The organism is Pseudomonas sp. JAI111 (assembly GCF_024809425.1).
GTDB lineage: Bacteria > Pseudomonadota > Gammaproteobacteria > Pseudomonadales > Pseudomonadaceae > Aquipseudomonas.
Genome location: NZ_JANUCB010000013.1, coordinates 56695 through 112795 on the forward strand (window position 1 = coordinate 56695; position 56101 = coordinate 112795).

56 protein-coding genes and 2 pseudogenes (1 of these 58 cut by a window edge) are annotated in these 56101 nt (G+C 59.7%); 26 read left to right on the forward strand and 32 right to left on the reverse strand.

Translation table 11 applies throughout. From position 1 onward, the window contains the following. Both HNR03_RS29075 and HNR03_RS29080 read right to left on the reverse strand, forming a co-directional pair. Positions 1-143, reverse strand: the 5' end (the start) of a protein-coding gene (locus HNR03_RS29075) for a sulfite exporter TauE/SafE family protein (protein WP_090186000.1). 643 nt of this gene lie to the left of the window's left edge; 143 of the gene's 786 nt are visible here — the first part of the coding sequence; its start codon is at positions 141-143; its stop codon lies beyond the left edge, outside the window. Positions 144-401: 258 nt separating this feature from the next. After that, the gene (locus tag HNR03_RS29080) at positions 402-1151 is read right to left on the reverse strand and encodes a hypothetical protein (protein ID WP_259157531.1); all 750 of its coding nucleotides are present in this window, start codon (positions 1149-1151) and stop codon (positions 402-404) included. Between the two features lie 252 nt (positions 1152-1403). On the opposite strand from HNR03_RS29080, the gene HNR03_RS29085 reads away from it, so the two are divergent. The 3 genes from HNR03_RS29085 (at position 1404) to HNR03_RS29095 (ending at position 4061) form a co-directional block, all read left to right on the forward strand. Further along, positions 1404-2552: an aldose epimerase family protein gene (locus HNR03_RS29085; RefSeq protein WP_259157532.1), complete on the forward strand. Its 1149-nt coding sequence runs from the start codon at positions 1404-1406 to the stop codon at positions 2550-2552. 186 nt (positions 2553-2738) lie between these two features. Beyond that, positions 2739-3560, forward strand: coding sequence for an aldo/keto reductase (locus HNR03_RS29090; RefSeq protein ID WP_259157533.1), 822 nt, complete (start codon positions 2739-2741; stop codon positions 3558-3560). A gap of 30 nt (positions 3561-3590) precedes the next feature. Further along, positions 3591-4061, forward strand: a complete 471-nt coding sequence (locus HNR03_RS29095; RefSeq protein WP_222587731.1) for a DUF1810 domain-containing protein — start codon at positions 3591-3593, stop codon at positions 4059-4061. Here the strand turns inward: HNR03_RS29095 and HNR03_RS29100 are convergent. After that, positions 4026-6386 (reverse strand): DNA polymerase II, encoded by a 2361-nt coding sequence (locus tag HNR03_RS29100; RefSeq protein ID WP_259157534.1) that lies wholly within the window; start codon positions 6384-6386, stop codon positions 4026-4028. The genes HNR03_RS29095 and HNR03_RS29100 overlap by 36 nt on opposite strands. Before the next feature lie 262 nt (positions 6387-6648). Between HNR03_RS29100 and HNR03_RS29105 the strand changes: the two genes are divergently transcribed. Further along, positions 6649-7089, forward strand: a complete 441-nt coding sequence (locus HNR03_RS29105) for a CBS domain-containing protein (RefSeq protein ID WP_208669135.1) — start codon at positions 6649-6651, stop codon at positions 7087-7089. Positions 7090-7156: 67 nt separating this feature from the next. On the opposite strand, the gene HNR03_RS29110 is transcribed toward HNR03_RS29105, so the two are convergent. Beyond that, a complete protein-coding gene (locus HNR03_RS29110) occupies positions 7157-7780 on the reverse strand; it encodes a glutathione S-transferase (protein ID WP_259157535.1) in 624 nt (207 codons plus the stop codon). A gap of 320 nt (positions 7781-8100) precedes the next feature. On the opposite strand from HNR03_RS29110, the gene HNR03_RS29115 reads away from it, so the two are divergent. Continuing rightward, on the forward strand, positions 8101-8580 hold the full coding sequence (locus HNR03_RS29115) for a phage infection protein (RefSeq protein ID WP_259157536.1): 480 nt from the start codon (positions 8101-8103) through the stop codon (positions 8578-8580). 79 nt (positions 8581-8659) lie between these two features. Here HNR03_RS29115 and HNR03_RS29120 read toward each other — a convergent pair whose 3' ends face one another. Continuing rightward, complete coding sequence (locus HNR03_RS29120; protein ID WP_259157537.1) at positions 8660-9754, reverse strand: DUF1615 domain-containing protein; 1095 nt, start codon at positions 9752-9754, stop codon at positions 8660-8662. Positions 9755-9915: 161 nt separating this feature from the next. On the opposite strand from HNR03_RS29120, the gene HNR03_RS29125 reads away from it, so the two are divergent. Continuing rightward, positions 9916-11451: an FAD-dependent oxidoreductase gene (locus HNR03_RS29125; protein WP_259157538.1), complete on the forward strand. Its 1536-nt coding sequence runs from the start codon at positions 9916-9918 to the stop codon at positions 11449-11451. A gap of 123 nt (positions 11452-11574) precedes the next feature. Here the strand turns inward: HNR03_RS29125 and hemB are convergent, their stop codons facing one another. From hemB to HNR03_RS29140, 3 genes are all read right to left on the reverse strand, one after another. Further along, the gene (gene hemB / locus HNR03_RS29130) at positions 11575-12549 is read right to left on the reverse strand and encodes a porphobilinogen synthase (RefSeq protein ID WP_259157539.1); all 975 of its coding nucleotides are present in this window, start codon (positions 12547-12549) and stop codon (positions 11575-11577) included. A 214-nt stretch (positions 12550-12763) separates the two neighbouring features. Continuing rightward, positions 12764-13606 (reverse strand): PhzF family phenazine biosynthesis protein, encoded by an 843-nt coding sequence (locus tag HNR03_RS29135; RefSeq protein ID WP_259157540.1) that lies wholly within the window; start codon positions 13604-13606, stop codon positions 12764-12766. Positions 13607-13639: 33 nt separating this feature from the next. Further along, positions 13640-14338, reverse strand: coding sequence for a glutathione S-transferase family protein (locus tag HNR03_RS29140; RefSeq protein ID WP_222587739.1), 699 nt, complete (start codon positions 14336-14338; stop codon positions 13640-13642). Between the two features lie 372 nt (positions 14339-14710). Between HNR03_RS29140 and HNR03_RS29145 the strand changes: the two genes are divergently transcribed. Further along, positions 14711-15388, forward strand: a complete 678-nt coding sequence (locus HNR03_RS29145) for a histidine phosphatase family protein (RefSeq protein ID WP_259157541.1) — start codon at positions 14711-14713, stop codon at positions 15386-15388. Positions 15389-15432: 44 nt separating this feature from the next. Here HNR03_RS29145 and mnmH read toward each other — a convergent pair whose 3' ends face one another. Both mnmH and selD read right to left on the reverse strand, forming a co-directional pair. Beyond that, a complete protein-coding gene (gene mnmH / locus HNR03_RS29150; RefSeq protein ID WP_259157542.1) occupies positions 15433-16536 on the reverse strand; it encodes a tRNA 2-selenouridine(34) synthase MnmH in 1104 nt (367 codons plus the stop codon). Continuing rightward, positions 16536-17570 carry a selenide, water dikinase SelD gene (gene selD / locus HNR03_RS29155; RefSeq protein ID WP_222587742.1) on the reverse strand — a complete coding sequence of 345 codons (1035 nt, stop codon included), beginning with the start codon at positions 17568-17570 and terminating at the stop codon, positions 16536-16538. Before selD ends, mnmH begins: the two co-directional genes overlap by 1 nt. Positions 17571-17825: 255 nt before the next feature. Between selD and HNR03_RS29160 the strand changes: the two genes are divergently transcribed. Together HNR03_RS29160 and HNR03_RS29165 are read left to right on the forward strand one after the other, a co-directional pair. After that, positions 17826-18782, forward strand: coding sequence for a nucleoside-specific channel-forming protein Tsx (locus HNR03_RS29160; RefSeq protein WP_222587743.1), 957 nt, complete (start codon positions 17826-17828; stop codon positions 18780-18782). Between the two features lie 24 nt (positions 18783-18806). Beyond that, positions 18807-19829 (forward strand): purine nucleoside permease, encoded by a 1023-nt coding sequence (locus HNR03_RS29165; RefSeq protein ID WP_259157543.1) that lies wholly within the window; start codon positions 18807-18809, stop codon positions 19827-19829. A 121-nt stretch (positions 19830-19950) separates the two neighbouring features. Here HNR03_RS29165 and HNR03_RS29170 read toward each other — a convergent pair whose 3' ends face one another. From HNR03_RS29170 to HNR03_RS29180, 3 genes are all read right to left on the reverse strand, one after another. Further along, positions 19951-20907: a zinc-binding alcohol dehydrogenase family protein gene (locus HNR03_RS29170; protein ID WP_259157544.1), complete on the reverse strand. Its 957-nt coding sequence runs from the start codon at positions 20905-20907 to the stop codon at positions 19951-19953. A 29-nt stretch (positions 20908-20936) separates the two neighbouring features. After that, on the reverse strand, positions 20937-21110 hold the full coding sequence (locus HNR03_RS29175) for a DUF1427 family protein (protein ID WP_090186053.1): 174 nt from the start codon (positions 21108-21110) through the stop codon (positions 20937-20939). Positions 21111-21204: 94 nt separating this feature from the next. Then, on the reverse strand, positions 21205-21984 hold the full coding sequence (locus HNR03_RS29180) for a helix-turn-helix domain-containing protein (RefSeq protein WP_259157545.1): 780 nt from the start codon (positions 21982-21984) through the stop codon (positions 21205-21207). A 145-nt stretch (positions 21985-22129) separates the two neighbouring features. On the opposite strand from HNR03_RS29180, the gene HNR03_RS29185 reads away from it, so the two are divergent. Beyond that, positions 22130-22357, forward strand: a complete 228-nt coding sequence (locus HNR03_RS29185) for a DUF6555 family protein (RefSeq protein ID WP_090186063.1) — start codon at positions 22130-22132, stop codon at positions 22355-22357. A gap of 76 nt (positions 22358-22433) precedes the next feature. On the opposite strand, the gene HNR03_RS29190 is transcribed toward HNR03_RS29185, so the two are convergent. From HNR03_RS29190 to HNR03_RS29200, 3 genes are all read right to left on the reverse strand, one after another. Beyond that, positions 22434-22601 carry a metallothionein gene (locus HNR03_RS29190; protein WP_090186068.1) on the reverse strand — a complete coding sequence of 56 codons (168 nt, stop codon included), beginning with the start codon at positions 22599-22601 and terminating at the stop codon, positions 22434-22436. 171 nt (positions 22602-22772) lie between these two features. After that, on the reverse strand, positions 22773-23225 hold the full coding sequence (locus tag HNR03_RS29195) for a DMT family transporter (RefSeq protein ID WP_090188824.1): 453 nt from the start codon (positions 23223-23225) through the stop codon (positions 22773-22775). 2 nt (positions 23226-23227) lie between these two features. Continuing rightward, positions 23228-23722, reverse strand: coding sequence for a DMT family transporter (locus tag HNR03_RS29200; RefSeq protein WP_259157546.1), 495 nt, complete (start codon positions 23720-23722; stop codon positions 23228-23230). Positions 23723-23962: 240 nt separating this feature from the next. Between HNR03_RS29200 and HNR03_RS29205 the strand changes: the two genes are divergently transcribed. Then, positions 23963-24898 carry a LysR family transcriptional regulator gene (locus tag HNR03_RS29205; RefSeq protein ID WP_259157547.1) on the forward strand — a complete coding sequence of 312 codons (936 nt, stop codon included), beginning with the start codon at positions 23963-23965 and terminating at the stop codon, positions 24896-24898. 126 nt (positions 24899-25024) lie between these two features. Here HNR03_RS29205 and HNR03_RS32055 read toward each other — a convergent pair whose 3' ends face one another. The 3 genes and pseudogenes from HNR03_RS32055 to HNR03_RS29215 form a co-directional block, all read right to left on the reverse strand. Continuing rightward, positions 25025-25846 carry a methyl-accepting chemotaxis protein gene (locus HNR03_RS32055; protein ID WP_405046097.1) on the reverse strand — a complete coding sequence of 274 codons (822 nt, stop codon included), beginning with the start codon at positions 25844-25846 and terminating at the stop codon, positions 25025-25027. An 84-nt stretch (positions 25847-25930) separates the two neighbouring features. Continuing rightward, a pseudogene (locus HNR03_RS32060) lies at positions 25931-26707 on the reverse strand (cache domain-containing protein); the annotation flags it as partial. Between the two features lie 135 nt (positions 26708-26842). Next, entirely contained in the window at positions 26843-28159 is a 1317-nt protein-coding gene (locus HNR03_RS29215) for a Na+/H+ antiporter family protein (protein WP_259157589.1), read from the reverse strand. Positions 28160-29495: 1336 nt separating this feature from the next. Here HNR03_RS29215 and HNR03_RS32065 point away from each other — a divergent pair. Together HNR03_RS32065 and HNR03_RS32070 are read left to right on the forward strand one after the other, a co-directional pair. Then, positions 29496-29642 (forward strand): annotated as a pseudogene (locus HNR03_RS32065) (HAMP domain-containing protein); the annotation flags it as partial. Between the two features lie 102 nt (positions 29643-29744). Then, positions 29745-30500, forward strand: coding sequence for a methyl-accepting chemotaxis protein (locus HNR03_RS32070; protein ID WP_405046098.1), 756 nt, complete (start codon positions 29745-29747; stop codon positions 30498-30500). Between the two features lie 151 nt (positions 30501-30651). Here HNR03_RS32070 and HNR03_RS29225 read toward each other — a convergent pair whose 3' ends face one another. From HNR03_RS29225 to HNR03_RS29240, 4 genes are read right to left on the reverse strand one after another with little or no spacing between them, the layout of a single operon-like run. Next, positions 30652-31965, reverse strand: coding sequence for a sensor histidine kinase (locus tag HNR03_RS29225; RefSeq protein ID WP_259157550.1), 1314 nt, complete (start codon positions 31963-31965; stop codon positions 30652-30654). Next, positions 31962-32630 carry a response regulator transcription factor gene (locus HNR03_RS29230; RefSeq protein ID WP_090186089.1) on the reverse strand — a complete coding sequence of 223 codons (669 nt, stop codon included), beginning with the start codon at positions 32628-32630 and terminating at the stop codon, positions 31962-31964. Before HNR03_RS29230 ends, HNR03_RS29225 begins: the two co-directional genes overlap by 4 nt. A gap of 3 nt (positions 32631-32633) precedes the next feature. After that, positions 32634-32939: a PepSY domain-containing protein gene (locus HNR03_RS29235; protein ID WP_222587753.1), complete on the reverse strand. Its 306-nt coding sequence runs from the start codon at positions 32937-32939 to the stop codon at positions 32634-32636. Continuing rightward, positions 32939-33247 (reverse strand): PepSY domain-containing protein, encoded by a 309-nt coding sequence (locus HNR03_RS29240; protein WP_259157551.1) that lies wholly within the window; start codon positions 33245-33247, stop codon positions 32939-32941. Before HNR03_RS29240 ends, HNR03_RS29235 begins: the two co-directional genes overlap by 1 nt. Positions 33248-33525: 278 nt before the next feature. Between HNR03_RS29240 and HNR03_RS29245 the strand changes: the two genes are divergently transcribed. The 5 genes from HNR03_RS29245 (at position 33526) to codA (ending at position 38816) form a co-directional block, all read left to right on the forward strand. After that, positions 33526-34605 (forward strand): patatin-like phospholipase family protein, encoded by a 1080-nt coding sequence (locus tag HNR03_RS29245; protein WP_259157552.1) that lies wholly within the window; start codon positions 33526-33528, stop codon positions 34603-34605. A gap of 85 nt (positions 34606-34690) precedes the next feature. Next, a complete protein-coding gene (queD, locus tag HNR03_RS29250) occupies positions 34691-35047 on the forward strand; it encodes a 6-carboxytetrahydropterin synthase QueD (RefSeq protein ID WP_008152165.1) in 357 nt (118 codons plus the stop codon). Positions 35048-35201: 154 nt separating this feature from the next. Then, positions 35202-36032, forward strand: a complete 831-nt coding sequence (locus tag HNR03_RS29255; RefSeq protein WP_259157553.1) for an alpha/beta fold hydrolase — start codon at positions 35202-35204, stop codon at positions 36030-36032. Between the two features lie 251 nt (positions 36033-36283). Continuing rightward, positions 36284-37555: a cytosine permease gene (gene codB / locus HNR03_RS29260; RefSeq protein ID WP_222587757.1), complete on the forward strand. Its 1272-nt coding sequence runs from the start codon at positions 36284-36286 to the stop codon at positions 37553-37555. A 13-nt stretch (positions 37556-37568) separates the two neighbouring features. Next, the gene (gene codA, locus HNR03_RS29265; RefSeq protein ID WP_259157554.1) at positions 37569-38816 is read left to right on the forward strand and encodes a cytosine deaminase; all 1248 of its coding nucleotides are present in this window, start codon (positions 37569-37571) and stop codon (positions 38814-38816) included. Positions 38817-38935: 119 nt separating this feature from the next. Here the strand turns inward: codA and HNR03_RS29270 are convergent, their stop codons facing one another. Further along, positions 38936-39928, reverse strand: coding sequence for a diaminopimelate epimerase (locus HNR03_RS29270; RefSeq protein ID WP_259157555.1), 993 nt, complete (start codon positions 39926-39928; stop codon positions 38936-38938). 195 nt (positions 39929-40123) lie between these two features. Between HNR03_RS29270 and HNR03_RS29275 the strand changes: the two genes are divergently transcribed. Together HNR03_RS29275 and HNR03_RS29280 are read left to right on the forward strand one after the other, a co-directional pair. Further along, on the forward strand, positions 40124-41710 hold the full coding sequence (locus HNR03_RS29275; protein WP_259157556.1) for a glucan 1,4-alpha-maltotetraohydrolase domain-containing protein: 1587 nt from the start codon (positions 40124-40126) through the stop codon (positions 41708-41710). A 98-nt stretch (positions 41711-41808) separates the two neighbouring features. Then, a complete protein-coding gene (locus tag HNR03_RS29280) occupies positions 41809-42960 on the forward strand; it encodes an MFS transporter (RefSeq protein ID WP_259157557.1) in 1152 nt (383 codons plus the stop codon). Between the two features lie 88 nt (positions 42961-43048). Here the strand turns inward: HNR03_RS29280 and HNR03_RS29285 are convergent, their stop codons facing one another. Next, positions 43049-44197: a hypothetical protein gene (locus tag HNR03_RS29285; protein ID WP_259157558.1), complete on the reverse strand. Its 1149-nt coding sequence runs from the start codon at positions 44195-44197 to the stop codon at positions 43049-43051. Between the two features lie 455 nt (positions 44198-44652). On the opposite strand from HNR03_RS29285, the gene HNR03_RS29290 reads away from it, so the two are divergent. Further along, positions 44653-45576 (forward strand): hypothetical protein, encoded by a 924-nt coding sequence (locus tag HNR03_RS29290; protein ID WP_259157559.1) that lies wholly within the window; start codon positions 44653-44655, stop codon positions 45574-45576. Between the two features lie 202 nt (positions 45577-45778). Here HNR03_RS29290 and HNR03_RS29295 read toward each other — a convergent pair whose 3' ends face one another. Both HNR03_RS29295 and HNR03_RS29300 read right to left on the reverse strand, forming a co-directional pair. After that, entirely contained in the window at positions 45779-46141 is a 363-nt protein-coding gene (locus HNR03_RS29295; RefSeq protein ID WP_259157560.1) for a DUF6124 family protein, read from the reverse strand. A 378-nt stretch (positions 46142-46519) separates the two neighbouring features. Continuing rightward, positions 46520-46711 carry a hypothetical protein gene (locus HNR03_RS29300; RefSeq protein WP_222587763.1) on the reverse strand — a complete coding sequence of 64 codons (192 nt, stop codon included), beginning with the start codon at positions 46709-46711 and terminating at the stop codon, positions 46520-46522. Between the two features lie 176 nt (positions 46712-46887). Here HNR03_RS29300 and HNR03_RS29305 point away from each other — a divergent pair, with 176 nt between their 5' ends. Then, positions 46888-47448: a hypothetical protein gene (locus HNR03_RS29305; RefSeq protein ID WP_259157561.1), complete on the forward strand. Its 561-nt coding sequence runs from the start codon at positions 46888-46890 to the stop codon at positions 47446-47448. Between the two features lie 130 nt (positions 47449-47578). On the opposite strand, the gene HNR03_RS29310 is transcribed toward HNR03_RS29305, so the two are convergent. Then, entirely contained in the window at positions 47579-47887 is a 309-nt protein-coding gene (locus HNR03_RS29310) for a cupredoxin family copper-binding protein (RefSeq protein WP_090186128.1), read from the reverse strand. Between the two features lie 15 nt (positions 47888-47902). After that, entirely contained in the window at positions 47903-48871 is a 969-nt protein-coding gene (locus HNR03_RS29315) for a metallophosphoesterase (protein WP_259157562.1), read from the reverse strand. A 153-nt stretch (positions 48872-49024) separates the two neighbouring features. Here HNR03_RS29315 and HNR03_RS29320 point away from each other — a divergent pair, with 153 nt between their 5' ends. Both HNR03_RS29320 and HNR03_RS29325 read left to right on the forward strand, forming a co-directional pair. After that, on the forward strand, positions 49025-49537 hold the full coding sequence (locus HNR03_RS29320; RefSeq protein ID WP_222587766.1) for a sigma-70 family RNA polymerase sigma factor: 513 nt from the start codon (positions 49025-49027) through the stop codon (positions 49535-49537). After that, on the forward strand, positions 49530-50273 hold the full coding sequence (locus HNR03_RS29325) for an anti-sigma factor (protein ID WP_259157563.1): 744 nt from the start codon (positions 49530-49532) through the stop codon (positions 50271-50273). The genes HNR03_RS29320 and HNR03_RS29325 overlap by 8 nt, the downstream gene beginning before the upstream one ends. Positions 50274-50430: 157 nt before the next feature. Here the strand turns inward: HNR03_RS29325 and HNR03_RS29330 are convergent, their stop codons facing one another. The 3 genes from HNR03_RS29330 to HNR03_RS29340 are packed head-to-tail and all read right to left on the reverse strand — an operon-like array spanning position 50431 to position 53873. Continuing rightward, a complete protein-coding gene (locus tag HNR03_RS29330; RefSeq protein WP_259157564.1) occupies positions 50431-51324 on the reverse strand; it encodes a LuxR family transcriptional regulator in 894 nt (297 codons plus the stop codon). Beyond that, positions 51321-52739, reverse strand: coding sequence for an aminotransferase (locus HNR03_RS29335; RefSeq protein WP_259157565.1), 1419 nt, complete (start codon positions 52737-52739; stop codon positions 51321-51323). Before HNR03_RS29335 ends, HNR03_RS29330 begins: the two co-directional genes overlap by 4 nt. A gap of 30 nt (positions 52740-52769) precedes the next feature. Further along, positions 52770-53873, reverse strand: coding sequence for a polyamine ABC transporter substrate-binding protein (locus HNR03_RS29340; protein ID WP_405046096.1), 1104 nt, complete (start codon positions 53871-53873; stop codon positions 52770-52772). Between the two features lie 229 nt (positions 53874-54102). Between HNR03_RS29340 and HNR03_RS29345 the strand changes: the two genes are divergently transcribed. Both HNR03_RS29345 and HNR03_RS29350 read left to right on the forward strand, forming a co-directional pair. Next, positions 54103-54885, forward strand: a complete 783-nt coding sequence (locus tag HNR03_RS29345) for an enoyl-CoA hydratase (protein WP_222587771.1) — start codon at positions 54103-54105, stop codon at positions 54883-54885. Further along, entirely contained in the window at positions 54882-56063 is a 1182-nt protein-coding gene (locus tag HNR03_RS29350) for an acetyl-CoA C-acyltransferase family protein (protein ID WP_259157566.1), read from the forward strand. The genes HNR03_RS29345 and HNR03_RS29350 overlap by 4 nt, the downstream gene beginning before the upstream one ends. The last annotated feature ends 38 nt before the right edge of the window (positions 56064-56101 follow it).

Consider the following 56101-nt stretch of genomic DNA (forward strand, 5'->3'; position numbering starts at 1 on the left):
TCAGTGCCCACCGCTGTCGCCGGGTTGATCCCGAACCACAGCAGAATCGGGGTCATCAACGAACCGCCGCCCACGCCGGTCATGCCGACGATAAAGCCCACGACCAATCCTGCAACTACCAACCCGAAGTTAACGAAATCCATTAACACGCCCACAAAAAACGCATGAAAAATCTGGCCCGCAGCATAGCGATTTTTCTTATAACCAGTTATATCGATGCGGACTATCGTTATTCCACAACACACCATGTGTCATGTGCACTACTCAATTCCCTGTGGGAGCGGGCTTGCTCGCGAAAGCGGACTGCCAGCCAACATTTTTGTTGAGTGTTCGACCGCATTCGCGAGCAAGCCCGCTCCCACAAGGGAATCTGTTGTGTCAGTTAGTGCGGTGGGATTGATCTACTGCACCGGCAAGAAATTCAAAAACAGCAAACTCTGGGCGTAATTCAGGCCGATCCGTCGATAGCGCTCGTCCAGCATCTGCGTCAGCAGGTCCAGCCGCGCGACGATCTTGCCGAACTCCACGGCAAAACTCAGGTTGCTGCCCTCTTCGGAAATCTCATTGGAAAACAGCACGGGTTCGCCGTTTTTGTTTTGTCGATGGCTCAGGATCCAGGTGGCTTTCTCGATATTGCGTGCGGCGTTATTGACGAACATCGGGTTGATCGCATCGGTCATGTAGAACTCGACACGATTGCCATGAGCGGTGACCAGCATGCTGCCGATGGCGTAGATGAATGCGCCGACCCGATCACCGAGAAACTCCGGGCTCATGGCATAACTCAGCGCCGCCAGGTCTTTCTTGCCGCCCAGGGTTGGCAATGGCTGCTGCTGTTCAATGGCCAGGCGCACTTGCTTGCCAGCCGTTCGGGCATCGAGAAAGCCGGACTTTTTCAACTCATCAGGGTTGCGCAAATACAACTTGCTCATCAGCAAATAGAGGCTGTCGAGGTTGTCGCGCATGGTCAGGGTCGCCATGCGGTCGACACTGGTCTGAAGAAACTCCTGGGGCGTGCCTTCGCGAAACTGAGTGACGATGTCGCTGCCCTGCTGCTGGCTGCAACCGGTGGCGCAGAGCATCGACAGCCCCACCAGCAACAGGCAGTGACGGCAGATCAGCGAGGTAAAAAGCGCAAAAACTGAGGCCATGGGCACTTTGACTTGGACATTGGCCGGCGGTGGGAATCGCCGCAGGCTGGCCATGGATAGAGCCGTCAATGCGCAAAAAGTGCGGTGCCGATGGTCCGTAAACGTTGGTTGCCGCAAGAAGCCCCAGCTAATTAGTCATACTTTATAATTGCAACATCACACATATCAGCTATAAATCCTTCCTTGCTCGGCAGTGAAAACCGAACATTAGTATTACTACTTTGCCAAAAATAACAAAAAGGAAGGTCAAACATGTTGAAATCCCGATACCAACTCTGCGGCCTCGGACTGTCCCTTATGATCGCCACCCTCTCCACCCAGGCCGCCGGCCTGTCCAGCGAACACAAAGCCTTCGGCAAGACCCGTGACGGCAGCCCCGTCGAGCAATACATTTTGCGCAACAGCCACGGCATGCAGGCCACGGTGATTACCTACGGCGGGATTTTGCAGTCGTTGAAGGTGCCGGATAAAAACGGCAAGTTCGACGATGTGGTACTGGGCTTCGATGACGTTCAGGGCTATCAGGGCGGTACGGCGTACTTTGGCGCGACCATCGGCCGCTTTGGCAATCGCCTGGCCAACGGGGCTTTCGAACTGGACGGCAAGCGCTATCAGGTGCCACTCAACGATGGCCCAAACTCGCTGCACGGCGGCCCGCAGGGTTTCGACAAGCATGTGTGGAAAGCCCAACCGAGCAAAAGCAAGGATTCCGTGGGTGTGACCCTGACCTATGTGTCGGCCGACGGAGAAATGGGTTTCCCCGGCACCCTCAAAACCGAGGTCACTTACAGCCTCACCGAGAACAATGAGCTGCGCATCGATTACAAAGCTTCGACCGATAAACCGACGGTGCTGAACCTGACGAACCACAGCTACTTCAACCTCGCCGGTGCCGGCAACGGTGATGTACTCAAACAACTCGTGACGCTGCATGCGGCTCATTACACACCGGTCGACGGCAAGCTGATTCCCACCGGCGAACTGGCTCCGGTCAGTGGCACGCCGATGGACTTCACCCAGCCAACCGCCATTGGCAAAAACATCAAGGCTGATCACCCGCAGTTGAAATTCGCCGAACCGAAACAGGGTGGTTTCGATTTCAACTGGGCGCTGGACGCCAAGGGCGACGTCAGCCAACTCGCCGCCGATGTCAGCGATCCGCAATCGGGCCGGCGCTTGCAGCTTTACACCACGGAGCCGGGCGTGCAGTTCTACACCAGCAACTTCCTCGACGGTACGGTCAAGGGCAAGGCCGACAAGGTCTATGCGCATTGGGGCGCGTTTACCCTGGAGACCCAGCATTACCCGGACTCGCCGAACCAGCCGAACTTCCCGTCCACACGACTCGACCCGGGCAAGGCCTATACCCAAAACACCGTGCTGAAGTTTTCGGTCAAATAACTCGGCCAAATAAACAACAAGAGATCGCAGCCTCGTTGCACTCGACAGTTCCTACAGGGTTTTGCGCACTCTGTAGGGCGTGTCGAGTACAACGAGGCTGCGATCTTTTGATTTCAGGAGCGGAACCACCGGGCAATTTTGCTGCCAATCAAAGAGTATGCTTCGATTCAAAATAAGGAGATTTTCATGCGTACCCTCGAATTGGCCGGCGTCAACGTACCGGTCATCGGCCAAGGCACTTGGCACATGGGAGAAGATCCCTCGCAACACACCAGGGAGGTCGCCGCTTTGCGCCTGGGCATCGAGTTGGGCATGACCCTGATCGACACCGCTGAAATGTACGCCGAAGGTGGTGCGGAAAAAGTCGTGGGTGAAGCCATCGAGGGAATGCGCGACAAGGTCTTCCTGGTCAGCAAGGTCTACCCGCACAACGCCAGCCGCAAAGGCATCCCCCAGGCCTGCGAACGCAGCTTGCGACGTTTGAATACCGACTATATCGATCTGTACCTGCTGCACTGGCGCGGCCAGTATCCGCTTGAGGAAACCGTCGAAGCCTTCGAACGCCTGCGTGAAGAAGGCAAGATCGGTCGTTGGGGAGTGTCCAATTTCGACGTGGATGACCTTCAAGAGCTGGCCTCACCCGCCTGCGCGACCAATCAAGTGCTCTACAACCTGGAAGAGCGCGGTATCGAATTTGATCTGCTGCCCTGGTGCCACCAGCATCATCAACCCGTGATGGCGTACTGTCCTATCGGCCAGGGCGGACAACTGCTGGCCCATCCGGCGCTCAAACAGATTGCCGCCCGTCACGGTGTGAGCACCGCCCAGGTTGCACTGGCATGGATACTGCGAACGCCTGATGTGATCGCCATCCCCAAAGCGGTCAAAACCGAACATGTGCAACTGAATGCGCAGGCCGCGCAACTGCGGCTCGACGATGAGGATTTGAAGGCGCTGGACCAAGCGTTTCACGCGCCAAAACGCAAACAGCGATTGGCCATGGTCTAAGCCATCGCGGTGTTGTCAGAGGACTTCTGCATGAGAAGCACCGATCAGCTCGATGCTTTTAATTTGCCACGGTTCGTCCAGGCTCAGGACCCCGTGTTTGAACGGGTCCAGGAGGAACTGCGCAACGGTCAAAAACGTCGTCACTGGATGTGGTTCATCTTCCCGCAGTTAGCCGGACTGGGCGGCAGCGAGATGTCTCGGCATTTCGCGATCCGCTCTCGCGAAGAGGCGCTTGCCTACCTTGAACACCCACAGCTGGGAACGCGCCTGCGAACCTGTACACAATTGGTCCTGAACATTAAAAATCGCTCGATCACCGAGATTTTCGGTCATCCCGACAACCTGAAATTCCATTCCTCGATGACGCTGTTTGCCCAGTTTTCACCCAAGGGCAGCGTGTTCCATCAGGCGCTGGATCAGTACTTTCATGGAGTACCGGATGCCTGGACGGTGTCGCTACTGGACCTAAAACAGGCCCATTTGCCCACCCACCAGGGTTGAGAAGTCGTCGTCGACAAAGGGCAGGATCGCATCCGCCACCGGTTGCAGTTGGCGGGTGACGTAATGGTCGTAGTCAATCGGGGCACTGCGGATCTCCAGCGGTTCGGGCCCGGCAACGGTGATCACGTAGTTGATCCAGCCGCCGTTCTGGTATTGCCGTGGACGACCCTGCCGGTCGTTGTAGTCGTCGGCGATGCGCGCCGCACGGACGTGGGGCGGTACATTGCGCTCATAGTCATCGAGGGTGCGGCGCAGGCGTTTGCGGTAGATCAGGCGGTCGTCAAATTCGCCGGACAGGGTCTTGCGCACATAATCGCGCACGTAATCCTGATAAGGCTGGCGATGGAAAATCCGCGAGTACAACTCCTGCTGGAACTGCCGGGCCAGCGGTGACCAGTCGGTACGTACGGTTTCCAGGCCCTTGTAGACCATTTCGTCAGTGCCATCGGCACGGATGACCAGCCCGGCGTAACGCTTCTTGCTGCCCTCCTCGGCTCCACGAATGGTCGGCATCAAAAAGCGCGTGTAATGAGTCTCGAATTGCAACTCCAGGGCGCTTTGCAGCCCGTATTCCTGCTGCACATGCTCGCGCCACCATTGGTTGACATGGTCCACCAGCGCACGGCCGATCTGCGCGGCCTCTTCCTGGCCGTGGGCACGACGCAGCCAGACGAACGTCGAGTCGGTGTCGCCGTAGATCACCGTGTGGCCCTGGGCTTCGATCAACTGGCGGGTGCGCAGCATGATCTCGTGACCGCGCAAGGTGATGGACGACGCCAGTCGCGTGTCGAAGAAACGGCAACCGCTGGAGCCGAGCACGCCGTAGAAGGCGTTCATGATGATTTTCAAGGCTTGCGACAGTGGCGCGTTGTGCTCGCGTTTGGCGGTCTCGCGACCTTCGGCTACCCGCGCGACGATGGCGGGCAGGCAATGCCGGGTTCTGGAAAATCGCGCGCCGCGAAAGCCCGGCACGGACTCGCTGTCGTCAGGGTGCTGCAAGCCTTCGATCAGCCCCACCGGGTCGATCAGGAAAGTGCGGATGATCGACGGATAGAGGCTTTTGTAGTCGAGCACCAGCACCGATTCATACAGGCCCGGTTGCGAGTCCATGACGAATCCGCCGGGGCTGGCCTGCGCGGGCTTGGTCCCGAGGTTGGGCGCGACGAAGCCCTGACGGTGCATCAGCGGCATGTATAAATGAGTGAACGCAGCGACTGAGCCACCGCTGCGATCGGCCGGCAAACCGGTGACGCTGGCACGCTCCAGCAGAAAGGTCAGCAATTCGGTCTTGGCGAAAATCCGCGTCACCAGTTCGCAGTCCTTGAGGTTGTACTTGGCCAGGGCCGGCTTGTCCTCGGCGAACATGCGGTTGATTTCGTCCATCCGCTGGTACGGCGTGCTGATCGCCTTGCCCTCGCCAAGCAGGGTTTGCGCGACGTTTTCCAGACTGAACGAGGGGAAGCTCCAGGTCGCCGAACGCAGCGATTCGATGCCGTCGATGATCAACCGTCCGGCGGCAGCGGCGAAGTAATGGTTGCGACTGCCGTGTTCGCGCCATTGCATTTCTTCACCGCCACGCCCCAGTTTCAGCGGTACGCCCAACTGCCGGGCGTGTTGGTGCAACACGCGCAAGTCGAACTGCACGACGTTCCAGCCGATGATCGCGTCGGGATCATGGCGGGCGAACCATTCGTTGAGTTTTTTCAGCAGCAGGGTTCGCGAGTCGCAGTATTCAAGCTGGAAATCCACCTCGCTGTCGTCGCCATTGGGCGGACCGAGCATGTAGACCTGACGCTCGCCGCAGCCTTCCAGGGCGATGGAATACAACTCGCCCTGGGCGGTGGTTTCGATGTCGAGGGACACCAGCCTGAGAGTCGGTCTGTAGCCGGGATCGGGTTTCATTTGTGCGTCGAGCAGCAGGCCCTCGGCGTCTGGCGTGCCACCGAACAGCACAGGCGCCGTGATGAAACGCTCCATCATGTAGCGTTCCGGTGGCCGCACGTCGGCTTCGAACATCTCGACGCCTGCTTTGCGCAACGCGGTTTCCAGGCGCATCAACTGACCGTGCTGCTGGCAATACAGGCCGAGCACCGGGCGGTGCTCGAAATCCAGAAGGGCCAGCGGCTTCAGCTCGACATTTTTTTCGCCGCGCAACACCGTTTCAGCCTGCTCGCGCTGGACCGCCGGAATGAACGCTACCGACGGCTGGTGAGGCAGGCGAATTCGCCGGGGGCCGGCATCGGTCGCCAGCCAGAACTCCACTTGCGTACCGGCCGGTGTATCGCGCCAATGCCGGGTCAGGACGAAGCCCTGCTGTAAATCCACCACTGCAACCTCAAGATTTGATTCAGGAGGCGATTCTACGCGTCATTGCGGTTGATAGCCTTCTCTGCGAGGCGGATGCAGGTCCGCTAACACAGGATTGAGTCCAGCCCATGGATGGGTGAATAACGATGGAACACTGCCGGTTTTCCAAAGAAAAACCGCTGAATGGCGTTTTTTGAGCGTTATCTGCCGTTTTCTGCCTTGCTCTCAGGGCTTGGGTCTACGATTCTTCAAGGACAACGACAACACCTGAGAAACCGCCATGAAAACCGTCGCCCAACTGCTGAAGTTAAAGGCTGAACAGAATCACGAAGTCCACACCATTGCGCCGCATCAAATGGTCCTGGAAGCGCTGATGGTCATGGCCGCGAAAAACGTCGGCGCATTGCCTGTGGTAAAAAATGGCGAAGTCGTCGGCATCATCAGCGAGCGTGACTATGCGCGCAAACTCGTGCTCAAGGGCCGCTCTTCGGTGGGCACACCGGTCGAAGACATCATGGTGTCGCCGGTGATCACCGTGGACACCCACCAAACCGTTGAAACCTGCATGGGCATCATGTCCGACAAACGCCTGCGGCACTTGCCGGTAGTGGAAAACGGCACGCTGATCGGTTTGCTGTCGATCGGCGACCTGGTCAAGGAAGCCATTGCCGAACAGGCTGAACTGATCCGCCAGCTGGAGCAGTACATTCGCGGCGACTGATTGAAGAAACACCGTACAGGCCGTGGGAGCGAACCTGTTCGCTCCCACGTTTGATTATTGGTGTTCGTCAGTTCGGCCAATGCCGGGCAAAGACCGGTGCCAACGTCGGGTGCCGGTCGATTCGCATCAGCCATGCGTAGAAGCCCGGTCGGGCATGGCGTAGATGTTCCCGGCTGCCCGCCCACCGCGTCACCACCGCCGCCAGCACATCCAGTGCGCCAGGCGTCTCGTCGTCCAGATACAACTCGCCGGAAAACTGATCGGCAAACACTTCCCAACTCCAGTGCAACCGACGACGGGCGCCAGCCATGAGATTTTCCCTGGACGCTGCATCTGCCTCGATCAGCCAGCGCTCGGGGTAATCGATGATGCCGATGGCCGCGTAGCAATTGCTGACGATGTACGCCAGGCCACGGATCGCCTGATCACGTTCGGTCGGGTCCCTCGACAACAGGTTCGACTGGGGAAACGCCAGCCCCAGGTGAATCAGGATCGCCGCGCTTTCAGTGAGAATGCTGCCGTCGGGCAGTTGCAGGGTCGGAATCTGCTTGAGCGGATTGAGCTTTTCCAGGGCTTTGGCAGCCTCCGGTGACGACTCGACGTCGATGAAGCGATAAGGGATTTCACAGAGTTCCAGTGCAGCCTCGATCGCGGCGGCGCCGGAGTTCTGGTGTCCGTAGAGCTGGTACATGGTGCTGCCTCCTGGCGGGACAAGGTTACAGTCAGTAGAGGCGCGGTTTGCCGGCTCGTTCCCTGCCGTTTAGTTAATCAGGGCGTTGGCTGCCTTGACCCGGGGTCTGGCAAAGGCATGTGCCAGCTAACCAGTGTAGAAGCACCGTTCGCGCCTACAGAGGCGACCCGACGACTGAACCATCACGCCCACGCAGGGGACACCGCTGGTCCTATCATTGCCGTCGATGGTCACCATCATCTCAATGAAGTTCTCATAAAAAATCCGCGGCGTAACATCTGCTCCATACCCAACAAATACACCCCCTGGAGCACACCACCATGAAACGCCAACTCTTCCTCAGCATCGCATTCTCGGTTTTTGCAGTTAACGCTTTCGCCGCTACTTCGGCTCACCCGGTTATCGCTGAAGGCGGCTCGGATCGTCTGATTGAAAGCCGAGTGGCTGAGGGCGGCTCGGATCGTCTGATCGAGAATCGTGTTGCCGAAGGTGGTTCCGATCGTCTGATCGAAAAACGCGTCGCTGAAGGTGGCTCGGATCGTTTGATCGAGAATCGCGTTGCCGAAGGTGGTTCCGACCGTCTGTTGGAAAAACGCGTCGCTGAAGGTGGCTCGGATCGTTTGATCGAGAATCGTGTTGCCGAAGGTGGTTCCGACCGTCTGATGGAAAAACGCGTCGCCGAAGGTGGCTCGGATCGTCTGATCGAGAATCGTGTTGCCGAAGGTGGTTCCGACCGCCTGATCGAAAAACGCGTCGCCGAAGGTGGCTCGGATCGTCTGATCGAAAGCCGCGCTGCATAAATGCGTAGTTTCACTGCAGGACTCAATGAAAACCCGGCCTCATCCGCCGGGTTTTTTATGCCTGTTTACCAGCGGTCAGTCACTTGCCCGCACGCTCCATGCAGCGCCGGTAACGCTCATCGACCCGCCTGGCAAACCACGCCGTCGTCAGCTTGCGAGTGATTTTAGGGCTTTGCAGCTCAATCCCCGGCAACACCGCACGCGGCAATGGTCGACCTTCAGCCTTCTCGGCCAGCTCGAAAACCCGCGCATAGAGTTGAGTGTCCTCAAACCCTAGGTTCTTGCCCTCCTCCAATTGATCCCGAATGGTCGTATTGCGCATGCCCAATTGCTTGCCCAGGGTACGCACCGCCAACTCCGTGGTACCCGGCATGATCGCGTCGTAGCGCACCAGATCGCCATCCAGCGCCAGTGGAATGCCAGAGGCGCGACTCACCGCGTTCTGAAACGCCGCATTACGGCTGGCGTACCAGCCGGCGTTGAAATCGGCAAAGCGATACAGCGGCTGTTTGTAGCTCACCGGATACCCAAGCAAATGGGCGATGCCGAAATACATGCCACCGCGACGAGTGAACACTTCATGTCGGATCGTGCTGTTCACCGGGTACGGATACTCCTTCGCGTGTTGCTCGGCGAAGTCGATGCTGACCTGCATCGGACCCGCGGTGTGCACCGGGTTGAACCCGCCGAACAGGGTCCGGCCCATGGGCACCATGCCAATAAAGTCGTCGAAGATCGCGCTGAGCTCTTGTTCGCTGCGCGCCGCATTCAGTCGCTCGCTGTAGCTTTTGCCGTTGGATGAACGGACCTGCAGCGCACCGCTCACCAGCAGGCTGGGGATGTGCGCGCTGGCGGCACGGCGGTCGATCTCGTCGCGGGCGATCTTGCCCAGGCCCGGCACAGGCGGATCGACCTGAAAGGTAGACTCCTGCTCGGTGACCGCGAGCACCGAACACAGGTTCTGTGTCGATGGGTAGATGTTTTGCGCGGCAAACGCTGCGTAGATATCCGTGGCCCAGCCCTGACGATCGACCGTTTTTGCCGGCAGCAGGCGCACGATCTCGGCCTTGACCTCGGCAGGCTTGCGCGCAGGCGGCTCCTGCGGGCGCTGGGTGGCACAGCCGGCCAGCACCAGCAGCGCCGCGAGACTCATGATCAATCGATTGGTTTGCATGTTGCTCCATCAAATCCATCGAGCGGGGTTCACCATACGACCAATGGCATGGTGCAGGCTATGACTGCTGCCGTTCTTGCCCGTTCCCATTGGGTATACGCGACCTGACCAACCCGCCGGGCTGAACCATACTTGAACCTCACACCGAAGAGGACAGGCTCATGAACCGGAGCGATGTACTGATCGTCGGTGCCGGCCCGACCGGGCTGGTACTGGCGCTGTGGCTGAGCAAACTGGGGATTCGGGTGCGGATTCTCGACAAGACGTCAGCGCCGGGCACCACGTCGCGGGCGCTGGCCGTGCAGGCGCGGACGCTGGAGCTGTACCGTCAGCTCGACCTCAGCGATGCCGTGGTTCGTAACGGCCATCGCGTCGGCGCGGCGAATTTCTGGGTCAAGGGCGAACCCGTGGCGCACTTGCCGTTGACGCGCATCGGCGAGGGCCTGACGCCTTACGCCTTTCTCGAGATATTCCCTCAAGACGAGCACGAACGGTTGCTGATCGAACGCCTTGAAAAGTTCGGCATCGAGGTGGAACGCAACACTCAACTTGAGAGTTTCGAGGATACCGGCGATGGCATCAGCGTCAGGCTGCGCTTGCCCGATGGCCAGCAGGAAGTCTGCCAGGCGTGTTACCTGGCCGGTTGTGATGGCGCCCGATCAATCGTGCGCAAGACCCTCGACACCGGTTTTCCCGGCGGCACTTACCAGCAGATTTTCTATGTCGCCGATGTGCAGGCCCGTGGGCCGACGTTCAATGGCGAACTGCACGTAGACCTTGATGAAGCGGACTTTCTCGCGGTGTTTCCGTTGGCCGGTGAAGGTCGCGCCCGCTTGATCGGCACCGTGCGCGACGAACGCGCCGACCGGGTTGAGACCCTGCGGTTTGAAGACGTCAGCAGCCGGGCCATCGAACATATGAAAGTGCAGATCGATCAGGTGAACTGGTTCTCGACCTACCGGGTGCATCATCGCGTAGCGGATCACTTTCGCAGCGGTCGTGCGTTTCTTTTGGGGGACGCCGCGCATGTGCATAGCCCGGCGGGTGGCCAGGGAATGAACACCGGAATCGGCGATGCCATCAACCTGGCCTGGAAACTGGCCGCGGTGTTGAGCGGTGGCGCCACGGCCAACCTGCTCGACACCTACGAAACCGAGCGCATCGCCTTTGCCCGCAAACTGGTGGCCACCACCGACCGGGTATTCACGTTCGTCACCGCCGAGGGCCGCCTGGCCGATTTGTTGCGCACCCGCCTGGCACCGTTCGTGATCCCCAAAATGGCCTCGTTCGAAACGACACGCGAATTTCTGTTTCGCACGGTGTCGCAAATCACCCTCAATTATCGCGGGACGCCGTTGAGCACGGGCGTGGCCGGTCACGTTCATGGCGGCGATCGCCTGCCCTGGGCTCACGACGGCGAGGGCGATAATTTCGAATCACTGAAGTGTCCGACCTGGCAGGTGCATGTCTACGGCGACACCAGCGACGAGATGATCGACTGGTGCATCGAGCATCACCTGCCGCTGCACGTATTCGACTGGCGCCCGGCGTTTGAAGCCGCGGGTCTGGGGCGCAACGGGTTTTACCTGTTACGCCCGGACACGTATGTGGCGATTGCCGAGACCTGTGCTGATCCGAAGGTGATCGAGCGGTATTTCAAGCACCACGGGATCCGGCCGTTTTTTGGCAGCGCCTGAGTCCACCCCATACTCCTGTGGGAGCGAGCCTGCTCGCGATGGCGTCGTGTCAGTCGATTGTGTTTTGACTGATACACCGCCATCGCGAGCAGGCTCACTCCCACAGTTGTTTTGCGGTGGGTGTCAGATCCCGGCCAGGGCCAGGTCCATCGCAAAGTAGGTAAAGATCAGGTCCGCGCCGGCTCGCTTGATCGCGCCCAGGCTTTCACGCACCACCCGATCCTCATCGATCGCCCCGGCCTGCGCGGCGAATTTGATCATCGCGTACTCGCCGCTGACCTGATACGCCGACAACGGCAACCGCGACACTTCACGGATGTCGCGGATGATGTCCAGGTAGGCACCGGCCGGCTTGACCATCAGCGCGTCGGCGCCTTCCTGCTCGTCCATCAGCGATTCGCGCACCGCTTCGCGGCGGTTCATCGGGTTCATCTGATAGCTTTTGCGGTCGCCTTTGAGGGCGCTGCCGCCGGCTTCACGGAACGGGCCATAAAGCGCCGAAGCGAACTTGGTCGAATAGGCCATGATCGGAGTCTGGGTGAAACCGGCGTCATCCAGCGCCCGGCGAATCGCCTGGACCTGACCGTCCATCGCCGCTGACGGCGCGATCACATCCGCACCGGCACGCGCCGCGGCCACCGCTTGTCTGCCGAGGTTGATCAGGGTCTGGTCGTTGTCGACCTCGTGGTTGTGCAGCACGCCACAATGGCCGTGATCGGTGTACTCGCAGAAGCAGGTGTCGGACATCACGATCATCTCCGGCACAGCGTCCTTGGCAATGCGCGACATGCGTGACACCAGCCCGTTATCGTTCCAGGTGTCGCTGCCGCTGCTGTCCAGGTGATGCGACACGCCGAAGGTCATCACCGACTTGATCCCGGCCCGGGCGTAGCGCTCGATCTCGCCGGCCAGTTTCGACTCCGGGATACGCATCACCCCGGGCATGCTTTTGATCGGCACGAAGTCGTCGATTTCTTCCTCGACGAAAATCGGCAACACCAGGTCGTTCAAGCTGAACTCGGTTTCCTGGAACAGGCTGCGCAGGCTCGCATTGCGGCGCAGACGGCGTGGACGTGCTTCGGGGAACTGACTGGACATGGGGTTTCCTGAACAAGACAAAAGTCGTAGGGGACGAAGCTTATGCCTTGCGAGGTGTGGGGTACACACCTCAGACGCGGAACAAACCATTACCGGTCCGGCAATAATCCAGGACAGAACCCTGTGGGAGCGAGCTTGCTCGCGAAGGCGCTGTGTCGATCGACACCTTTATTGGCTGACACGACGCAATCGCGAGCAGGCTCGCTCCCACAAGTTAAAGCTTCAGGGTGCCGCTGATGCACGTCACTACAGAACCACCGATCCAGATTTCATCGCCCACCCGCTCGACCTGAATGCGCCCGGCGCGTCCCATCGTCAGCCCCTGACTGACCACATAGGACGCTGGCGCCAGGCCTTCTGCGAGCAGCCATTGGGCAATCCCGGCATTCAGGCTCCCAGTGGCCGGGTCTTCCGGCATACCGTCACCCGAAATGAAGGCCCGCACTTCGAACTGTGCGTCGTCGCCATCGCGCTCGGGTTTCCACGGTGCAATGACGCCAACGGCGAGACCGAGCATTTGCGAGTGATCCGGCTGCAGGTCCAGTACCTGCTGGCGATCCTCGACCATCACCGCCAGCCAGCCGGCACCGTTATCGACCCACTGCGCCCGGACAATCACCCCGGGCTCCAGTCGCAGCCCGCGACGCACGCGCTCGACCACATCGGCCTCCACCGGCCCGGTCCTGATCAGCGGTGGCGCGAGAAAAGCCAGCCCCGCGCCCTGCCTGCGGATCCGCACCAGCCCGACGCCACATTCCTGAATGATCTCCTCGCCCTTGGGCACGCCACCGGCCTCCAGCCACGCGTGGCAAGTGCCCAGCGTTGGATGACCGGCAAAAGGCAGCTCGCTGAGGGTGGTGAAGATCCTCACGCGATAATCCGCACGAGGGTCGCGCGGTTCGAGGATGAATGTGGTTTCGCTGAGGTTGGTCCAGCTCGCGAACGCCGCCATGCGCTCATCACCGAGTTCATCGGCACCGAACACCACCGCCAACGGATTACCCTTGAGCGCGCTGCGGCTGAATACATCTACCTGCTTGAAATCGAATGAGCTCATTGCCTGCCTTGGTCTTGAGAAAGTCGAAGCGGTTTACTTGGGGATTTCCAGCCCGCGCATCACCGCCGGCCGCGCCAGGAAGCGCTCCAGGACCCGGGTGACATTCGGGAAGTCCTTGATGCCCACCAGATCCCCCGCTTCATAGAAGCCGATCAGGTTGCGCACCCACGGAAAGGTCGCGATGTCGGCGATGGTGTAGCGTTCGCCCATGATCCAGTCGCGTCCTTGCAGGCGTTGATCGAGCACCTTCAACAGGCGTTTGCTTTCATCGACGTAACGATCACGCGGACGTTTGTCCTCGTAGTCCTTGCCGGCGAATTTGTTGAAGAAACCGAGTTGGCCGAACATCGGCCCGATGCCCCCCATCTGAAACATCAGCCACTGGATCGTCTCGTACCGCGCCGCCGATTCCTGCGCCAGCAGTTGCCCGCTTTTGTCGGCGAGGTAAATCAGAATGGCACCGGACTCGAACAACGGCAGGGGCTTGTCCCCCGGACCATGGGGATCGAGGATCGCCGGGATCTTGTTGTTTGGGCTCAACGACAGGAATTCGGGAGACATCTGGTCGTTTGTGTCAAAGCCCACGCGATGGGGCTCGTAGGGCAGGCCGATCTCTTCGAGCATGATCGAGACCTTGACGCCATTGGGGGTCGGCAGGGAATAAAGCTGAATCCACTCGGGGTATTGCGCCGGCCATTTTCGGGTGATGGGGAACGAAGACAGATCGGTCATGGGGAGCCTCCATCGGCAAAGAAAGGGTTGAGCATAATCCAGGTTGATCGCCTGACGGTTGCGATCTTTTTGACCTTATCAATATGGCTGATGAACAGGAGCGAAAGATTGCAGCTTTAATGTTGCTGCGCGCCCCGTAATGTATCCAAAAATCCGAAACATCTTGTCGATAACCTCTGCTGCAAGCCGTTCGAGGTTACCGGTACATTGCTGCGCACAAGCCGAAAACGAACCAACAGGCTAAAGAGGAATCTGAACACTGCCTTTTCGGAAACGGGACCGGCTCAACGACAGGGAAAACACCCGAGGCTTGGAGCTCGTGTGCAAAGGTTTGTCAGCCTTAACCGAACGCGCTGAAGATCACCTATTCAAATGATGACCCCTTTGAAATTCGCTGGCCGCTTCAAGCAATGCACCTATGTCGTCCTGACTGCGGCGCTGGCGGCGGGCACGTTGTTTTTTGCACTGGAGCCCGGTGAAAGTCGTGCCCAAGCGGCGGCTGACGGCACCCAGACCCTGGTCTTCCTGCGTCATGCGGAAAAACCTGAAGGCGGTCTCGGCCAGCTCAACTGCCAAGGCCTGAACCGCGCAATCAAACTGGCCACCCTGCTGCCGGAAAAATTCGGCAAAGCCAATTACGTGTTTGCCGCCGACCCGACCCGCAATGTCGAGGAAGGCGAACAGGACAACTCCTACAGCTACATCCGCCCGCTGATGACCATCAGCCCCACCGCCATCAAGCTCGGCTTGCCGGTGAACATCAACTTTTCGGCCAACGACGTTAGCGATCTGGCGGAAGAATTGCTCCACGACAAGTACCACAACTCAGTGATCTATACGGCCTGGTCCCACGGCTACCTGCCCGAGCTGATCAACAAGGTCGCGGAGGAAGCCGTCGGCAAGGAACAGAAAATCACTGAAGACTGGGAGTCCAACGACTATGACTCGCTGGTGGTGCTGACGCTGACCTGGCACAACGGCCGGGCCAGTTTGCAGAGCCACACCTACAAGCAAGGTCTGGATAACGGGCCGACGGCGTGTCCGACGTGAGCTGATCAACGTTTTATAGCGTCTGCCGGGGCAAAAACACCCTGTTACTTTCGGTTGATAAGCCGGGCTTGCAGGTACTCAAGCACCGCGCCCCGCTCTCCGGCAAACTCGATACGCGCGCCCTTCTTCTCCCGCTGGAACGCATACATCGGGTCGTAATACTCACGGAGCAACCCTTCAATCCAGCCCCGGTGTAAGTCCACCGCCCCGCTGCTCGCCTGCTCCGCCAGCGCGTCTTCCATCAGGATCAACATCCGCCGATGCCGCTCACCGCCCAAGCGCTTCTGGACGTTGTTCAGGCTTTCCAGCAATCGCTCGGAAAACAGTGCAAAACCTTCCTCGCCATGTACCGCGACAAACTCGGCGCACAAGTCCACGACGTAATCGCGCAAGATCCGTTCGACTCGCCCTTCCAGGCTGTCTTCCAGCCAGACCATCGGGTACTGCTGCATGCTCTGATAGAGCGGCAACGGCAAGGCGCAACTGCCGATCGCGCGGCTCTCGTCTTCCAGCACAAACTGCTCGATGCCGTGGGCACGCTTCTTCAGCACGTCCACCGCCAGGCGGTTTTCAAAGTCGATATTGGACGGCTGGCCGGTGGCGCGTTTGCCAAAGCTGGAGCCGCGATGATTGGCGTGGCCTTCAAGGTCCAGCGCGTTGCTCAACTGCCAAAGCACCTCGGTCTTGCCGGTGCCGGTCATGCCGCCCAGCAACACGAAATCGCACTGGGCCACGGCCTGCTCGACCGTGTCGAGCAGGAAGGTGCGCATCGCTTTGTAGCCGCCACCCACTCGCGGATAGTCGATGCCGGCTTCGTCCTTGAGCCACTGCTGGGCAATCTGCGAACGCAAGCCGCCGCGAAAACAATACAAATAGCCTTCTGGATGCGCCCGGGCAAAATCGGCCCAGGCCTCGATGCGTTCCGCCTTGATCTGGCCAGACACCAACTGATGCCCCAGCGTGATTGCCGCTTGCTGGCCGTGTTGCTTGTAGCAGGTGCCGACCCGTTGGCGCTCGTTGTCGTTCATCAGCGGCAGGTTGACGACACCGGGGAACGATCCCTTGAAGAACTCGACCGGCGCACGAACATCCATCAGCGGCCGGTCGTTGAGAAAGATGTCGCGGTAGTCGGTGAAGTCCTGTGACATCAAATCACCTCGACCGCGTGGGTCTGTCGCTCGATCAGTTCACCGATTGGCTCAAGCGTCAGGCCCAATTCGGCGGCCACTTTGAGGAATTGCTCGTTGCCTTCAGGCGTGACGGCAACCAGCAGGCCACCGCTGGTCTGCGGATCACACAGCACGCGCTTGTGCAGTTCCTGCAGACGCCCGAGCTTGCTGGCGTAGCTGTCGAAGTTGCGCAGCGTGCCGCCCGGCACGCAGCCCTGCTCAAGGTAATACTCGACGCCCGGCAGACGTGGCACACGCTCATATTCGATGCGCGCGGTCAGGTGGCTGCCGTCCGCCATTTCCACCAGGTGCCCAAGCAAGCCAAAACCGGTCACATCGGTCATCGCGGTCACGCCATCGAGCTTGCCGAAACGGCTGCCGGGTTTGTTCAGCGTGCACATCCAGTCGCGGGCCAGGCCGATGTCGGCATGGCGCAACTTGCCCTTTTTCTCGGCGGTGGTGAGGATGCCGATGCCCAGCGGTTTGGTGAGGTAAAGCAGGCATCCGGCGGTGGCGGTGTCGTTGCGTTTCATGTGGCGTTTTTGCACCAGGCCGGTCACGGCGAGACCGAAGATCGGCTCCGGCGCGTCGATGGAATGCCCGCCGGCCAATGGGATGCCAGCCTCGTCGCATATGGAGCGTCCGCCGCGAATCACTTCACGCGCTATCTCCGGCGCCAGCTTGTCGACCGGCCAGCCCAGGATCGCAATCGCCATCAGTGGATCACCGCCCATGGCGTAGATATCGCTGATGGCGTTGGTCGCCGCGATACGACCGAAATCGAACGGGTCATCGACGATCGGCATAAAGAAGTCGGTGGTGGAGACCACACCACGCTCTTCATCGATGGCGTACACCGCGGCGTCATCGCGCGAAGCGTTGCCGACCCAGAGGTTCGGATCAAGGTTCTGCGCCCCGCTGCCTGCCAGGATCACCTCCAGCACCTGCGGCGAAATCTTGCAGCCACACCCTGCGCCGTGGCTGTACTGCGTGAGACGAATCGGTTCACTCATGGGGCAATACCTTTGAAGTCAATGCGAGCGAGTCTAGCACTGACGCCCCCTGCAAGGCCCTACCGCCCTGTAGCAGCGGCCTGTACCTGACCATAACGACAGTAAAATCCCTGATTTCATCGATTTTTCATGGTATTGGGATAATTGGCATCTGTTGTGCAAACGTTTGCGAGTAGCCAATACCGGCATGTTCGTAACCAAACTGCACCAAGCTCGGAGAACCGGGCTTTCGATCCGCACGAAAAGGGATTTTTAATGCAACGCATGTCCAGCCGCGCGACTTGCTCGCGCACCGCTGCTGTTTCCTTGCTGCTGGCCAGCGTTACAGGACTACTCAGCAGCACCGTTTTGGCGCAACCCGCCGCCGTCGAAGAATCCGCCCAGGGCGAAACCCTCAGCGTCGAGGCCAGCCCCGCGAAAAAAGGCGTGTACCTGTCGGACTGGTTCAATCAGGACCTGACCGTCATCGGCAGCAAAGACATCAGTTTCGGCCCGCAGCCGGCCGACGATATTTACCTGGAATATGAATACTTCGGGCGCAAAGGACCGTTCGAGTTGTACGGCTACATCGACATCCCGAAAATCTTCGACATCGGCAACAGCCATGACAAAGGCGTCTGGGACCACGGCTCACCGGTGTTCATGGAGCACGAACCGCGCATCTCCATCGACTACCTGGCCGGTCGCAGCCTGGCGGTCGGGCCGTTCAAGGAATGGTACGTCGCGTTCGACTGGATCTACGACCATGGCAGCAACAGCGCCAACCGCGCCAACACGCTGTACAGCGGCTTGGGCACCGATATCGACACCCATTCGCGGGTCAACCTGTCGGCCAACTTCTACGGGCGTTACCAATGGGAAAACTATGGCGCCAGCAATGAATACTCGTGGGACGGCTACCGCGCCCAGCTCAAATACATCGTGCCGATCAGCAGCTTCGAGAACGGCGCGTCGCTGACGTACATCGGTTTCACCAACTTCGATTTCGGCTCGGATCTGCACAAGGACAACCCGGCGCGCACCGCCAACGCCACCGTCGCCACCAACGTCTTGCTGTATTCGTTTACCCATTTACGTTTCACCCTGGTCGGCCGTTACTTCCATAACGGCGGCAATTGGGAGGATGGCAGCGAGTTGAATTTCGGCGACGGCGACTTCCGCGCCCGGTCCAACGGCTGGGGTTATTACGCCGGCATCGGTTATCAGTTCTGAAGCTTGTTTGAACCTGGAGGTTTTATGAATGCAATGACGCGTCTTTCCCTGGCCTGTGCCGCCCTGCTCTCTTCAACGGCCTGGGCGAGTGAGACTCCGATCGAGCCGAAAGTGCTGCTGATCACCATGTTCGCCCCCGAGGCGCAGCACTGGATCGATCGCCTGGAACTCAAGCAGGAAGTTCGAGTGCCAGGCCTGTCCGCCGAGTACCCGACGATTCGCTGCAACACGCAGCAGGTGTGCCTGATGGTCACCGGCATGGGCCAGACCAACGCCGCCGCGTCGACACTGGCCTTGTCCCTGTCGCCGAAATTCGACCTGCGTAAAAGCTATTTCCTGATCGCCGGGATTGCCGGCATCAGCCCCAAACACGGCACCATCGGCACTGCCGCGTGGGCGCATTATCTGGTGGAGTTCGGCACCCAGTGGGAACTGGATTCGCGAGACGCGCCGAAAGACTGGCCGACCGGTTACATCGGCATCAACACCAAAGGCCCGAACGAAAAGCCGCCGCTGGACTACAAGACCGAAGTCTTCGAGCTCAATCCGAAATTGCAGGCCAAGGCGTTCGCCCTGTCGCACAACGTCCAGTTGAGCGAGAGCAAAGAGTCGGCCGCCTGGCGCATGAAATATCCATCAGCCCCGGCCAATCAACCGCCGGTGGTGACGCAGTGCGACACGCTGGCGGGCAACACCTGGTTTTCCGGGACACGCTTGAGCGAGCGCGCCGAAGTCTGGACCCGGTTGCTGACAGACAATAAAGGCGAGTACTGCACGACGCAGCAGGAAGACAATTCCACGTATGAAGCGCTGTTGCGGGCCAGTCGCGAGGGGCTGGTGGATGTCCAGCGTCTGGCGGTGGTGCGCGCCGGTTCCGATTTCGATCGACCGGCGCCGGGCCAGAGCGAAGTGGATAACCTGCTCAAGTACGCCGATCAAGGCGGATTCGTACCGGCGCTGGAAAACCTGTACCGCACCGGGAATCCGTTGGTGCAGGAGATTTTGAACAACTGGTCGGCGTGGGAGAACGGTGTTCCCGACGCTTGATCTGACACTACATATCCCCTTGTGGGAGCGGGCTTGCTCGCGAAGGCGGCATAACTTTCAACATCGATGTCGACTGTCAGTCCGCTTTCGCGAGCAAGCCCGCTCCTACATTTGATTGGGGTCAGGGCAACAAAATCACCTTCTCGCCACTGCCCTGGTTCACCTCGGCATACCGCTCCAGCCCTTGTGCCAACGGCGATTCAAGCAGGCCCTCGGGCAACGGCAGCAACCCCTGATCAAAGAACTTGCCGAACTGATCCAGCATCGCAGCACACGCCTGGACGCCGTACAGCAACGAATTGATCCCCACCACCGAACCGCCCTTGCGATACAGCGCCAACGCCGGCAGTTGCACCATGCCGTCCACCGGTGCGGCGATGATTGCGATGCGCCCGAACGCGGCCAGCGCCGGGACCGAGGCCGGCAGCCAGAAGCCCGTGGTGTCGAAAATCACGTCGGCACCGCCGGCATACACGGCGTTGACCTGCGCCCCCAAGTCTTCCGGCTTATCCAGTTGCAGCGTCTGATAACCCTGAGCCTGTAAATCCTTGACCTGCTCGGGGCGCCGCGCCGCTGCCAGCACCCGGGCGCCACGCACCTTGGCCAGCGCCAGCGCGGCACTGCCCACCGCCCCGCCACCGATCACCAATAGCTGCGTTTGCGCCGTTACCAGACTGCGCTCCAGTGCATCCCACGCCGTGGTGTAGGGCACACCGAGGCTGGCGGCCTGGGCAAAACTCAGGTGAGTGGGTTTGAGCGCCACGCCATTGGCCGGCAGTTTGACGAATTGCGCATGGGAACCGTCGGCAAAAAACCCCAGCTCGCGACCGGTGCCCCAGACCTCTTGACCGATCAGCGCCTCAGGCCCCTCAACCACCACACCGGCAAAATCGCGCCCGGGAATGCGCGGCATGGTGGTGTAGGGGAAACGCCCGAGCACGTTTTTCACGTCGCTGGGGTTAAGCCCAGCCGCCTTGATCTGGACCAGCACTTCATCGGCGCCGGGAACGGGGGTTGGAACATCGACATAGCGCAAGGCCGCGAGGTCGCCGGTCTTGTCGAATTGCAGTGCTTTCATGGGAGTGTCCATCACTTCAAGGAAGGGGTTCAGGAGATCCAGCCGCTGACCAGTTGCCGGCCCATGGGCCACAACTTTTCACCGGCGAGCATGCCCAGCAGGCCCACCAGCGCAATGGCCGGTGGTGCGGGGGAACGAAAATCCAGGGCGCCGTACACCAGGCCGACGCCCAGACCGATGACCAGCGAGATGAGGTAGCTCATGGCAGACTCCGTGGCAAAAAAGGTATGCCTGAAGTCTAGAGCGAGGTGACGGAGGGCATCGGCCAAGTGCTTCTGAATATCGGCCAAAGCGTCTTCACGCCTGACATTGACTCGCCGAAAACTGCGAAGGCGCGACACCCAGCTCCCGGCGGAACATGTCGCTGAAGCTGCTCGGTGAATAGCCCAGTTCCCGGGCAATCGTGCTGACCGGCACGCCCTGGATCAATTCCGCCGCTGCCGTCGCCAGTTGCACCTGTCGCCGCCATTCAGCGAAGCCCATGCCCAGGCCGTCCTTGAACAGCCGCGCGAGGGTACGCACGCTGGCCCCGGCATTTTCCGCGTGCTGCTCGAAGGGGATGTCCAGCGAAGGTGCGGCCATGACCGCCTGACACAGGTTCATCAAACGTCGGTCGGACTCATCCGGTAACGGGATTTTCAGCTGTGAACGCCTGGCCCGTCTAAGCTCCAGCAGTGCCAGGCCGACCAGTGCTTCGTAATACTCGGGCGCGCCATCATCGCCCTGCTCCACCAGCCCGACGATCAGCTCTCGCAGCAGCCCGCCGACTTCAATCACCTGAACACTGTCATCCAGCGTGGCGGCCAGTGAGGGGCGCAGGTAGATATTGCGCATCTGCAGGTCCGAGACCACACGAATCCCGTGGGGCACGCCCGGCGGCAGCCACACCGCCCGTTGCGGCGGCACCACCAGCGCCTCAAAGGGCGTTTCAACCCACATGACCCCGCTCATCGCGTACAGCAGCTGGCCCCAGTCATGCTGGTGCGGCTCGATGTACAGGCCACGCGGGTAGGTCCGTGCCAACGGTTGCACGGGGACATCGGTGTCACTCAGGTCTGGAGGGGCAGCAAGGGCCATGGGCAATGATCATTGGGATTTCAGGTGCTTGCATGGTAACGAGCCACCGGCATTGTCGCCACTGGCGGCAGCCGTCCGCCAATCCAAGTGAATTTTCCGCTACCTCGACGATCCTTCTATTACCACAGGGAGGAATACGGGCTTTATGAACAACGCAAAACTTTTCGTCATTGAATACACCCTTCATGGCGTTCCCAAGTCATTCATTATTCGCCTGGACAAGATGGACAACGCGGAAGCTTGGCATTGGGCCAGTTGTGACGCCGGCGTCGGACGAATCCCTCGCTTTGGCCGGGAGAAGGTGCAAAAAACCAGCAAGCCGCTGGCGGAAAAGTTCGGGATCGAAAACGTGACCTGGCGACCGGCTGGCTGAAGCTCGAGAAAAGGGGAAAACAGACATAAAAAAAGTGGAGCCAGGGCGGCTCCACTTTACGTTTTACGTGGATGAGTTATTTGGCGTGGGCGCACTTGCAGCCTTTACTCGCACACTCTTCGCCATGTTCGTGGTGCTTGGCGCACGCTTCACAGCAATAGTGCTTGCCGTGACGCGCTATCGGATGTTCGCCCAGTTTGCATGAGCATTTGGGGCAGTCGCAGGTACTGTCACTGCTGATCATGAGCCTGACTCCATGTGTGGTGGTCGTCGGGTGCGCAATCGCTGGCACCGTCATACCAGTGTAGGAGCTGTCGAGTGAAACGAGGCTGCGATCTGTTGACGTTGGTTTTTTAAAAGATCGCAGCCTCGTTTCACTCGACAGCTCCTACATCGCTCGTAAAAGCGTCCGGCGTCAGGCTTGGCGGGTGTTACTGCGGTACATGAAAAACAAGGCCAGCGCGAGACACGCCATTGCCACGATCCGGCTGCTCGACAACTCGATCGCCGGATTGCCCAGCCAGCCGAAGTTGTCGATCAACATGCCCATGCCCAGTTGCCCGAGAATCACCGCCACGGTCGCCACTGCTGTGCCGACGCGCGGCACCGCGCCGACCATGACCATCATGTAGACCACGCCGAACAGCGCGCCGCTAAGCTGCCATTTCGGCACGTCCAGCAAGCTGACGGCGTGGGCCGGTTCGAAAAACAGGATCAGCAACCCGGTGACCACCGCACCGACCGCAAAGGTCAGCAAACTACTGCGCAACACGCCGACCGTTTCGCCCAGACGCCCGTTAATCGCCGCCTGGACACTCAACACCGCACCGGCGGCCACGACCACCGCCAACAAAATAATCAGATTCATCATTACCCCCGAGCGATCAGAACAAGTGCCACGACAATCAGCAGCAAGGCCAGCCAACGTTCACCGTTGACCTTTTTTCGCGCGGTGCCGAACCAGCCGAAGTGGTCGATCAACACGCTTTTGCCGACCTGCCCGGAGAGGATCGCGATCATCGTCATGGCAATGCCGATGTGCGGCGTGGCCATGGTCAACACGACCACGTAGATCGGCCCGAGGAAACCGCCGATCAACTGCCAGCGCGGCAAGGTGTTCAAGGCCGGTCCCTGTTGCTTGCCGCTGAACAACAGCAGCAAAAACAGAATCGCCGAACCCACGCCGAAGATGCTCAACGTCGCCCATAAATGCCCGACCTGAACCCCGAGCGGGCCGAGCAGACCGGCCTCCACGGAAAGGCCCATGCCGGCCAGGATCACCAGCGGCAGCAGCAACAGGCGCAGCCCCGGTTTAGTGGTCGGCGCGGCGACAACGCCCACGTCGTCGATTGAAGAAGTGTGCATAAGGGGGGACACCTACCAGTTATCAGATAGAACACGACCCCCTGTGGGAGCGAGCTTGCTCGCGAAAGCGCCGGAACATCCAACATCAATGTGACTGACAAATCGCTATCGCGAGCAAGCTCGCTCCCACAGGGTTTGTGTTCTCAGTGGAATTGGCGCGCATTATCGGCTGGCGGTGCTTTGCGATAAATGGGAGCATCCTGACAACACTTTTGCGCAACCCGCACAGCAGGATGACTAATGCACGGCCTCAATGAACTGGGATTCAAGGCACTCCGGCTGTTTGTCGCGGTGCTCGACCACGGCAGTTTTTCCGAAGTCGCCCGCCGTGAAGGCCTGGCGCCCTCTTCGATTTCCCGGCAGATCCAGCTGATGGAACAGGCCTTGAACCAGCAATTGCTCTATCGCCACACGCGCGCCGTCACGCCCACCGAAGCCGGGCGCATGCTGGGCCATCACGCGCGACTGGTGCTGGTGCAACTGGAAGAGGCCGAGCAAGCCTTGCAGGAACAGCAAAGCGAACCCAGCGGACTGGTGCGGATCAACGCGCCAGTGGTGTTCGGGCAACGTCATCTCACGCCTTGGCTGGGGCAGCTGTGCGAGCGCTACCCGAAACTGCAACTGGATATCCAGCAGACAGACAGCTACATCGACCCGTTACAGGAAGGCGCCGACCTGCTGTTTCGCATCGGCCCGCTGCACGATTCGAGTATGCAGGCGCGCATCCTCGCGCCGCACCGGTTTCAAGTCGCCGCCAGCCCGGCCTATCTGCAACGCAACGGCACGCCGAGACATCCTGAGGATCTGGCGGCGCATCAATGCCTGGCCTACAAAGGCGTGACGGGGCAACAGCGCTGGTTTTTCCGCCAGGACCAGCAGGACTGGACGCCCTACTCGGTGAAAGGACCGATCACCGGCAACCACGCCGACACACTCACCCAGGCCGCTGAACAGGGGCTGGGGCTGGTGATGTTCCCGTCGTGGCTGATTGGTGAAGCGGTGCGCAACGGCACGCTGGTGCCGGTGCTTGGGGATTATCAGGTGTCCAACAGCCTTGAGCCGCAGCAGATTGCGGTGCTTTGGCCCGGCAGTCGGCGGTTGTCGGTGAAGGTCAGGACGGTGATCGATTTCTTTGTGGAATGCTTTGGCGCGGTGCCGTACTGGGACAGACCCTGACACAGAGCTGTGTAGGAGCTGTCGAGTAAAACGAGGCTGCGATCTTTTGATCTTGCTTTTTTAACAACAAGATCAAGAGATCGCAGCCTCGTTTTACTCGACAGCTCCTACAGGTTCTTCGGGGTGTCAGATACGGAACTGACCGACCAGTTTGCCCAGGCGCTGACCGAGGTCGGCGAGGCTGCGCGAGGTCTGGGCGCCGAGTTGGGTTTCGTCGGCGACACTGTCCACCGCCACGGCAATCTGGTGCACGCTGCGGTTGATCTCTTCGGCCACGGCGGTCTGTTCTTCCGCCGCGCTGGCGATCTGAGCGTTCATCGAGTTGATGGTGCCGATCAGCTGGGCCATGGTGTCCAGCGATGCGCCAGCTTCATTAGCCTGGGCCGAAGTACCGTCGCCCGCTTCACTGGAACGACGCATCGCTTCCACCGCCGATTGAGTCCCGGCCTGCAAACGGTCGATCATGCCCTGGATTTCCTGGGTGCTGATCTGCGTACGACTGGCCAGTGCCCGCACTTCGTCGGCCACCACTGCAAAACCGCGTCCCGCTTCACCGGCGCGCGCCGCCTCAATCGCGGCGTTCAGCGCCAGCAGGTTGGTCTGCTCGGCAATCGAGCGAATCACCCCCAGCACGCTGACAATCGACGACACGTCTTTTTGCAGGCTGTCGAGGGACACGCCGCTGCTGCGAATGTCGTCCACCAACGCATGAATCTTCACAATGCTGCCCGCCACCACACGCTTGGCGGCCTGGCCTTCCTCGTCGGTTTGCTGGGCTGCAACCGCCGCGTTTTGTGCACTCTTCGCCACTTCCTGCGCCGCCGCCGACATTTCGTTGATCGCCGTGGCAACCTGATCTGTCTCGTGACGCTGACGCTCCATGGCCTGATCCGAACGATGGGCCTGATCGGAGACCTGAGTCACCAGGCCGGTCAGCTGCGAAGTCATTTCGGTGATCTGACGCACCAGGCCGTGGATCTTGTCGACGAAACGGTTGAACGAGCCGGCCAGATCGCCGAGTTCATCCTGGCTGGTGATTGTCAGGCGACGGGTCAGGTCGCCCTCGCCCGCCGCGATGTCATCGAGGTTGGCTTTCATCAGGTTCAGCGGACGCAGAATGGTATTGGCCAGCAGCATCCCGGCGGCTGCGATCACCAACAGCACCACCACGGCAATCCCGACGATGCTCAGCACCACGCCTTCCATGCGTTCCTTGACCTTGGCTTCCACCAGGGCGACTTGCGCTTCGATGCCGTCAAGGTTGACCGAGGTGCCGACCGCCATGTCCCACTTGGGCAGGTATTCGGTGTAACCGAGCTTGGGCACCAGCACTTGGGTGTTTCCAGGCAATGGCGAGCTGTATTGCAGGTAGTGAGTGCCGTCCTTGGCGACGTTCACCAGGTCACGGTTGACGTAGACGCCGTTCGGGTCGCGGTTGTCCTTGAAGCTCTGGCCCACGCCATCGGGGCTGTTGGCCTTGAACAGGCGCACGGTGTTGGAGTCGTAGCCGAAGAAGTAGCCTTCCTTGCCGTAGCTGATGCTCGACAGCAGCTTGATCGCCTGGGCCCGCGCCGCGTTATCGCCCTGGGCCGCCGCGTCATACAACGGTTTGATCGTGGTCATGGCAACCGCGACGTAGCTTTGCAGGGTGGCCTTGGCGTCGCTGAGCAGGCGCTCGCGCGTTTCCTCGACTTCCTTGCGAGCCTGTTCTTGCAGAATGAACAACGTGGTCAGGCTGATGACCAGCGCAAAGAGCAACACCGGGAGGACGGCAAGGGACAGGACTTTAGCCTTGAGGCTCATGCGCATGACGGTTCACTCTTTTGATTTTATTGGCGTGGTTAAAGGCTGTAACGGCACGCCGGACCAAAAGTTGAATCCGCAGGGAGGTATGCAAGCCCCCTGTGGGAGCGAGCAGGCTCACTCCCACAGGGGGAAATGTGGTTACAGGACCATCGCGGCGACCCAGCCAAACGCCAGCAGCGGCAGGTTGTAGTGCAGGAAGGTCGGCACCACGGTGTCCCAGATGTGGTGATGCTGGCCGTCGATGTTCAGGCCGGAGGTCGGCCCCAGCGTCGAGTCCGAGGCCGGCGAACCCGCGTCGCCCAAGGCGCCGGCCGTGCCGACGATGCACACGATTGCAATCGGGCTGAAGCCCAGCTGCACGCACAACGGCACGAAAATCGCCGCCAGGATCGGCACGGTGGAAAACGACGAGCCGATGCCCATCGTCACCAGCAGACCGACCAACAACATCAGCAATGCCCCCACGCCTTTGCTGTGGTCGATCCACGATGCCGACGCCTCGACCAGGGTTTGCACCTCGCCGGTGGCCTTCATCACTTCGGCAAAACCGGACGCGGCGATCATGATGAAGCCGATCATCGCCATCATTTTCATGCCTTCGGTGAACAGGTCGTCCGTGTCGCGCCACTTGACGATGCCCGAGACCGAGAAGATCAGGAATCCGGCCAGCGCACCGATGATCATCGAGTCCAGCAGCAACTGAATGATGAACGCGGCCACGATGGCGACACCGGCGACCATCAAGCTCAGCGGGTTGTATTCCACCGCGACTTGCTCGACTTGCTCGATCTTTTCCAGGTCGTAGACGCGCTTTTTGCGGTAGCTGATAAAGGCTGCCGCCAGCCCCACGACCATGCCCAGTGCCGGAATGCCCATCGCGTGGGTGACGTTGATGCCGCTGATGTCGACGCCGCTGCGGGCCACGTTGGCCAGCAGGATTTCATTGAGGAATATGTTGCCAAAGCCCACCGGCAAGAACATGTACGGCGTGATCAGGCCGAAGGTCATGACGCAGGCGATCAATCGGCGATCCAGTTGCAGCCGGGTCAATACATAAAGAAGTGGCGGCACCAGCAACGGAATAAAGGCGATATGTATCGGCAGGATGTTCTGCGATGCGATCGCCACCACCCAGAGCAGACCGATCAGCAGCCACTTGACCTGGCGGCCACCGCTGGCGTGCTGCCGATCGACCATCGCCAACGCTTTGTCCGCCAGCGCATGGGCCAGGCCGGACTTGGCAATCGCCACCGCGAACGCCCCGAGCAAGGCGTAAGACAATGCCACCGTCGCGCCGCCGCCGAGGCCGCTGTTGAAGGCTTTGAGGGTGGCGTCGATGCCCAGGCCACCGGTCAAACCACCCACCAGCGCGCCGACGATCAGTGCGATCACGACGTGCACGCGGGACAGGCTGAGGATCAGCATGACGCCGACCGCAGCAATTACAGCATTAATCATCGTTACCTCAAGGCAAGCGAAATGAGCTCAGCCGGCAGTCTGCGAAGAGCCGCCAGCGGATTAGGGAATGGGTTTTATTAGAGGGCGCGCACTTTGAAGGAAGCCGCCGCAAGCTGCAACCCTCAAGAAAGTCGATCGTGCGCCGTTACAGTGCAAAGTCTCAGATGTTTATCGAATAAAGGACGTCTCCATGTCGCTTAGACAACTTTCCATTCAATGGAAAATCACCCTGCTGGCCGGGCTGTGCCTGGCCGGCATCGTGACCCTGCTGGTGGGTCTTTCGCTGTATCGCATGGAGCACAGCTCCGAGATGGTGAAAGCCTCAAGCATGGAGATGCTCACCGAAGCCGCGCAGGCCCGGATCGAATCCCAGGGTGAAAACCAGGCGCTGGGGATTCGCCAGCAGTTCATGGACGCCTATCAATATGGCCATGGTTTTTCGCGGCAGGTGCTGTTCCTGCGCGATCAGGCCGAAAAGCGTTTTCTGGACGCCTTCGACCTGCGTGAAGACCTGACTCGCCAGGTCAAATCGGCGCTGCAGGCCAACCCGGAACTGCTCGGCCTGTCCCTGGTGTTCGAAGCCAACGCGCTGGATGGCAAGGATGAGCTGTTCGAAGGCCAGGCGGAGCTGGGCAGCAACGACAAGGGCCGGTTTGCCCTGTACTGGTCGCAACCGACGCCGGGCAAGGTCACCTCGATGGCGCTGCCGGAAAGTGACATGGCCGACACCAGCACCGGCCCCAGCGGCGAGCCGGCCAACGCCTGGTTCACCTGCCCGCGCACCACGCTCAAGCCCTGCGTGATCGAACCGTACTTCTATGTGATCGACGGTCAGAACGTGCTGATGACCAGCATCGTGTTCCCGCTGATAGTCAACGGCAAAGTCATCGCCTCGCTGTCGGTGGACATCAACCTCAACAGCCTGCAAGCCATGAGCCAGGGCGCCAGTAAAAAACTCTACGACGGCCAGACCAGCGTCAGCATCATCAGCCCGGTCGGCCTGCTGGCCGGTTACAGCCCGGACGCGAGCAAACTCAGCCAGCGCCTGGACGCCGTGGACAAGACCAGCGGTGCCGAGCTGATTCGCCTGCTCGCCGCCAGCAGCAAAACCGAAAGCCTGCACAATGATCATCAACTCAAAGTACTGGCGCCGTTCCTGCCGATTCCCGGTGGCAAGTCCTGGGGCGTGTTGCTCGACGTGCCGGAAAAAGTGCTGGTCGGCCCCGCCGATGCCCTGAAAAAACAACTCGATGACAGCAACCGGTCCGGCACGCTGGTCGAGCTCAGCCTGGGCGTGCTCGCCGCGCTGATTGGCTTGTTGCTGGTGTGGCTGATGGCGCGCAGCGTGACCAGACCGATCCTCGGCGTGGCGCACATGCTCGAAGACATCGCCAGCGGCGAAGGCGACCTGACCCGGCGCCTGGCCTATGACAAACAGGATGAACTGGGCCAGTTGGCCGGCTGGTTCAACCGTTTCCTCGACAAGCTGCAACCTATCATCGCCGAGGTCAAACGCTCGGTGCAGGACGCGCGCAGCACGGCGGACCAATCGGCCGCCATTGCCACCCAGACCAGCGCCGGCATGGAGCAGCAATACCGCCAGGTCGACCAAGTGGCGACGGCGTCCCACGAAATGAGCGCCACCGCCCAGGACGTCGCCCGCAGCGCGGCGCAAGCGGCCCAGGCGGCAAAGGAGGCGGATCAGGCGACTCGCCGAGGCTTGACCGTGATCGACCAGACCACCACGAGCATCGACAACCTCGCCGCCGACATGAGCGCAGCAATGGTGCAAGTCGAAGGCCTGGCGGCGAACAGCGAGAAAATCGGTTCGGTGCTGGAAGTGATTCGCGCCATCGCCGAACAAACCAACCTGCTGGCGCTCAACGCCGCCATCGAAGCGGCCCGGGCCGGTGAAGCCGGACGCGGTTTTGCCGTGGTGGCTGACGAAGTGCGCAACCTGGCGCGACGCACTCAGGAGTCGGTCGAAGAAACCCGACTGGTGATCGAGCAATTGCAGAGCGGCACCCAGGACGTGGTCGGCTCGATGAACAACAGCCATCGCCAGGCCCAAGGCAGCGTCGAACAAGTGGGTCAGGCGGTCACCGCGTTGCGCCAGATTGGCGAGGCCGTGACGGTGATCACCGACATGAACCTGCAGATCGCCTCGGCAGCTGAAGAGCAAAGCGCGGTGGCCGAGGAAATCAACAACAACGTGGCAACGATTCGCGACGTGACCGAATCGCTATCGGGACAGGCCAACGAGTCAGCGCGGGTGAGCCAGTCGCTCAACAGCCTGGCGAATCAGCAGCAGGGCTTGATGGATCAATTCCGTGTGTAACCCGGATAAATGATCGTTCCCACGCTGATCGTTCCCACGTCGAGGCGTCGAACCGTCCGCGTGGGAATGCCGCCAGGGACGCTCCGCGTTCCGTTTTGGGATGTGACGCAGAGCGTCACGGGATGCATTCCCACGCAGAGCGTGGGAACGATCATCGGCGAGGGAGTCCGATGATCACTTTGAGCCCGCCCCACTCGCTTTCCTCCAGCCTCAACACCCCGCCCCACGAATCGACAATGTCGCGCACGATGCCCAATCCCAACCCGTGCCCGTCGGTCTGTTCATCCAGCCGCGTGCCCCGGCTGAACACCTGATCACGCTGTTCCACGGGTATGCCCGGGCCGTCGTCTTCCACATTCAACAAAAAGCCTTCTGCCGTCTCGACCACGCTCAAGCGAACCTCGGCATCCGCCCATTTGCAGGCGTTGTCCAGCAGGTTGCCCAGCAACTCCAGCAAATCCTCGCGATCCCACGGCAACTGCAAACCGCTAGGCGCCCGGTAGCTCAGGTCCAGGTGCTCGCCGTGAATCATGCGCAACGTCGCCAGCAAACCCGGCAGCTGCGCATCGCAATCAAACAGCGCACCCGGCAACGCATCGCCGGACAACCGCGCGCGATTGAGTTCGCGATTGAGGCGCTGCTGAACCTGTTCCAGTTGCGCCTTGAGGGTCTTGCGCAACTCGGGATGAGCGTCGAGTTTTTCGCTCGACGCCAGGCTCAGCAACACCGCCAGCGGCGTTTTCAATGCGTGCCCCAGGTTACCCAAGGCGTTGCGCGAACGCTTGAGGCTGTCCTCGGTGTGCGCGAGCAAATGGTTGATCTGCGCCACCAGCGGTTCCAGCTCCACCGGCACCTGATCATCGAGTTGCGAGCGTTGGCCCTGTTGCAGCTGGGCGATTTGCTCGCGGGCCTTTTCCAGCGGACGCAAGGCGCGACGCACCGTGATCCGTTGCAGCAGCAGAATCAGCAGCAGCCCCGCCAACCCCAAGCCAATTCCAATCTGTTGCATGCGCCGAAAACTCTCGCGCACCGGGGTGTAATCCTGCGCCACGCTGATCGAAATCGACTGGCCGAGCCGCCGATAGTCCGAGCGCAGCACCAGCAACTGCTGGCCTTCGGGCCCCAGTTGCAAGTTGCTGTGCAGGCCCGGGTGATCAAGGCTCGGCATCTCCTGGTCCCACAGCGAACGGGAGCGCCAGTGTTTGTCGGCGAAATCGATACGGAAGTAATGCCCGGAAAACGGCCGTTGATAGGCCGGCGACAGGTGCCGCTCGTCCAGCTGCAAGCCTTGTGGCCCGCGCACCAGCGCCACCAGCAGGTTTTCACTGTCGTCACGCAGACCGGCTTCGAGGTAACGCTGCAAACCCATTTCAAACAGCCACAGGCTGGTCTGCGCCAGCACCAGGCCGACGACCACCATCACGCTGATCAGGCCCAGGCTCAAGCGGCGCTGGATCGACCTCACCGGGCTTGTCCGCCGAACAGGTAACCCTGGCCGCGCCGGGTTTCGATAACGCTGCGCCCCAGCTTGCGTCGCAGGTGGTTGACGTGCACTTCGAGCACGTTGGAATCGCGCTCGGTTTCACCGTCGTAGAGGTGTTCGGCGAGGTGGCTTTTGGAAAGGATTTGTTCGGGGTGCAACATGAAATAACGCAGCAGACGGAATTCGGCGGCGGTCAGCTGGATGTCGGCGCCGTCGCGGGTCACGCATTGACGGCCTTCGTCCAGATGCCAACCCGCGGCCTTGAGCGTTGGCTGATTGGCCTGGCCGTGGGAGCGGCGCAACAGCGCCTGGACCCGCAGGTGCAGCTCTTCGGGGTGGAACGGTTTGGTCAGGTAATCGTCGGCGCCGGCCTTGAGGCCTTCGATGCGCTCGGCCCAGGAATCGCGAGCCGTGAGGATCAGCACCGGCGTCATCAGGCCGCCGGCACGCCATTGCGCCAGCACCTCGAGCCCCGGCAAACCCGGCAGGCCGAGGTCGAGGATGATCAGGTCGTACGGTTCGCTGCTGCCCTGATACACCGCGTCGCGGCCATCGGCCAACCAGTCCACGGCGTAGCCCTGGCGATTGAGCCCGGCCATCAATTCGTCGGCCAGGGGCACATGGTCTTCCACCAGCAACAATCGCATCGGTCAGTCTTCCCTGTCTTTGAGCAAGCGGCCAGTGGCGGCTTCGATGTCCAGTTCGCGGACCACGCCCTGGGCGGTCAGCAACTCGACTTCATAAATGTAGACGTCATGTTTTTCTTCCAGCTCGGCTTCCAGCAATTTGGACCCCGGATAGCGGTCCAGCGCCTGTTGCAACAGTTGCTCCAGCGGCAGGATGACCCCGCGCTGACGCAGGCGCAGGGCTTCGTCCTGATCCAGGTCGCGCGCCATGACCACCGAGCAAAACACCAGCAACAGCAGCGCCATGCTTGAAAACGAAAGCACCTTCATTACGTATCCTGATGATCCTTGAGCAACTGGCCGCTGACCGCGTCTAATTCCAGGTCCCACTCGATGCCTTGTGGGTCGCGCAGCTCAATCTGATAGATGTACTTGCCGTACTCTTCTTCCAGCTCGGTTTGAGTGATTTTGGCGCCGGGGTGTTTGGCCAGAGCGGTGGCGTTGAGCTTCTCGAAAGACACAATGGTACCAGCGTCGCGCAACCGCAGGGCTTCATCGGGCCCCAGGTCACGAGCGTGGGCTAGGCTGGCGGTCATGGCAATGAGGGACGCGGCGAACAGGGCAGTCAGGATTTTCATAAGGGGGGTGTCTCCGTATTTTCTTATGTGTTGCCTACGCCGGACACCTTAGCGAGCTGAACTTAACTGAAACTGAATTGCCATCATTGAAGTGGCACCTCGATATCAAAGGCCTGCACAAAAACCTGTGGGAGCGAGCCTGCTCGCGATAGCGTCGCCACATCCAGCATCAATGCTCCAGACCTACCGCCATCGCGAGCAGGCTCACTCCCACAGTGGATTTGTGGCGTTGCCTGACCTGTTTATAATCCGCCCGCTTGCCAATCATCGAGACCGGTATGACCGCCATCCACATCAAGTTCCCTGCCCTGACCCTCAAGGCTGGCCCTCGGGCTTTTGCGCGCATCCGCAAAAACGGCTTGAGCGCCGCCGATGTCGGCACGCTGCCCGGAGCGGCCGGTGGGCCGAAAGCGTTGGGGATTCAAGGTCTGGACCTGGCGTTGTTCGGCGAATGGTTGCCGTCCTCGCCGCGAGAGCGCTCGCTAATTGGCGCCTCGGTGGGTTCCTGGCGGTTCGCCAGTGCCTGCCTGCCGGATGCCGCCGAAGGCATTCGGCGCCTCGGTCACCTCTACACCGGGCAGGACTTCGCCAAAGGCGTGACCATGGCGCAGATCAGTCAAAGCTCCCGGCGCATGCTCGATGAACTGCTCGACGGCCGCGATGCGTCGATCCTGAACAACGCCCATTACCGACTGAACATCATGGTGGTCAAAAGCCACGGCCGGCTCGCGGACGATCATCGCGGTCGGCTCGGGCTGGCGCTGGGATCGGTGATCGCCGACAACTTGCGCGGTCGCGCGCGGCTGTCGCGGCATTTCGAGCGACTGATCATCCACGACCCGCGCCTCATGCCTCCGGTCAATGCGCTGCACGACTTCCCGTCGCGCTTCGTCGCGCTCACTGCCGGCAACTTGCGCCAAGCCCTGCTCGCCTCGGGCTCGATTCCGATGGTCATGGAAGGCGTGCGTGATCTGCCGGGTGCCGGCGCCGGAACGTTCCGCGACGGCGGGCTGCTGGACTATCACCTCGACCTGCCCTACAGCGGCAAAGACATCGTGCTGTACCCACACTTCACCGACCGGGTGATTCCCGGCTGGTTCGACAAGTCCCTGCCGTGGCGCCGCGCCTGCCCTGCGCGTTTGCAGGATGTTCTGCTGCTGGCGCCGTCGAAGGACTACCTGGCGCGCCTGCCCTACGGCAAGCTGCCGGACCGCAACGATTTCAAACGTTTCATGGGCGATGCACCGAGCCGGCAGAAATACTGGCGAGCGGCGATGGATGAAAGCCGTCGTCTGGGCGACGAGTTCCTCGAACTGGCCGCCAATGGTCGCCTCGGCGAGCGCTTGCTGACCCTTTAGTCAGTGTTTTGCCCAGAGCTCTGGTAAACTCGCCGCCTGCCCACATCGCCGCGGCGATCGCCACCTGACAGAGCTGAAAATCACTGTGGAAATCTTCAAAGAGTTTACGTTCGAATCCGCCCACCGCCTGCCTCACGTGCCGGAAGGCCACAAGTGCGGTCGCTTGCATGGTCACTCGTTCAAAGTGGCGATCCACTTGAGCGGCGACCTCGATCCGCACACCGGCTGGATCCGTGACTTCTCGGAAATCAAGGCGATCTTCAAGCCGCTCTACGAGCGTCTGGACCACAACTACCTGAACGACATTCCCGGCCTGGAAAACCCGACCAGCGAAGTGCTGGCCAAATTCATCTGGAAAGAATTGAAGCCCCTGCTGCCGGAACTCAGCGCGATCCGAATCCATGAGACATGCACCAGCGGCTGCATCTATCACGGCGAGTAATCCGATCTGAAAGACAGCACATCCCCTTGTGGGAGCGAGCAGGCTCACTCCCACAAGGGGCGAATGTGTTTCGTCAGTGATACAGAAAACAGCCTTCGTGGCTGTTTTTTTATGCCTATGCTTTTTGGCTTGCACCTGCCAAAAGGACACGCACATGACTGACTGGCCACTGCCCCAGACCTATCGCTTCAACGGACACTGCGTTCGCTACGCCGTACGGGGCGATGGCCCGCCGCTGGTATTCGTGCATGGCACGCCGTTCTCTTCCTGTGTGTGGCACCGGATCGCTCCGCATTTCATCGCCACGCACCGGGTGTATTACTTCGACCTGCTGGGCTATGGCCAATCCGCAAAAATCGACGGCGATGTATCGCTGGGCGTGCAGAACGTCTTGCTGGCGCAGTTGCTCGATCACTGGGGGCTGGAACGGCCGGATGTGGTGGCCCACGATTTCGGCGGCGCCACTGCGCTTCGCGCGCACCTGCTCAACGGCAAGAACTATCGCAGCCTGACGCTGATCGACCCGGTGGCGCTGACGCCGTGGGGTTCGCCGTTCGTCCAGCATGTGCGCCAGCATGAGGCGGCGTTCAGCGGCCTGCCCGATTACATCCAGCGCGCCATTGTGCCGGCTTATATTCGCGGGGCGATCAAGCGAGACATCAGCGATGAAGAACTTGCGCCCTATGTGCAGCCGTGGCTGGGCAATCCGGGACAAACAGCGTTCTATCGGCAGATTGCGCAGATGGATGAGCGTTATACCCGTGAGGCCGAAGCGCTGTACCCGACGGTCCGCTGCCCGGTGCAAATCCTCTGGGGCGAAGACGATCAGTGGATCCCCATCGAGCGTGGACGGGCGTTGCAGCAGATGATTGCCGGAGCGCAATTTCACCCGGTTGCCAATGCCGGGCATTTGGTACAGGAAGATGCGCCCGAGGCGATTGTTGCGGCGTTGCTGAAGTTTTTGCCCCTGATCCAGTCTCCCTGAAGAAACCGAGTCCCCTGTGGGAGCGGGCTTGCCCGCGATAGCGGTGTGTCATTAGACACATGCATCTACTGACCCACCGCTATCGCGAGCAAGCCCGCTCCCACATGGGCTCTGTATTCCTGCAGGTGCACTGCTTTCGTGCCTTCGCCCGCACCAAATTTGTCGGCTCGACTATAAATAACTGCACCACCTTGGCGTTGGCACGACCACTGCACAACCCAGCGCGTCTCTCATTCAGCAAGGAACGCCACATGACGCAGAACGATCCGGGCAACGACTACCCCCTCAGCGAAGTGCCGATGCACGCGCGCAAGGGTCTCGCCTCCACGGCCATGGTGCTGCTGGGTTTCACCTTCTTCACCGCCACCATGTTCGCCGGCGGCAAGCTCGGCGTGGCGTTCAGTTTCGGCGAGATGATGGCGGTGATTATCGTCGGCAACTTGCTGCTGGGAATCTATGCCGCGGGGCTGGGTTACATCGCGTTCAAAAGCGGGCTCAATTCCGTATTGATGGGCCGTTTCTGCTTCGGTGAGGTCGGCAGCAAACTCAGCGACCTGATCCTCGGTTTTACCCAGATCGGCTGGTACGCCTGGGGCACCGCGACGGCGGCGGTGGTGCTGGGCAAGTATTTCGAGTTGGACCAAGGCACCGTGCTGGGCTTGATGGTGCTGTTCGGCCTGATGTTTTGCGCCACCGCGTATGTCGGTTATCGCGGGCTGGAAATCCTCTCCTACATTGCGGTGCCAGCGATGATGTTGCTGCTGATGCTGTCGATGTGGGTGGCGACGGTGAAGGTCGGCGGGCTCGATGGCTTGCTCGCGGTAGTGCCGACCGGATCGCTGGACTGGTCGACCGCGATTACCCTGGTGTTCGGCACGTTCGTCAGCGGCGCCACCCAGGCCACCAACTGGACGCGGTTTTCCCGCTCGGCCCGAGTCGCGGTCCTGGCCAGCCTGATCGGTTTCTTCGTCGGCAACGGTCTGATGGTGTTGATCGGGGCCTACGGGGCCATCGTCTACCAGCAGCCGGACGTGGTCGAGGTGCTGTTGCTGCAAGGTTTCGCCATGGCCGCGATGGCCATGTTGCTGCTCAACATCTGGAGCACCCAGGACAACACCATCTACAACTTCGCCGTCGCCGGTTGCAACCTGCTGCGCACCGGTCGACGCAAGACCGTGACCCTGGCCGGCGCAGTGATCGGCACGCTGCTCGCCTTGCTGGGCATGTACGACATGCTGGTGCCGTACCTGATTCTGCTGGGCACGGTGATTCCACCGATCGGCGGCGTGATCATGGCCGACTTCTTCTTTCGCTATCGTGGTCAATATCCCCGCCTGGCCGACGCGCGGCTGCCGGCGTTCAACTGGCCCGGGTTGACGGCCTATGCGGTCGGCACCGTCGCGGCGTTCAATTCGCCGTGGGTCGCGCCGCTGGTAGGGATTGCCGCTGCCGCGTTAACGTATGTGTTATTGACCAGCGTCCTGGGTGCCCGGGCCGCTGAAGCGCCATTACAAGATCTATAAAAGGATTCGCCTGATGCACATCATCAATGCCCGCTTGCGCAACCAGGATGGCCTGCATGAGTTGCACCTCGAAAACGGACTGATCCGCAGCATCGCCCGTCAGACCGAAGCCCCGACCCTGGGCTCCGATGACCTGGACGCCGGCGGCAACCTGGTGGTGCCGCCCTTCGTCGAGCCGCACATTCACCTCGATGCCACCCTCACCGCTGGCGAGCCGCGCTGGAACATGAGCGGCACGCTGTTCGAAGGCATCGAGTGCTGGGGCGAGCGCAAGGTGACCATCACCGAGGAAGACACCAGGACCCGCGCCAATAAAACCATCCAGACCCTCGCCGCCCATGGCATCCAGCATGTGCGCACCCACGTCGACGTCACCGACCCGCAGCTCACCGCGCTCAAGGCGATGCTCGAAGTACGCGAGCAAAACCGCCACCTGATCGACATGCAAATCGTCGCGTTCCCTCAGGAAGGCATCGAGTCGTACCGCAACGGCCGGGAGTTGATGGAAGAAGCGATCCGCATGGGCGCCGATGTGGTCGGCGGCATTCCGCATTTCGAGTACACCCGGGATCAAGGCGTCAGCTCGGTGAAATTTTTGATGGACCTGGCTGAGCGCACCGGCTGTCTGGTGGACGTGCATTGCGACGAAACCGACGACCCGCATTCACGCTTTCTGGAAGTGCTGGCCGAAGAAGCCCGAAGCCGCGACATGGGCTCGCGGGTGACCGCCAGCCACACCACGGCGATGGGCTCTTACGACAATGCTTACTGCGCCAAACTGTTCCGCCTGCTCGGGCATTCAGGCATCAGTTTTGTCTCCTGCCCCACCGAAAGCATTCACCTGCAAGGCCGCTTCGACACCTTCCCGAAACGCCGGGGCGTCACGCGGGTCAACGAGTTGCTTGAAGCGGGGATGAACGTGTGTTTCGGCCAGGACTCGATTGTCGATCCATGGTATCCGCTGGGCAACGGCAACATTTTGCGGGTGCTCGAAGCCGGTCTGCACATCTGCCACATGCTCGGTTACCGCAACCTGCAAAGTGCGCTGGACCTGGTCACCGACAACAGCGCCAAAGCCATGAACCTGGGCGATCGATATGGACTGGAACAGGGCCGGCCGGCGAATCTGTTGATCCTGTCGGCGGACAGCGACTACGAGGTGATTCGCAGCCAGGGCTTGCCGCTGTATTCGGTCAGGGAGGGCAAGGTGTTGATGAAGCGGACGATGCCGGTGGTGGAGTTCAGTGGTGGTTTGAGCTGAGATTTTTGTTGGATGGGATAACCCCATCGCGAGCAAGTCGAATCGTCGCTCCCACACTGGATCTGTGTCGTTCACAAATCTATGTGGGAGCGGGCTTGCCCGCGATGACGGCCAACAATTCAAGCCATCAACCGAGCCGTACCAAACAGCCTGACCCGACTCAATTCCCCATTCCACTCCTCCAACAAAACCGGCGCCGTGCCGCCCGGCATGACGACTTTCACTTCACCCGCCGCCACCCAGCCAACCCGCCAGGCAGCACACGCCACCGCACTGGCGCTGGTGCCCGACGACGCCGTCGGCCCTTCCCCACGTTCAAATACCCGAGCGGCGATTTGTCCTTCAGACGCAAGCATCGCCCATTGCAGATTCACGCCAGCAGGACACGGTGCCCCTGCCCCCGCCGGCATGGCGTAAGCAATTCGCGTCAGACCTTCGCACAGCCCGGGCTCGCGCATCTGTTCATTGCTCGGCAACGCTTCGGCGTTCTCCAAAAGTGTCACGCAATGTGGATTGCCAATGCGCACGAACTGGCTTCGAGACCACGCCGGATCCAGCGCCGACAACGGTTGCACATGGCTGACATCGCGCCCGTTCAACAGCGCGCCTTCGACCCGTTCAGCCCCCACCGCGTCCGGCCCGAACGAAGGTTTGCCCAGGTCCAGCCAGAACCCTTTCACCCCCTCGACCTCGGCTGGCTTCACCGAAGTGCCCACAGGTGAAACCGCATCAGCCTTGTCGTGATGAACCCTGAGCAAACACGCCTCATCCCTGGGCAGCAACCCTTGCTCGCTCAGGGCCTGAGAGAAAATCGTCAACCCGTTGCCGCTGCGCTCGGCCAGGGTGCCGTCGGTATTGACGATCAACAGATCAAACGGCGGCGACGACTGAAACGGCCCCACCAGCAGACCGTCGCAGCGATGGTCTTTGCTGCCCGGCGGTTGAGTGCCGGTGGCCCAGGCGCAGAACGCCTCGATCGCCGCCAACGCCCAATTATCGCGGGTTTGCGCGGCGTCGCTGGCGAGTCGAGGCAGATCGATACCGCGTTCACGCACGGCGTCAGGCGCCATCACCGCATAGATATTGCCTCGAGCATCGTAGAACGGCGTCATGGATCGGTCCTGAAGTCAGCCTGTGGAGAGGCTGTACTTTAGGCGACGGCCCGGAAAAATCACATCCGCCAGAACTGTTATGAGCATCCGCACTTTTATCGCAAAACAGTTGGGAAGATCTGTCATTTATGACAGCAGACAAGCCGCAGTCCCGAGCCCAGAGTAAAAACTTGGGATCACCCTCGGAATATGCTCATGAAAAAGTTGGGACTACTGCCGCTGCTTATATCTCTGCTCTTGGCCGGGGTGGCAACGGCGGATGAAGTCACACCGGTGCGCAACGGCAACGGGAAAGAAATCCTGTTGCAGGGGTTCCACTGGAACTCCAGCCGCAACGAAACCGAAACATGGTATGCGTTACTGGCACACATGGCTGGTCAGATCGGCCTCGACGGCTTCACCGCCATCTGGATGCCGCCGCCATGGAAAGACACGTCCAGTTGGGTGGACGGCGGCAGCAACACGTCCGGTGGTGGTGAAGGTTATTTCTGGCGTAGCTTTGATAAGAACAGCCAGTACGGCACCGATGAGCAGCTCAAAACAGCAGCCGCGGCCCTGAATCGAGCGGGTGTAAAAGTCGTTTATGACGTGGTGCCCAACCACATGGATGACACCAAGGGCGATGTCCCGCTGTTCCCGAGAGGGCATGGGGAATGGCGTCACGATTGTGCCGAGTGCGACGATGGCGATCCATTTATCGACGGCAATGCCGATGTGAACATCCAATATCCATTAGTGTTCGAGACCTTTAAAAACGAACTGCGCAACCTGCGCGACAACTATGGCGCCATGGGCCTGCGTTTCGACTTTGTTCGCGGCTACGCGCCGCAGAACGTGGACCGCTGGATGAATGCGTTTGGGAATTTTCAATTCTGCGTCGGTGAACTCTGGAAAGGTCCCAGTGAATACCCGGCTGGGGACTGGCGCAGCAAGGCCAGTTGGCAAGACGCGCTCAAGGACTGGTCCGACCGCGCCCATTGCACCGTCTTCGACTTTGCCCTCAAGGAGCGCATGCAAAACGGCTCGATCGCCGAATGGCGACATGGGCTCAATAGCAATCCCGATCCAGCCTGGCGCGCGGCCGCCGTCACCTTCGTCGACAACCATGACACTGGCTATTCACCAGGGCGCTACCGCGGTCAACATCACTGGCCTTTGCCCGAAGAACTACGCAATCAAGCCTACGCCTACATCCTCAGCAGCCCCGGGACACCGGCCGTGTATTGGCCGGACTTCTTTGACTGGCAACGCGGCGAGCTCATCCGCCAACTGATCAAAATCCGCAAGGAAGCCGGAATCAAGGCCGACTCACCAATTCGCTTCCACACCCAATATTCAGGGTTGGTCGCGACAACGACCGGGGACAACCGAAGCCTGGTGATTGCCTTGAGTTCGGACCTGACAAAACTTCCCCCGGGGCTGACCGATCCCAGGTTGATCTGGGATGACGGAAAAATCCGTCTCTGGAGCACGGCGCCTGAACAACCTGCCGTCAGTGTTCACTTCACCTGCGACTACGCCACGACCTACCCCGGCCAGAACGTTTATGCCGCAGGCTCGACACTTGAACTGGGAGCCTGGGACCCTGTCCATGCCGTGCCATTGACCTACAACTCCCAAAGCAAGCAATGGAGCGGCGTAATCGATCTGCCGGCAAAACAAGACATTCAATGGAAATGCATCGTGCGCAGTAACGATGCCTCGGGGACTGCGCGCTGGCAGCCGGGCGCCAACGTCAGCCTCACCAGCGAGGCAGGAAGAGAGACGAGAGGTGCGTTCTAGGCGACTGGTGAAAACCCTTCGAGGTCGCGGTGCGCTGCCTGATATGCAAGGATGTTGTCCTGCATTCTGTCAGCAACCCGCAACGCCAAGGATTTTTCATGACTGCCCTCAACACGCCAGCGCCCGTCATCCCCGGACGCCTGGAGCAGATGTCCACCCGCATCGCCTTCTTCATCGCAGGTCTGGGCATTGCCGCGTGGGCGCCGTTGGTGCCTTACGCCAAGGCTCGGGCCGGGCTGGATGAAGGCACCCTCGGTTTGCTGCTGTTGTGCCTGGGGGTCGGGTCGATTCTGGCGATGCCGATGGCTGGCCTCCTTTCCACGCGTTTCGGCTGCCGTCGGGTTGCGACCGGGGGAACGTTGTTGATCTGCTTGGCGCTGCCGTTATTGGCGACGGTGTCGTCAGTGCCAGCATTGATCGCCACGTTGTTCATGTTCGGCGCGGGCCTGGGCACGGTGGATTCAACGGTGAACCTGCAAGCGGTGATCGTCGAGCGGGCCAGCGGCAAGCACATGATGTCGGGGTTTCACGGGATGTTCAGCCTCGGCGGGATCGTCGGTGCGGCAGGTGTCAGCGCCCTGCTCGGCCTCGGCCTGTCACCGCTGAGTGCAATGTTGGTGGTGATTGTGGTGCTGGTGTTGGCCTTGCTCAAAGCCGCGCCGCATCTGTTGCCTTACGGCAGCGAAAGCTCGGGACCGGCGTTTGCCGTGCCTCATGGCATCGTTCTCTTCATCGGCGGCATGTGTTTCATCGTGTTCCTGGCCGAAGGCGCGGCGCTGGACTGGAGCGCAGTGTTCCTCACGCAGGAACGCGGGATCGACACAGCGTATGCCGGGCTGGGTTACGCCGCGTTCGCCCTGACCATGACGGTCGGACGCCTGACCGGTGACCGAATCGTCCGACGCCTGGGCTCGACACGGGTGATTGTGTTCGGTGGGCTGACCGCGGCGGTGGGCCTGGCATTGGCCACATTCGCCCCGGCGTGGGAAGCGGCACTGGTGGGTTATGCATTGCTCGGCGCCGGATGCTCGAACATTGTGCCGGTGCTGTACACCGCCGTGGGCAAACAGACCGTGATGCCCGAACACATCGCCGTACCGGCCATCACCACGCTCGGCTACGCGGGAATCCTCGCTGGCCCGGCGGTGATCGGGTTCATCGCCCATGGCAGCAGTTTGAGTTTTGCGTTCGGGTTGATGGCGCTGTTGCTGGTGGCGGTGGCCATTGGCGGGAAAGTGTTGAGAGTCTGAAAAGCATCGTCGGCTCGCCGCCTCCCGGCGGCGTTCCGACGATGAACGATTACGCGGCATTTTCAGTGGTTAATCCGGCGGCTCAGTTTCAAGCCTTTGGCTGATCCATTCGATAACCCGCGCCCGGAGCCCCTTCATGCATTGCCGCCTGTATGTCCGCATACAAGGCGTTCGCCTCAGCGGTAGTGATTGATCGCGAACAATCACGCAGCACAACGCGCAAAAGCACATTCTCCTGACCCGGCAGCAGTCCCAACCGATCAATCGCCTGCGCGGGTAAATCCGAAAACTCCCAACGTCCTTTGACCTGCATCTCCTCGATCCAGTCAGAACTGTCTCCTGCCGCTTGCAACATTCTCTCGGTCAAGACCTCTTCGCTCAGCCCCGGCGTGACTGCCAATGAAATGTCACGAGCAATAGAAGGTAAACGTGATACCGGGGTCCATGGATTCAGGTCATGCATCTGCGCCTGTACTCGCACGTTCTGATCGCGCAGCAAGCGAATATCCGGAATACCTTTGCGCAACATCGTCAGGCGATCCAACCCCATCCCGAGCGCCAACCCTCCATGACGAAGAGGATCAATCTTCAAACGCTCCAACAAGGACCTTGCGATACGACCACACTCCAACACTTCAACGGGAACACTATCATTCAATACATTCACTTCGACTCCGCCCTCCGTGTAGTGATGCGGGCTGTCGCTGTAGACCCAGGATTTATCAGGAACGGCGGACTTGAGGATGTCGCCGACCAGACGCAACAGCTTTTCATGCGTCGAGAGTTCGGGGTCGCCCAGCACCCAGATATCCATCTGATGCGGCTCCGCGCAATGCCAGCGATCCCGACTATCGCGACGGAAAGTAATACCTGGGGCGGCCAGCAAGATCGTTTGCCCCGGTTGCCGCACCTGAGCCGCTCGCTGGAGCGCTGCCGGAATCTGGCTGGTGGTTTGTGTCCTCAACAACGAGCACTCATCAACCCAACGGGTATGTTCACTCCCGAGCGTGACCTCTGCCGGGTCATAGCCGAGTAAACCGTAGTTTTCTTCGGCGGACACAATCCGTGGTCCCGTCTGTAGTTGCGCTTGGGGCCAGCCTTTTTCAGCGAGCCCTTGGAGGATTTCAGTTAGCAAGAGCCGGACCGCGTGGTCGGGATTGTTTGATTCGGTTAGATCAACCAGTAACAGCGCCTGATGAACAGACATATCTGTCAGATATTTCTTTGATACATGCACTCTACAACCCTCTCTACAGTTGAATATCGAGCAAAAAAACCAAGCCCATAAATAAACCTAAAGACAAAAGATCATCGAGCACAACCAAAAAAAACAATATTAAAAATTTTCAGAACAAGACTACAGACCAGACTTACATAAATAACCGCTTTTAACCCCACAAGAGTCTTGATAGCCAAAATGAGTCTAAAAAACCCCAAAAAACCATTTAACACATTAAAAAAATCTGTATTAATTAATTCACTCCCGAGTAAATCAGGGAGCAAAAAAATCAAAAACTGAAAAAGGACAATCAAATGAAAAACAAAAAAGCCACCAAAGAAAAGCTTAACCGGATCACTTCTGGCCCGGACAATTTCGGGTGGGCGCCGTTGGCTTGGGCTCACACTGAAGAGTAAACAACTCTGGTGCACGGCGAGCATTCTTGCCGTGCATTAACAAACCAGGAGGGCTTTATGTCACCACCGAATATGATATCGACACTCTTCGACCATGAGAAACCATCAATTATCGCGGACTCAGAAATCTTCCTCACACAATGTGCACTCCTCGGATTCGACACAGCCAATATTTCCAAACTAGATAAGTTACCAAAAAACAGCATTGTGTTTTCTTTTAGCAATGACGCTGCAAAAAAGACGTTTGAATTAGCAAAAAATACCGCAAGCAAGAAAAGCATTTTCTGCGCGACTCAAGTATTTGAACCCACAACAGCTGCTGCCCTTTACAGCTTGAAGCTTTTGCTGAGCAGCAATTTTGAACGTGCGCTGAGCACACAGCGCTCTGTGTTAAATATGCTCAATTCAAATGAGAGGTTTTCCCTGTCTGGCAATGATGCCGATGCGCAAGTTTCAATTTTTCCACACGCTCAGCCTTATGCATTACTCGCTGAAGATGTGTCCCACGATTTTATTCAGTCCGTAGCAGAATTTTTTGAAGTTCATTACGCACATATGAACCCACAAGAGCCTTGTCCGTTTGATTTTACCGGAACATTAAAAATTGCGGGAATACTGACCGTTCTTAGAAAGTCCAACCCATTGCTGCCAGACGGTTTAAAAGCCTCACTTAATTGGCTGAGCGACCGAATATCTAAAGACGGGGCACTTTTATCAGTTGAAGACAACACTATCACTTCACTTAAAATCGGCAATGAGGAGCACGTAAAGTTTTTGGATCTTGCGGCTGGCTCTCGCGGACTTAAATTGACGGAGTTCGCCGTCGGGGTTAACGATGCTATTGCCTTGAACATTGATTACAAAATCAACTCGCAAATGAATGAAGGTGTCAGCGGGATTCATTTAGCTATCGGCGATGGTTCTTCTGGTTATCACATCGACTTTCTTAGTCCAGCAGTGAGCGTATATCCAGAACACTAGTAACTCAGTGGCAAGCTGCATTCAACTATCTGGTCTATCTCCTATCGCAATAAATTACTACGATGCGTCGTCTCATATATCGCCATCGCGGGCAAGCCCGCTCCCACAGTTGACCGAGTCGTCCGGGCGAACGCGGTTTCATGTGGGATCGGGCTTGCTCCAGGCGGCGTTCTGACGATGAACGAAAACGCGATGTCAGTGATTACTTAGGCAGTTCGACATTATCCAGCATCCGATTCACCGCCAGCTCTGCCTGCATGATGATTTGCGCAATCCCCAGCGCGGTGTGCCGGTGCGGGCCTTCCAGGTAGGCGGCGAAGTCGGCTGTCATGACGCTGGCCGAGGCCAGGGATTCGCAGGTGTGTGCCAGCAGGTCTTCGTCCCGGATGTCCGGTGCGATCATGAACATGGTGCTGGGTTTGCGCACGAGTGGGGGCTTGAGGGCGGCGGGGTTGAAGTAGTGATCGAGGGCGCGGTCGGCGGCTTCGTGGAATTTTTTTGAATCGACTGATTCGTAGGGGGATGCCGGATCGGTGTCTGGCGGGTTAGGGGTAACTTTGGACATATTCATTCGTTCCTTACTGGGCAGCCACGCCTCGCTACTAATACGAGGGGTGGCGGCTGTACGCAGGTTAGTAGACCGGGGAACGAAAGCAAAGCCGGCGCGTCCGAGGACGCCCTGCGCACAACCACCATCAAATACAGGCATGGAAATACCTGTCTGACAGACACTTGTGCAGCTTTCAAATCCTCGGGCTACTAAACCCGATCACTGGGAATCAGTGACGGGGATCAAGTTACCGACGGGGGCAAAAGCGCACAAGCCGGCGGATTCTGGCGTAGTCGTAGGCAATGGCGCAAGGCGCTGTAGCTTTCAGGAAGTAACCTTAAACGCCGTTAAACAGAACCCCGAAATGACACCGCTTTCCTGGGCAAGCCCGCCTCACCGAGGCGCCAAGGGACTGTCCAGCACCCACTGCATTTTCTGAAAGGCTTTGCGCTCTCGTGCAACCGCCGCGTCCCATTCATCTCCGAACGCCTTGCCCGAACGGACCAGCTCCATGACCTGGGCCGTAGCGGCCTTCAGCTCCTCGCGCGCCTGACGCAGGTCTTCGTTGAATTTTTCAATTGTCATCCAGACACTCTGAAATGAATCGCCGGCCGCTCGCAGAGTCGAGAATCTTTTCGGCCATTATTGGCAATGATTCGACGCCGGTCATTGAGGTTCAACTAGAATTCTAGACTTGATCAGGCCGGTTGTAGCCGAGCGCCAAAAAACAAAAGTCATTGGAAAACAAGGGGCATCCAACCTTGAAAATTTCAACACTCTGCGCTACCGGGAGCCTGTTGGTTTCGACGGCTGCGTCTGCCACGGGAATTGTTCCGGTCCTGGACCTTGACTTCACACGGCCGGCTACCGAAACGCTGAAAAAACTCGGCATCAACGACGCGTGCATTATTACCGCCCCAAACCCCATCACGTTCACCTACTGCCGTGAAGGGTTGCCGACGCTGTGGAAATATCAGGCCCTGGATCTGGAGCAAGAGGCGGCGATCCTCAAAGGCGAGAAGATGCCCTCGGCCGATTACGGACGAATCACCGTCGTCGAAGCCGACAGCGTCGCGTGCCAGATAGACAAAACGCCGCCATCGGCCAAGCCGGCCACGACTCGCGGCGTTGCCCTCAGCGTGATCATGCTGTTTTTGTTGATCGGCTTGCGCTTCACCTTCCGGGCAATCAAGCGCGAGCAATATGCTCCCGCCGATAATGCGGGCTCGCCCCCGCAGCGATTGAGCGAAACCTTGCTGATCAAGGCGCTGGCCGCCTTGGGTGTCGCCGCTGCGGTGGCATTGATTTATTGCTTTTGGTGAGCCAAGCACCCGCTGCCATCGACCCAGGAAGATCGAAAACCAGGCACGAAGACCTGTGGGAGCGAGCAGGTCGGAACGCCGCACCGTCGCTCCCACATTCAGCCGGATTTGTCGCAAGTGTCTTGCGCCATTACTGGCTGACCACGATCTTCCCGATCATCTGCGGATGCAGCGCACAAAAATACTCGTACTCCCCCGGTGTGTTGAATACCCAGGAAAAGCTGTCATTGGTATCCAGTGCCCCTGAGCGAAACACCTTGTGGGTTTCCGCCACCGTGTGCGGAATCTGGTCATCATTCACCCACGTCACTTTGGTGCCCACGGCCACGTTCAAATCCTTGGGTCCGAACATGAACTCCTTGATGTCGATTTTCACCTCCTGAGCCCACACCGGCATCGACAGCAGCAGGCAGGCCACAGCCAACAATCGCTTTTTCATCCGAATGCCCTCCCCTTAAACCAAAGTTGAATCGATCAGCGCCAGCGGATGCTCGCCCTGCGTCGCCCGCACATCGGTCACCCCCAGGTAATTGCGCAGTTGATCGGCCGCCACCGTCATCGGCCCGGGCGACGGCGCTGCACCGGGTGCGGGTTGTGGATAAGCCGTACCGCGCGCGGTGTGGAAGGTGATGTTGCCTTCGACCTTCTGGATAACCTGATGGATGTGCCCGTTCAACACCGTTACCGATCCGTACTTGCGCAGCATGGCAATCGCCTGATCGCCATCCTCGGTGCCCCAGCCCCACGGCTGATAAATCGTCCACAACGGAATATGGGTGAACACCACGATGGGCGTGCTGGTGGTGACGGCGCGCAAGTCATCGGCCAGCCAGGCCAGTTGATCGGCGCCAAGGGTCGCTTCACGGCCGGCCTGGAAGTTGAAGACATTGACCAGCGCAATGAAATGCACGCCGTGGTCATCGAAGCTGTACCAGCCGTTGCCTTTGGTGCCCTTGCCGTAACGCTCGAGGTAAAGCTTGCCGCCGCCCTCGTCGAGGGTGTCGTGCTCGCCCGGCACGTAATGCACGGTGGACGGCAGGCCTTTGAGCAGTTGCGCGGCCGTGTCGAACTCTTCGGCCTTGGACAGGTGCGTGATGTCGCCGGTGTGCAGGATCAGCGACGGCCGTTTCGGCAACGCGATGACCTTGTCGATGGCCTCTTGCAAGGTCTTCGCCGGCTGCGGATTGGCTTCCTTGTTGAAGCCGATGTGCGAGTCACTGATCTGCACGAAGTGAAAGGTGCTGGCCAGCGCCTTGGGGTCGGAGACCGTGCCCGACTCATCCAGCGCAAAGGCCCGGGGGATACCGCCGCACAGCGCCCAGATCACCCCCGCCCCGGCCCAGGCCGAGCATTTGAGCAGTGTTCGACGGTCGGGACTCAGCGGGCCGTCGGTGCGTCGTGAGTGTTTTACTTGAATGTCCATCGGAATTCCCTCGCTGGCGAACTACAGTGATGTAGCTGACACGAGGTAAACCTGGCGGAGCGGGACTTTATTCCGGGTCGAAACAAATATTTTTTCCCGGGAATAAAACCCGACGCATCACAGTTGTAAGGGTGGGACAGTGCGGGAAACACTATGAAGCGATTTGAGGAACTGTTTGCGCCCCATCTGGACGCAGCCTACAACCTCGCGCGCTGGCTCACGGGCAACGACAGCGCCGCGCGCGATGTCGTGCAGGAAAGCGCCCTTCGTGCCTTCAGGTTTTTGCATCGCTTCGCTGATGGCAACGCCAAGGCCTGGTTCCTGACCATCGTGCGCAATGAAAGCTACACCTGGCTCAAGGCCTCGGCCGGGCACCAGTGGGTGTCCATCGGCGATGAACTGCCTGAAGACGACGCAGCGCTGAGCCATCGCGAGAGCCCGGAATTGCTGGCCATTCACATGGAAAATGCGGCACTGATCCAGCAAGCCTTGTGCGCCCTGCCGCCGGTGTTTCGGGAGGTGATTGTGCTGAAGGATCTTGAAGACATGCCCTACAAGGACATCGCCCTGGTGGTCGACATCCCCATCGGCACCGTGATGTCGAGGCTGGCGCGGGCTCGCGCCATGCTCAAGCTCGAACTACTGAAGTTGCATGATCATGAATGAACTCGACTGCAAGCCTTGCCAGACACTTATGCATGGCTATCTGGACCAGGAACTCGATCCGGCGACAACCGCGAAGGTGGCCGGGCATTTGGCCGGGTGCGCGGCGTGCGCGCGATTGCATGATCAGGCGAAGCTGCTGATGGTCAGCGTGAAACGCCAGGCACCGTATTATCCGGCGCCTGCATCGCTGCTCGACGGCGTGTTGGCCGCCGTTGCGCCCCGGACAAGTGTCGTCGAGCGTTGGCGCCAATGGTTCGCACCGGCCTTTTCAGCGGCAGCGCTGGCCCTGGCGGCGGTGCTTTTTGTGGCCATGCCCGGCGGTGAACAACCGTTGATGGATGAGGCGGTGTCGAGCCATGTTCGTTCGTTGATGGGGGAGCATTTGAACGATGTGGTGTCGTCTGACCGCCACACTGTGAAGCCCTGGTTTACCGGCAAACTCGACTTCTCGCCGCCGGTGTTCGATTACTCGGCGCAGGGTTTTCCATTGCTGGGTGGCCGGCTGGATTACCTGCAGCACCAGAACACGGCGGCACTCACTTATGGCCGGGCCAAACACATCATCAATGTCTTCATCTTGCCGACCACCGAGGCGGATAAACCGCCGAAAACCCAATCGATTCGTGGCTTCAACGTGGTCTCCTGGCAAGAGAATCACATGCGCTACGTGCTGGTCTCCGACGTCGAGAAAGGTGAGTTAGAGGCGTTCAGTCAACTGCTCAAGCACGGCGTTTGAAGAAACAGAAGTGGGTGGTCAGGGTCGTTAAGCGCGAAGATAGCGCCTAACTGATCGTTCCCACGCTCTGCGTGGTAATGCCTCCATGGACGCTCTGCGTCCACTGTGACGCAGAGCGTCACGGGCTGCATTCCCACGCAGAGCGTGGGAACGATCATCAGTGCTTGCGCAGCCACTCGATAAACAGCGCAAACAGTTCCGACTGCGATCCGATTTCCAATTTCAGATAAAGGTTCTTGCGGTGCATGCGCACCGTCTCCGGTGAGATGCTCATCTGGCTGGCCGTGGATTTTACCGAGTGCCCACGCAGCACCATGTGCGCCACTTCCCGCTCGCGCTCGGTCAGCAAGTCGCAGCCGAAATGTTCGAACGCAGACTGCACGCGCTGCTTGAGATCGTCGCGCCCGCCTTCACTGACGGCACTGTGCTGCAAGCCCCGACGCCCAAACTCGCTGATGAATTCGCGCACCAGCGGCTCGACCGCCCGTAACAGATTCAACTGTTCAGCCCGCAGACTTTCCCCGCCAAATCCTTGAAACAGGCTCACCGACACCTTGGTGTCATGGCCGGTATCGACAATATAAAAACTGTCTTCAGAACTCCCCGCCTTCAAGTAGTAAGTCTTGTAATACTCACTGTCGAAGAAGTTGTCCGGGGCGATTTCCTCCAGGTGATAAAACCCTTCAGCCAACCCCTGCTCGACGGCCAGGCAAAACGGGTCGAGCAAGTAGCCGCCGGAAAAATAACGGTCGATGATCGACTCCCGGTATTTTTCCGGTATGCCGCGTTGATACAACAACTGTGGCGGCCGGTCCTTGTGTTCCAGGCTGATCATCACCGACTCGATGGACACCAGGTGCCCGAAGGCCGACGCCAGGTGGCGCAGCGCATCGGGCTCATCGATGTGGGCGAACGCCTGGCGCATGTCGCCATGCCACTTATGCAAGGCGCCGAAGGGCAAGGCGATCAACGTGTCGTCGTTTGGTTTGCTCATGCCCCGCAGTCTAGCGGGTGAACCGGCCTCTGGTAACCGCCGTGTCAGCGCACTCATTGGCCGAAATACTGGCCGTTCTGCTCAAGCTCGGCCGCCACTTCAAGAATGCACACCCGCAGGATCTCGACGATTTCATCGACCTGCGCGCATGACAGGATCAGCGGCGGCGACATCACATTGAGGTGCATGATCGGCCGCACCAGCAGCCCTCGAGCCTGCGCCCGGGAATGAATCATCTCGCCGATGTTGATCTCATCGGCAAACAACGCCTTGGTGCATTTATCGGCGACAAACTCGACGCAGGCCATGAGCTTCTGGCAGCGCACATCACCCACCAACGGCAAATCGCGCAGCGTCGCCAAGCGCTGTTCCAGGTACGCGCCAACCACGTCGACGTGCGCCAACAGGTTTTCGCGCTCGATGATCTCGATATTTTTCAGCGCCGCCGTGCAGCACACCGGATGGCCGCTGTAGGTGAAGCCGTGGGTGAAGCAGCGGCCTGTGCCGGGCTCGGCGATCACCTTCCAGATCCGCTCGGAAAAGATACAGGCGCCCAACGGCAAATAGGCCGACGTCAGGCCTTTGGCCGTGGTGATGATGTCCGGCTGCACATCGAACACCTCCAGGGAAGAGAAGAACTTGCCGAGGCGCCCGAACGAGGTGACCACCTCATCGGCGACAAACAGAATGTCGTAGCGCTGGCAGACTTCCCACATGCGTTTCAGATAGCCCTTGGGCGGGATGATCACGCCACCGGAACCCATGATCGGCTCGGCAAAAAAGCCCGCGACCTTGTCTGCGCCGATGGACAGGATCTTGTCTTCAAACTCCTTGATCAGAAACTCGAGAAACTGCGCTTCATCCATGCCGTCCGGTGCCCGGTAAGGATTGGGGTTGGAGACGTGGTGAATCTTGTCGTTGGCGTAATCGAATTCCGGCACCCGGTCGGCGGCCTTGTTGCCGATCGACATCGTCAGCGTGGTGGAGCCGTGATACGCGTTGAAACGGGCAATGATGTGCTTCTTTTCGGGTTTGCCACGGCAGTTCTGATAGTACTGAATCAGCCGGTACGCAGTGTCCACCGCGGTGGAGCCGCCGGTGGTCAGGAACACGTGATCGAGGTCGCCCGGGGCCAGGCTGGCGAGTTTTTCGCACAACTGGATGGCGACGTTGTTGGACATGTCGGAGAACGGATTGGAGTACGCCAGTTGCCGCACCTGGTCGGCAATCGCCAGCGCCATTTCCTCGCGGCCCAGACCGATGTTCGTGCACCACATGCCGCCAACGGCGTCGAGAAAACGGTTGCCCTGCGCATCGAAAATATAGGCGCCGTCACCGGCCACAATGTTCAGCGAACCTTGCTCGGCGTGTTCGTCGAACATGTGATAGCCGTGCATGTAGTGGGCTTTATCGGCTTTGACCAACTGCGCGTTATCGACGCTCGACAGCACTTTCTGAGTAGGAGTAGCCATACACAAACCTCAAACCAAAGGGGTAAACGATCAAATTCCGCTCTTCACCGTGCTCCAGACCCGGGTCATGGCGCGCATCTCTTTCGCGTCCTGAGTCTTTTGCGGAAACAGCCGCTGGCGGGTTTCTTCATCGGGGTAGATCGCCGGGTTGTTGCGCACATCGGCCTGCACTAACGGCGTGGCGGCCGCGTTGCTGTTGGCGTAGTGAATGAAGTCCGTCACGTCCGCCATGACTTGTGGCTGCATCAAGTAATCGAGGAACTTGTGTGCGTTGCTCACGTGGGGCGCATCGGCGGGGATGTACATATTGTCGAACCAGATCAGCGAACCTTCCTTGGGTATGAAGTAGGCAAGCTTGATCTTCAACTTGGCTTCTTCGGCGCGGGCCATCGCCGTGGCGTAATCGCCGGACCAGGTCATCGCCATGCACACATCGCCATTAGGCAGGCTGGTCAGGTAGTTGACCGAATCGAACTTGCGAATGAAGGGCCGCACTGAAAGCAGCAAGTCCTGGGCGGCTTTAAGGTCCTCGGGAGTTGCGCTTCTGGGGTCGCGTCCCAGGTATTTCAGGGCCAGTGGAATGACTTCCGTGGGCGAATCGACCAGGGTCACGCCGCAATCGGCAAAACGCGAGACGATTTTCGGATCGAAGATCATCGCCAGCGAGCCAATCGGCGCGTCCGGCATGCGCTCCTTGATCTTGTCGACGTTGTAGGTGATGCCGTTGCTGCCCCAGGTATAAGGCGCGGAGTACAGCGTGCCGGCATCAAAACCCTGCAAGTCCTGCAAGACTTTCGGGTCGAGGTTGGTCCAGCCCGGCAGCAACTTTTTATCGAGTGGCTGGAACACTTTGGCTTTGATCAGCGGCGGCGCCAAAGAGGCATTCAACACCACCAGGTCATAGCCGGAGTGACCGGTCAGCAACTTGGCCTGTACCGTTTCATAGGCATCGAACGTGTCGTAAATCACCTTGATGCCGGTGGCTTTCTGAAAGTCGGCAATGGTTTTTTCGCCGATGTAATCGGCCCAGTTATAAAGCCGCAGCGTATTGCCGTCGTCCACTTCGGCGGCGTGAACGCCTACCGACAGCGGCACAAGTAACGCACCAAACATCCCCAAGAAGGCCTTGCGCATAGCAAATTCACCTTATCAAGCGAGTTCCGTTCTGGATGAGCGGATGAATCAACTATCGAGCGGTTCGGCAAACGGCACCATACCCCGAATGGGTGTGTGCGCCGGTTCGCGCCGCTTGTAATGTTCAGACATGGCAAAAAGCAGCAGTTTCGTTGACTCGTTTTGTCATAGATCCGGCACGGGTCGCGCGCTTAGAGTGCCCCATGCACCGATCACACAGGGCAAGCCAATGAACGACCTGATCAAACAAGAACGACACGAAGGCGTACTGACGCTCACCTTTGACCGCCCCGACAAACTCAACGCGCTGAACAACCGCATGTACACGCAGCTGGCCGACCTGTTGCTGGCCGCTGACGAAGACGACCAGACCAGCGTGATCATCGTCACCGGTGGCGCTTCGTGCTTTACCAGCGGCAACGATCTGGCGGATTTTCTCCAGCATCCACCGACCGATCTGGACAGCCCGGCGTTTCGCCTGATGCGCGTGGTCATCCACCTGCAAAAACCGTTGATTGCCGCTGTGTGCGGAGCGGCCATCGGGATTGGCACCACCTTGCTGCTGCATTGCGATCAGGTACTGGTCACGCGCAACGCCAAGCTGCGCATGCCATTCGTAAACCTGGGCCTGTGCCCGGAATTCGGCGCCAGCCTGCTGCTGCCACGCCTGCTCGGCCATGCCCGGGCGGCGCGCCTGTTGCTGTGGGGCGACAGCCTCGACGGTGCCGCTGCCGTTGCCTGTGGCTTGGCCAACGAATTGTTCGATGACGGGCAACAGTGCCTGGCGGCGGCTGAGCACATGGCCCGACGCCTGCTGGCGATGCCCCAGGAATCCTTGCGCCAGACCCGGCAATTGCTCAAACAGACGTCGATGCCGGAACTGCAAGCCACCATTCGTCAAGAAAACCTGCTGTTCATCAAGCGCCTGCAAAGCCCTGAAGCGCAGACAGCATTGAACGCCATACTTAATCGAAGTACAGATAAGAAATCACTCACAGGACAGCCGTCATGAACACCCCGGAAGTATTTGTTGTCAGCGCCGCACGCACCGCCATCGGCTCCTTTGGTGGCTCACTCAAGGATGTGCCACTGGCCGATCTGGCGACCACGGCCGTCAAGGCCGCCTTGCAACGCTCCGGCGTCGACCCGGCGCAGGTTGGCCATCTGGTGATGGGCAACGTGATCCCGACCGAAACCCGCGATGCCTATATCTCCCGAGTGGCGGCGATGAACGCCGGCCTGCCCAAGGAGACCCCCGCCTACAACGTCAACCGCCTCTGCGGTTCCGGCCTGCAAGCGATCATCAGCGCGGCCCAGACTTTGTTGCTCGGCGATGCCGAAATCGCCATCGGCGCCGGTGCCGAATCCATGAGTCGCGGTCCGTACCTGATGCCTTCGGCCCGTTGGGGCGCGCGCATGGGCAACGTCCAGGCCATCGATTACATGCTGGGCATCCTGCATGACCCGTTCCAGGCTATCCACATGGGCATCACCGCCGAGAACGTCGCCGAGCGCAACGGCATCACCCGCGAGATGCAGGACGCCCTGGCTCTGGAAGATCAAAAACGTGCCGCGTTCGCGATTGCCAATGGCTATTTCAGCGAGCAAATCGCGGCGGTCGAAATCCGCGGTCGCAAGGAAACCACCCTGTTCAACGTCGACGAGCATCCGCGTGCCACCTCCCTGGAACAGCTGGCGCAAATGAAGCCGGCGTTCAAGAAAGACGGTTCGGTCACGGCAGGTAACGCCTCAGGCCTGAACGACGGCGCCGCTGCGCTGGTCATGGCCACCGGCACGGCGGTTCAGGTCAATAACCTGCGTCCACTGGCTCGTTTGGTCAGCTATGCCCACGCCGGTGTCGAGCCGGAATTGATGGGGCTCGGCCCGATTCCCGCCACGCGCCTGGCGCTCAAACGCGCCGGCCTGACCGTGGCTGATCTGGACGTCATCGAAGCCAACATCGCCTTCGCCGCCCAGGCTTGCGCGGTCAGCCAGGAACTGGATCTGGACCCGGCCAAGGTCAACCCGAACGGTTCGGGCATTGCCCTGGGCCACCCGGTCGGCGCGACAGGCACGATCATCGCCACCAAAGCCATCCACGAACTGCACCGCATCAACGGCCGTTATGCGCTGGTGACCATGTGCATCGGCGGTGGCCAAGGGATTGCGGCGATTTTCGAACGGGTTTAAGCCACTACGCCGTTCCTCTGTAGGAGCTGTCGAGTAAA

Bases quoted from the DNA above. Each gene is read 5' to 3' on its own strand.
- HNR03_RS29080 (WP_259157531.1), bottom strand. From the start codon at position 1,151: ATGGCCTCAGTTTTTGCGCTTTTTACCTCGCTGATCTGCCGTCACTGC.
- HNR03_RS29085 (WP_259157532.1), top strand. From the start codon at position 1,404: ATGTTGAAATCCCGATACCAACTCTGCGGCCTCGGACTGTCCCTTATG.
- HNR03_RS29090 (WP_259157533.1), top strand. From the start codon at position 2,739: ATGCGTACCCTCGAATTGGCCGGCGTCAACGTACCGGTCATCGGCCAA.
- HNR03_RS29095 (WP_222587731.1), top strand. From the start codon at position 3,591: ATGAGAAGCACCGATCAGCTCGATGCTTTTAATTTGCCACGGTTCGTC.
- HNR03_RS29105 (WP_208669135.1), top strand. From the start codon at position 6,649: ATGAAAACCGTCGCCCAACTGCTGAAGTTAAAGGCTGAACAGAATCAC.
- HNR03_RS29110 (WP_259157535.1), bottom strand. From the start codon at position 7,780: ATGTACCAGCTCTACGGACACCAGAACTCCGGCGCCGCCGCGATCGAG.
- HNR03_RS29115 (WP_259157536.1), top strand. From the start codon at position 8,101: ATGAAACGCCAACTCTTCCTCAGCATCGCATTCTCGGTTTTTGCAGTT.
- HNR03_RS29120 (WP_259157537.1), bottom strand. From the start codon at position 9,754: ATGCAAACCAATCGATTGATCATGAGTCTCGCGGCGCTGCTGGTGCTG.
- HNR03_RS29125 (WP_259157538.1), top strand. From the start codon at position 9,916: ATGAACCGGAGCGATGTACTGATCGTCGGTGCCGGCCCGACCGGGCTG.
- hemB (WP_259157539.1), bottom strand. From the start codon at position 12,549: ATGTCCAGTCAGTTCCCCGAAGCACGTCCACGCCGTCTGCGCCGCAAT.
- HNR03_RS29135 (WP_259157540.1), bottom strand. From the start codon at position 13,606: ATGAGCTCATTCGATTTCAAGCAGGTAGATGTATTCAGCCGCAGCGCG.
- HNR03_RS29140 (WP_222587739.1), bottom strand. From the start codon at position 14,338: ATGACCGATCTGTCTTCGTTCCCCATCACCCGAAAATGGCCGGCGCAA.
- HNR03_RS29145 (WP_259157541.1), top strand. From the start codon at position 14,711: ATGATGACCCCTTTGAAATTCGCTGGCCGCTTCAAGCAATGCACCTAT.
- mnmH (WP_259157542.1), bottom strand. From the start codon at position 16,536: ATGTCACAGGACTTCACCGACTACCGCGACATCTTTCTCAACGACCGG.
- selD (WP_222587742.1), bottom strand. From the start codon at position 17,570: ATGAGTGAACCGATTCGTCTCACGCAGTACAGCCACGGCGCAGGGTGT.
- HNR03_RS29160 (WP_222587743.1), top strand. From the start codon at position 17,826: ATGCAACGCATGTCCAGCCGCGCGACTTGCTCGCGCACCGCTGCTGTT.
- HNR03_RS29165 (WP_259157543.1), top strand. From the start codon at position 18,807: ATGAATGCAATGACGCGTCTTTCCCTGGCCTGTGCCGCCCTGCTCTCT.
- HNR03_RS29170 (WP_259157544.1), bottom strand. From the start codon at position 20,907: ATGAAAGCACTGCAATTCGACAAGACCGGCGACCTCGCGGCCTTGCGC.
- HNR03_RS29175 (WP_090186053.1), bottom strand. From the start codon at position 21,110: ATGAGCTACCTCATCTCGCTGGTCATCGGTCTGGGCGTCGGCCTGGTG.
- HNR03_RS29180 (WP_259157545.1), bottom strand. From the start codon at position 21,984: ATGGCCCTTGCTGCCCCTCCAGACCTGAGTGACACCGATGTCCCCGTG.
- HNR03_RS29185 (WP_090186063.1), top strand. From the start codon at position 22,130: ATGAACAACGCAAAACTTTTCGTCATTGAATACACCCTTCATGGCGTT.
- HNR03_RS29190 (WP_090186068.1), bottom strand. From the start codon at position 22,601: ATGATCAGCAGTGACAGTACCTGCGACTGCCCCAAATGCTCATGCAAA.
- HNR03_RS29195 (WP_090188824.1), bottom strand. From the start codon at position 23,225: ATGAATCTGATTATTTTGTTGGCGGTGGTCGTGGCCGCCGGTGCGGTG.
- HNR03_RS29200 (WP_259157546.1), bottom strand. From the start codon at position 23,722: ATGCACACTTCTTCAATCGACGACGTGGGCGTTGTCGCCGCGCCGACC.
- HNR03_RS29205 (WP_259157547.1), top strand. From the start codon at position 23,963: ATGCACGGCCTCAATGAACTGGGATTCAAGGCACTCCGGCTGTTTGTC.
- HNR03_RS32055 (WP_405046097.1), bottom strand. From the start codon at position 25,846: ATGACTTCGCAGCTGACCGGCCTGGTGACTCAGGTCTCCGATCAGGCC.
- HNR03_RS32070 (WP_405046098.1), top strand. From the start codon at position 29,745: ATGGAGCAGCAATACCGCCAGGTCGACCAAGTGGCGACGGCGTCCCAC.
- HNR03_RS29230 (WP_090186089.1), bottom strand. From the start codon at position 32,630: ATGCGATTGTTGCTGGTGGAAGACCATGTGCCCCTGGCCGACGAATTG.
- HNR03_RS29235 (WP_222587753.1), bottom strand. From the start codon at position 32,939: ATGAAGGTGCTTTCGTTTTCAAGCATGGCGCTGCTGTTGCTGGTGTTT.
- HNR03_RS29240 (WP_259157551.1), bottom strand. From the start codon at position 33,247: ATGAAAATCCTGACTGCCCTGTTCGCCGCGTCCCTCATTGCCATGACC.
- HNR03_RS29245 (WP_259157552.1), top strand. From the start codon at position 33,526: ATGACCGCCATCCACATCAAGTTCCCTGCCCTGACCCTCAAGGCTGGC.
- HNR03_RS29255 (WP_259157553.1), top strand. From the start codon at position 35,202: ATGACTGACTGGCCACTGCCCCAGACCTATCGCTTCAACGGACACTGC.
- codB (WP_222587757.1), top strand. From the start codon at position 36,284: ATGACGCAGAACGATCCGGGCAACGACTACCCCCTCAGCGAAGTGCCG.
- codA (WP_259157554.1), top strand. From the start codon at position 37,569: ATGCACATCATCAATGCCCGCTTGCGCAACCAGGATGGCCTGCATGAG.
- HNR03_RS29270 (WP_259157555.1), bottom strand. From the start codon at position 39,928: ATGACGCCGTTCTACGATGCTCGAGGCAATATCTATGCGGTGATGGCG.
- HNR03_RS29275 (WP_259157556.1), top strand. From the start codon at position 40,124: ATGAAAAAGTTGGGACTACTGCCGCTGCTTATATCTCTGCTCTTGGCC.
- HNR03_RS29280 (WP_259157557.1), top strand. From the start codon at position 41,809: ATGACTGCCCTCAACACGCCAGCGCCCGTCATCCCCGGACGCCTGGAG.
- HNR03_RS29290 (WP_259157559.1), top strand. From the start codon at position 44,653: ATGTCACCACCGAATATGATATCGACACTCTTCGACCATGAGAAACCA.
- HNR03_RS29295 (WP_259157560.1), bottom strand. From the start codon at position 46,141: ATGTCCAAAGTTACCCCTAACCCGCCAGACACCGATCCGGCATCCCCC.
- HNR03_RS29300 (WP_222587763.1), bottom strand. From the start codon at position 46,711: ATGACAATTGAAAAATTCAACGAAGACCTGCGTCAGGCGCGCGAGGAG.
- HNR03_RS29310 (WP_090186128.1), bottom strand. From the start codon at position 47,887: ATGAAAAAGCGATTGTTGGCTGTGGCCTGCCTGCTGCTGTCGATGCCG.
- HNR03_RS29315 (WP_259157562.1), bottom strand. From the start codon at position 48,871: ATGGACATTCAAGTAAAACACTCACGACGCACCGACGGCCCGCTGAGT.
- HNR03_RS29320 (WP_222587766.1), top strand. From the start codon at position 49,025: ATGAAGCGATTTGAGGAACTGTTTGCGCCCCATCTGGACGCAGCCTAC.
- HNR03_RS29325 (WP_259157563.1), top strand. From the start codon at position 49,530: ATGAATGAACTCGACTGCAAGCCTTGCCAGACACTTATGCATGGCTAT.
- HNR03_RS29330 (WP_259157564.1), bottom strand. From the start codon at position 51,324: ATGAGTGCGCTGACACGGCGGTTACCAGAGGCCGGTTCACCCGCTAGA.
- HNR03_RS29335 (WP_259157565.1), bottom strand. From the start codon at position 52,739: ATGGCTACTCCTACTCAGAAAGTGCTGTCGAGCGTCGATAACGCGCAG.
- HNR03_RS29340 (WP_405046096.1), bottom strand. From the start codon at position 53,873: ATGCGCAAGGCCTTCTTGGGGATGTTTGGTGCGTTACTTGTGCCGCTG.
- HNR03_RS29345 (WP_222587771.1), top strand. From the start codon at position 54,103: ATGAACGACCTGATCAAACAAGAACGACACGAAGGCGTACTGACGCTC.
- HNR03_RS29350 (WP_259157566.1), top strand. From the start codon at position 54,882: ATGAACACCCCGGAAGTATTTGTTGTCAGCGCCGCACGCACCGCCATC.